The sequence below is a fragment of the Jiangella muralis genome (assembly GCF_001270745.1).
In the GTDB taxonomy this organism is placed as follows: domain Bacteria; phylum Actinomycetota; class Actinomycetes; order Jiangellales; family Jiangellaceae; genus Jiangella; species Jiangella muralis.
Genome location: NZ_KQ434754.1, coordinates 170,322 through 225,702, shown reverse-complemented (window position 1 = coordinate 225,702; position 55,381 = coordinate 170,322). Strand labels below are relative to the sequence as shown.

60 protein-coding genes and 1 tRNA gene (1 of these 61 running past the window's edge) are annotated in these 55,381 nt (G+C 72.6%); 36 read left to right on the top strand and 25 right to left on the bottom strand.

The genetic code is table 11. The annotated features are described in order from the left end of the window. The 26 genes from ACW62_RS09250 to ACW62_RS09130 form a co-directional block, all read left to right on the top strand. On the top strand, positions 1-281 hold the 3' portion of the coding sequence (locus ACW62_RS09250) for a hypothetical protein (protein WP_053203811.1). It extends 109 nt beyond the left edge of the window; 281 of the gene's 390 nt are visible here — the last part of the coding sequence; the start codon falls outside the window, past its left edge; the stop codon is at positions 279-281. Further along, entirely contained in the window at positions 278-478 is a 201-nt protein-coding gene (locus ACW62_RS09245; protein WP_053203810.1) for a BldC family transcriptional regulator, read from the top strand. The genes ACW62_RS09250 and ACW62_RS09245 overlap by 4 nt, the downstream gene beginning before the upstream one ends. Then, the gene (locus ACW62_RS09240) at positions 475-699 is read left to right on the top strand and encodes a hypothetical protein (RefSeq protein WP_053203809.1); all 225 of its coding nucleotides are present in this window, start codon (positions 475-477) and stop codon (positions 697-699) included. Before ACW62_RS09245 ends, ACW62_RS09240 begins: the two co-directional genes overlap by 4 nt. Before the next feature lie 178 nt (positions 700-877). Next, positions 878-1,387 carry a hypothetical protein gene (locus ACW62_RS09230; protein ID WP_053203807.1) on the top strand — a complete coding sequence of 170 codons (510 nt, stop codon included), beginning with the start codon at positions 878-880 and terminating at the stop codon, positions 1,385-1,387. Beyond that, entirely contained in the window at positions 1,384-1,563 is a 180-nt protein-coding gene (locus ACW62_RS09225; protein ID WP_053203806.1) for a hypothetical protein, read from the top strand. The genes ACW62_RS09230 and ACW62_RS09225 overlap by 4 nt, the downstream gene beginning before the upstream one ends. Further along, positions 1,560-1,778: a hypothetical protein gene (locus ACW62_RS09220; protein ID WP_053203805.1), complete on the top strand. Its 219-nt coding sequence runs from the start codon at positions 1,560-1,562 to the stop codon at positions 1,776-1,778. Before ACW62_RS09225 ends, ACW62_RS09220 begins: the two co-directional genes overlap by 4 nt. 724 nt (positions 1,779-2,502) lie before the next feature. Beyond that, positions 2,503-3,249, top strand: coding sequence for a hypothetical protein (locus ACW62_RS09215; RefSeq protein ID WP_053203804.1), 747 nt, complete (start codon positions 2,503-2,505; stop codon positions 3,247-3,249). After that, entirely contained in the window at positions 3,246-3,650 is a 405-nt protein-coding gene (locus ACW62_RS09210) for a hypothetical protein (RefSeq protein ID WP_053203803.1), read from the top strand. The genes ACW62_RS09215 and ACW62_RS09210 overlap by 4 nt, the downstream gene beginning before the upstream one ends. Beyond that, a complete protein-coding gene (locus tag ACW62_RS33070) occupies positions 3,647-3,943 on the top strand; it encodes an HNH endonuclease signature motif containing protein (protein ID WP_083459540.1) in 297 nt (98 codons plus the stop codon). Before ACW62_RS09210 ends, ACW62_RS33070 begins: the two co-directional genes overlap by 4 nt. Continuing rightward, the gene (locus tag ACW62_RS09205; protein WP_053203802.1) at positions 3,940-4,302 is read left to right on the top strand and encodes a hypothetical protein; all 363 of its coding nucleotides are present in this window, start codon (positions 3,940-3,942) and stop codon (positions 4,300-4,302) included. Before ACW62_RS33070 ends, ACW62_RS09205 begins: the two co-directional genes overlap by 4 nt. Positions 4,303-4,499: 197 nt before the next feature. Continuing rightward, the gene (locus ACW62_RS09200; protein WP_169792017.1) at positions 4,500-5,813 is read left to right on the top strand and encodes a terminase large subunit domain-containing protein; all 1,314 of its coding nucleotides are present in this window, start codon (positions 4,500-4,502) and stop codon (positions 5,811-5,813) included. Positions 5,814-5,904: 91 nt separating this feature from the next. Further along, the gene (locus ACW62_RS09195; protein WP_083459538.1) at positions 5,905-7,134 is read left to right on the top strand and encodes a phage portal protein; all 1,230 of its coding nucleotides are present in this window, start codon (positions 5,905-5,907) and stop codon (positions 7,132-7,134) included. Further along, entirely contained in the window at positions 7,131-7,343 is a 213-nt protein-coding gene (locus ACW62_RS09190) for a hypothetical protein (RefSeq protein ID WP_053203799.1), read from the top strand. The genes ACW62_RS09195 and ACW62_RS09190 overlap by 4 nt, the downstream gene beginning before the upstream one ends. Further along, on the top strand, positions 7,340-9,304 hold the full coding sequence (locus ACW62_RS33065; protein ID WP_083459536.1) for a phage major capsid protein: 1,965 nt from the start codon (positions 7,340-7,342) through the stop codon (positions 9,302-9,304). The genes ACW62_RS09190 and ACW62_RS33065 overlap by 4 nt, the downstream gene beginning before the upstream one ends. Before the next feature lie 14 nt (positions 9,305-9,318). Further along, a complete protein-coding gene (locus ACW62_RS35155) occupies positions 9,319-9,612 on the top strand; it encodes a hypothetical protein (RefSeq protein ID WP_053203798.1) in 294 nt (97 codons plus the stop codon). A gap of 19 nt (positions 9,613-9,631) precedes the next feature. Beyond that, positions 9,632-10,549 carry a head-tail connector protein gene (locus ACW62_RS09175; protein ID WP_053203797.1) on the top strand — a complete coding sequence of 306 codons (918 nt, stop codon included), beginning with the start codon at positions 9,632-9,634 and terminating at the stop codon, positions 10,547-10,549. Beyond that, on the top strand, positions 10,546-10,953 hold the full coding sequence (locus ACW62_RS09170; protein WP_053203796.1) for a hypothetical protein: 408 nt from the start codon (positions 10,546-10,548) through the stop codon (positions 10,951-10,953). The genes ACW62_RS09175 and ACW62_RS09170 overlap by 4 nt, the downstream gene beginning before the upstream one ends. Beyond that, positions 10,953-11,546: a hypothetical protein gene (locus ACW62_RS09165; protein ID WP_053203795.1), complete on the top strand. Its 594-nt coding sequence runs from the start codon at positions 10,953-10,955 to the stop codon at positions 11,544-11,546. The genes ACW62_RS09170 and ACW62_RS09165 overlap by 1 nt, the downstream gene beginning before the upstream one ends. A gap of 2 nt (positions 11,547-11,548) precedes the next feature. Then, entirely contained in the window at positions 11,549-12,052 is a 504-nt protein-coding gene (locus tag ACW62_RS09160; RefSeq protein ID WP_053203794.1) for a hypothetical protein, read from the top strand. Between the two features lies 1 nt (position 12,053). After that, positions 12,054-13,742: a hypothetical protein gene (locus ACW62_RS09155; protein WP_053203793.1), complete on the top strand. Its 1,689-nt coding sequence runs from the start codon at positions 12,054-12,056 to the stop codon at positions 13,740-13,742. After that, positions 13,739-14,095, top strand: a complete 357-nt coding sequence (locus ACW62_RS09150; RefSeq protein WP_053203792.1) for a hypothetical protein — start codon at positions 13,739-13,741, stop codon at positions 14,093-14,095. Before ACW62_RS09155 ends, ACW62_RS09150 begins: the two co-directional genes overlap by 4 nt. Next, complete coding sequence (locus tag ACW62_RS09145; RefSeq protein WP_053203791.1) at positions 14,092-16,275, top strand: hypothetical protein; 2,184 nt, start codon at positions 14,092-14,094, stop codon at positions 16,273-16,275. Before ACW62_RS09150 ends, ACW62_RS09145 begins: the two co-directional genes overlap by 4 nt. Positions 16,276-16,278: 3 nt before the next feature. Then, positions 16,279-16,851: a hypothetical protein gene (locus ACW62_RS09140; RefSeq protein WP_053203790.1), complete on the top strand. Its 573-nt coding sequence runs from the start codon at positions 16,279-16,281 to the stop codon at positions 16,849-16,851. Position 16,852: 1 nt separating this feature from the next. After that, a complete protein-coding gene (locus tag ACW62_RS09135) occupies positions 16,853-17,383 on the top strand; it encodes a hypothetical protein (RefSeq protein WP_053203789.1) in 531 nt (176 codons plus the stop codon). Continuing rightward, positions 17,380-17,547: a hypothetical protein gene (locus ACW62_RS33910; RefSeq protein ID WP_157574565.1), complete on the top strand. Its 168-nt coding sequence runs from the start codon at positions 17,380-17,382 to the stop codon at positions 17,545-17,547. Before ACW62_RS09135 ends, ACW62_RS33910 begins: the two co-directional genes overlap by 4 nt. Beyond that, positions 17,544-17,738, top strand: a complete 195-nt coding sequence (locus ACW62_RS09130; protein WP_053203788.1) for a hypothetical protein — start codon at positions 17,544-17,546, stop codon at positions 17,736-17,738. The genes ACW62_RS33910 and ACW62_RS09130 overlap by 4 nt, the downstream gene beginning before the upstream one ends. Positions 17,739-17,896: 158 nt before the next feature. Here ACW62_RS09130 and ACW62_RS09125 read toward each other — a convergent pair whose 3' ends face one another. From ACW62_RS09125 to ACW62_RS09110, 5 genes are all read right to left on the bottom strand, one after another. Beyond that, a complete protein-coding gene (locus ACW62_RS09125; RefSeq protein ID WP_157574563.1) occupies positions 17,897-18,103 on the bottom strand; it encodes a hypothetical protein in 207 nt (68 codons plus the stop codon). 302 nt (positions 18,104-18,405) lie between these two features. Further along, positions 18,406-18,663, bottom strand: a complete 258-nt coding sequence (locus tag ACW62_RS09120) for a hypothetical protein (protein WP_053203786.1) — start codon at positions 18,661-18,663, stop codon at positions 18,406-18,408. Then, positions 18,660-18,851, bottom strand: a complete 192-nt coding sequence (locus ACW62_RS33905; protein WP_157574561.1) for a hypothetical protein — start codon at positions 18,849-18,851, stop codon at positions 18,660-18,662. The genes ACW62_RS09120 and ACW62_RS33905 overlap by 4 nt, the downstream gene beginning before the upstream one ends. A 131-nt stretch (positions 18,852-18,982) precedes the next feature. Beyond that, positions 18,983-19,255 carry a hypothetical protein gene (locus ACW62_RS09115; RefSeq protein WP_053203785.1) on the bottom strand — a complete coding sequence of 91 codons (273 nt, stop codon included), beginning with the start codon at positions 19,253-19,255 and terminating at the stop codon, positions 18,983-18,985. Further along, entirely contained in the window at positions 19,252-19,584 is a 333-nt protein-coding gene (locus tag ACW62_RS09110) for a hypothetical protein (RefSeq protein ID WP_053203784.1), read from the bottom strand. Before ACW62_RS09110 ends, ACW62_RS09115 begins: the two co-directional genes overlap by 4 nt. A gap of 91 nt (positions 19,585-19,675) precedes the next feature. Between ACW62_RS09110 and ACW62_RS09105 the strand changes: the two genes are divergently transcribed. Continuing rightward, entirely contained in the window at positions 19,676-19,921 is a 246-nt protein-coding gene (locus ACW62_RS09105) for a helix-turn-helix domain-containing protein (RefSeq protein ID WP_053203783.1), read from the top strand. A gap of 29 nt (positions 19,922-19,950) precedes the next feature. Here the strand turns inward: ACW62_RS09105 and ACW62_RS09100 are convergent, their stop codons facing one another. Continuing rightward, positions 19,951-20,685: a tyrosine-type recombinase/integrase gene (locus tag ACW62_RS09100; RefSeq protein ID WP_205629239.1), complete on the bottom strand. Its 735-nt coding sequence runs from the start codon at positions 20,683-20,685 to the stop codon at positions 19,951-19,953. Between the two features lie 264 nt (positions 20,686-20,949). Here ACW62_RS09100 and ACW62_RS33900 point away from each other — a divergent pair. Beyond that, positions 20,950-21,022 (top strand) — tRNA-Ser (locus ACW62_RS33900). A gap of 371 nt (positions 21,023-21,393) precedes the next feature. On the opposite strand, the gene ACW62_RS09095 is transcribed toward ACW62_RS33900, so the two are convergent. Next, entirely contained in the window at positions 21,394-22,227 is an 834-nt protein-coding gene (locus ACW62_RS09095) for an NAD(P)H-binding protein (RefSeq protein WP_053203782.1), read from the bottom strand. Between the two features lie 80 nt (positions 22,228-22,307). Here ACW62_RS09095 and ACW62_RS09090 point away from each other — a divergent pair, with 80 nt between their 5' ends. Beyond that, the gene (locus tag ACW62_RS09090) at positions 22,308-23,267 is read left to right on the top strand and encodes an AraC family transcriptional regulator (RefSeq protein ID WP_053203781.1); all 960 of its coding nucleotides are present in this window, start codon (positions 22,308-22,310) and stop codon (positions 23,265-23,267) included. A 330-nt stretch (positions 23,268-23,597) separates the two neighbouring features. Here the strand turns inward: ACW62_RS09090 and ACW62_RS09085 are convergent, their stop codons facing one another. After that, positions 23,598-24,332: a hypothetical protein gene (locus ACW62_RS09085; protein WP_053203780.1), complete on the bottom strand. Its 735-nt coding sequence runs from the start codon at positions 24,330-24,332 to the stop codon at positions 23,598-23,600. A gap of 295 nt (positions 24,333-24,627) precedes the next feature. Between ACW62_RS09085 and ACW62_RS09080 the strand changes: the two genes are divergently transcribed. Beyond that, positions 24,628-25,902 carry a PP2C family protein-serine/threonine phosphatase gene (locus tag ACW62_RS09080; protein ID WP_053203779.1) on the top strand — a complete coding sequence of 425 codons (1,275 nt, stop codon included), beginning with the start codon at positions 24,628-24,630 and terminating at the stop codon, positions 25,900-25,902. A 216-nt stretch (positions 25,903-26,118) separates the two neighbouring features. Here ACW62_RS09080 and ACW62_RS09075 read toward each other — a convergent pair whose 3' ends face one another. Further along, complete coding sequence (locus tag ACW62_RS09075) at positions 26,119-27,096, bottom strand: zinc-binding dehydrogenase (protein WP_053203778.1); 978 nt, start codon at positions 27,094-27,096, stop codon at positions 26,119-26,121. A 144-nt stretch (positions 27,097-27,240) separates the two neighbouring features. Between ACW62_RS09075 and soxR the strand changes: the two genes are divergently transcribed. Beyond that, complete coding sequence (gene soxR, locus ACW62_RS09070) at positions 27,241-27,723, top strand: redox-sensitive transcriptional activator SoxR (RefSeq protein WP_053203777.1); 483 nt, start codon at positions 27,241-27,243, stop codon at positions 27,721-27,723. A gap of 52 nt (positions 27,724-27,775) precedes the next feature. Here soxR and ACW62_RS09065 read toward each other — a convergent pair whose 3' ends face one another. The 6 genes from ACW62_RS09065 to ACW62_RS09040 form a co-directional block, all read right to left on the bottom strand. After that, entirely contained in the window at positions 27,776-29,722 is a 1,947-nt protein-coding gene (locus ACW62_RS09065; RefSeq protein WP_205629238.1) for a YyaL domain-containing protein, read from the bottom strand. After that, on the bottom strand, positions 29,712-32,264 hold the full coding sequence (locus tag ACW62_RS09060) for an alpha-mannosidase (RefSeq protein ID WP_083459532.1): 2,553 nt from the start codon (positions 32,262-32,264) through the stop codon (positions 29,712-29,714). The genes ACW62_RS09065 and ACW62_RS09060 overlap by 11 nt, the downstream gene beginning before the upstream one ends. Further along, complete coding sequence (locus ACW62_RS09055; RefSeq protein ID WP_053203776.1) at positions 32,261-32,857, bottom strand: D-sedoheptulose-7-phosphate isomerase; 597 nt, start codon at positions 32,855-32,857, stop codon at positions 32,261-32,263. Before ACW62_RS09055 ends, ACW62_RS09060 begins: the two co-directional genes overlap by 4 nt. Further along, complete coding sequence (locus ACW62_RS09050) at positions 32,850-33,854, bottom strand: ROK family protein (RefSeq protein ID WP_053203775.1); 1,005 nt, start codon at positions 33,852-33,854, stop codon at positions 32,850-32,852. Before ACW62_RS09050 ends, ACW62_RS09055 begins: the two co-directional genes overlap by 8 nt. A 359-nt stretch (positions 33,855-34,213) precedes the next feature. Beyond that, the gene (locus tag ACW62_RS09045) at positions 34,214-35,257 is read right to left on the bottom strand and encodes a LacI family DNA-binding transcriptional regulator (RefSeq protein WP_205629237.1); all 1,044 of its coding nucleotides are present in this window, start codon (positions 35,255-35,257) and stop codon (positions 34,214-34,216) included. Between the two features lie 9 nt (positions 35,258-35,266). Beyond that, positions 35,267-37,087 (bottom strand): MBL fold metallo-hydrolase, encoded by a 1,821-nt coding sequence (locus tag ACW62_RS09040; protein ID WP_053203774.1) that lies wholly within the window; start codon positions 37,085-37,087, stop codon positions 35,267-35,269. 24 nt (positions 37,088-37,111) lie between these two features. On the opposite strand from ACW62_RS09040, the gene ACW62_RS09035 reads away from it, so the two are divergent. After that, a complete protein-coding gene (locus ACW62_RS09035) occupies positions 37,112-38,770 on the top strand; it encodes a protein O-GlcNAcase (RefSeq protein WP_083459530.1) in 1,659 nt (552 codons plus the stop codon). Positions 38,771-38,973: 203 nt separating this feature from the next. Here the strand turns inward: ACW62_RS09035 and ACW62_RS09030 are convergent, their stop codons facing one another. The 9 genes from ACW62_RS09030 to ACW62_RS08990 all read right to left on the bottom strand — a co-directional run bounded on the left by ACW62_RS09030 (position 38,974) and on the right by ACW62_RS08990 (position 51,107). Continuing rightward, entirely contained in the window at positions 38,974-40,488 is a 1,515-nt protein-coding gene (locus ACW62_RS09030; protein ID WP_205629236.1) for an FAD-dependent oxidoreductase, read from the bottom strand. After that, entirely contained in the window at positions 40,485-42,236 is a 1,752-nt protein-coding gene (locus tag ACW62_RS35150; RefSeq protein WP_053203771.1) for an alpha-amylase family protein, read from the bottom strand. The genes ACW62_RS09030 and ACW62_RS35150 overlap by 4 nt, the downstream gene beginning before the upstream one ends. Then, positions 42,233-43,594 carry a GH1 family beta-glucosidase gene (locus ACW62_RS09020; RefSeq protein ID WP_053203770.1) on the bottom strand — a complete coding sequence of 454 codons (1,362 nt, stop codon included), beginning with the start codon at positions 43,592-43,594 and terminating at the stop codon, positions 42,233-42,235. Before ACW62_RS09020 ends, ACW62_RS35150 begins: the two co-directional genes overlap by 4 nt. Further along, positions 43,591-46,104: a glycosyl hydrolase 2 galactose-binding domain-containing protein gene (locus tag ACW62_RS09015; RefSeq protein ID WP_053203769.1), complete on the bottom strand. Its 2,514-nt coding sequence runs from the start codon at positions 46,102-46,104 to the stop codon at positions 43,591-43,593. The genes ACW62_RS09020 and ACW62_RS09015 overlap by 4 nt, the downstream gene beginning before the upstream one ends. Next, complete coding sequence (locus ACW62_RS09010) at positions 46,101-47,000, bottom strand: carbohydrate ABC transporter permease (RefSeq protein WP_157574559.1); 900 nt, start codon at positions 46,998-47,000, stop codon at positions 46,101-46,103. Before ACW62_RS09010 ends, ACW62_RS09015 begins: the two co-directional genes overlap by 4 nt. Beyond that, positions 46,997-47,893 (bottom strand): carbohydrate ABC transporter permease, encoded by an 897-nt coding sequence (locus ACW62_RS09005; RefSeq protein WP_053204022.1) that lies wholly within the window; start codon positions 47,891-47,893, stop codon positions 46,997-46,999. The genes ACW62_RS09010 and ACW62_RS09005 overlap by 4 nt, the downstream gene beginning before the upstream one ends. A 70-nt stretch (positions 47,894-47,963) precedes the next feature. Continuing rightward, complete coding sequence (locus ACW62_RS09000; RefSeq protein ID WP_053203768.1) at positions 47,964-49,367, bottom strand: extracellular solute-binding protein; 1,404 nt, start codon at positions 49,365-49,367, stop codon at positions 47,964-47,966. A gap of 235 nt (positions 49,368-49,602) precedes the next feature. Beyond that, a complete protein-coding gene (locus tag ACW62_RS08995; protein ID WP_053203767.1) occupies positions 49,603-50,238 on the bottom strand; it encodes a hypothetical protein in 636 nt (211 codons plus the stop codon). Beyond that, positions 50,223-51,107, bottom strand: a complete 885-nt coding sequence (locus ACW62_RS08990) for a hypothetical protein (RefSeq protein ID WP_053203766.1) — start codon at positions 51,105-51,107, stop codon at positions 50,223-50,225. The genes ACW62_RS08995 and ACW62_RS08990 overlap by 16 nt, the downstream gene beginning before the upstream one ends. Before the next feature lie 86 nt (positions 51,108-51,193). Here ACW62_RS08990 and ACW62_RS08985 point away from each other — a divergent pair, with 86 nt between their 5' ends. From ACW62_RS08985 to ACW62_RS08975, 3 genes are read left to right on the top strand one after another with little or no spacing between them, the layout of a single operon-like run. Then, entirely contained in the window at positions 51,194-51,940 is a 747-nt protein-coding gene (locus ACW62_RS08985; protein ID WP_053203765.1) for a DeoR/GlpR family DNA-binding transcription regulator, read from the top strand. Next, a complete protein-coding gene (locus tag ACW62_RS08980) occupies positions 51,937-53,475 on the top strand; it encodes a four-carbon acid sugar kinase family protein (protein ID WP_053203764.1) in 1,539 nt (512 codons plus the stop codon). The genes ACW62_RS08985 and ACW62_RS08980 overlap by 4 nt, the downstream gene beginning before the upstream one ends. Beyond that, positions 53,472-54,071 carry a class II aldolase/adducin family protein gene (locus ACW62_RS08975; protein WP_205629234.1) on the top strand — a complete coding sequence of 200 codons (600 nt, stop codon included), beginning with the start codon at positions 53,472-53,474 and terminating at the stop codon, positions 54,069-54,071. The genes ACW62_RS08980 and ACW62_RS08975 overlap by 4 nt, the downstream gene beginning before the upstream one ends. Here ACW62_RS08975 and ACW62_RS08970 read toward each other — a convergent pair. Further along, positions 54,046-54,972, bottom strand: a complete 927-nt coding sequence (locus ACW62_RS08970; RefSeq protein WP_053203763.1) for an NAD-dependent epimerase/dehydratase family protein — start codon at positions 54,970-54,972, stop codon at positions 54,046-54,048. The genes ACW62_RS08975 and ACW62_RS08970 overlap by 26 nt on opposite strands. A 113-nt stretch (positions 54,973-55,085) precedes the next feature. On the opposite strand from ACW62_RS08970, the gene ACW62_RS35145 reads away from it, so the two are divergent. After that, the coding region (locus ACW62_RS35145; protein WP_205629233.1) for a TetR/AcrR family transcriptional regulator at positions 55,086-55,381 on the top strand (296 nt) is incomplete at its 3' end.

Genomic DNA, 55,381 nt, shown 5'->3' with positions numbered 1-55,381 from the left:
AGCGGGCCGCGGTCCGGCTGATGGCGTCCGCGCTGCGCATGGGCGGCGTCTATGGCGGCATTGTCGCGGCGCTGCAGATCGCCGTCGAGACCGCGGTCGACCTGGTCGAGCTGGACCGCCGCCTCGCCGGCTACACGGTGCCGGCCGCGACGCAGGAGTTCGACCACGCCGTCGACCAGGCGCTCGCGCTGGCCGGCGACGGCGGCTGGCGGGCTGACGCCGCCATGTCGACGACGGCGGCCCGCTGGGTTCCGAACCGGCCTGCGGTGGTGACGCAGTGACCCGCCGCCGAGACCGGCCCGTCGTCGTCGAGCCGCTGCTTCTGCCGCTCGAGGTCGCGGAGCTGTTCCGGGTGAACGTGAAGACGGTCAGCCGGTGGGCCGAGGCCGGGAAGCTCACCCCCGTCTACACGCCGGGCGGGCACCGCCGCTACCGCGAGGCCCAGGTCCTCGCGCTCCGCAACGGCGGCGCACGGTGACGGCGGCGGCGCGGTCGGTGGCGACGCTGTCCGGTGAAGACATCGGCCGGCGGGTCATCGTGACCGAGCAGCATGCGCCCAACCTGACGACCGGACCCACCCGGATCGCCGGCGTCCTCGTCCGGGTCGTGCATCAGCGCGCACGGACGTGGGTGGTCCTGGACGGGCGGCCGTTCCTGCTGGTGCCGGAGCGGTGCACGGTGGAGGTGATCGAGTCGTGATCCGCGAGTTCGTCGCCGTGTGGGGCCTGTCCATCGTCATCAGCCTCGGCACCTTCCGCGCGGCCCGACTCGTGCGGCCGGCGTCCCCTGCGTGGCCGCCGGCACCCGCACGTCGCGTCGCGGGACGGTCCTGGCGGCCGTCGCTGCGGTCCGGTCGAGGCCGGTACCGGACCGCGCCATGACGGCCGTGCAGCTGGACCTGTTCGGCGAGGTGCTGACCTCCGAGACGCGCCGCGTCGTCGACGGGCTCGCGTGCCTGCGTGACGCGCACCCGCGCGCGCTGGACCTCATGCTCGGTGAGCGGCGCCCGGACACTGGCGAGATCAAGGTCGGCGCGTCCGGGCCGTGGGCGTACAGCGTGCGCCGGGCCGGCTTCTACTTCGAGGACCGCGGCGGGTGGGGTGGCTGGTACGCGCGGCCGGCGCACCTGCTCACGTGGAGCGAGCTGGACGCGCTCGTCGGCGGCGACGCCCGGCTGCTCGAGGTGCGGGCGTGGTCGGAGTCGCTGCACGGCGTCGGCGGGCGGAATGACCGCATGCGGCCGCACGAGCTGTGGCCCGACCCGGGCGGCTGGCACCCGAGCTACATCGAGGGCGACCACGAGCGGCCCGGCTGGGACGAGCGCATCACCGCCTGGCGCACGGTGCTGGCGATCCTCGATGACGCGATCGCTCGGGAGTCGCGATGACGACGACCACCCACCAGCGGCGCTGGTTCATCGACGTGTACGGGGTGTGGCACCGGCAGGCCCAGCGCGACGTTGCCGAGTGCGGCGCCCGGGCGGCCCGCGGCATCGGCCCGATGATGATCGGCGGCGCACCCGCCAACGGGATCGTGTGCGAGGACTGCGAGGACGACCCGTGAGCCGCACGGACGGCATGCGCCGCGGCCCGGACGGGGACCTCGTGCCCGAGCCGTCGGAGCGGCACGACTGCCTCGACGGCTGGGCCGGCGAGGACCACACCGGCCGCCCGATCCCGTGCCCGATCTGCCGCCCGCACGTCCAGCGCCGCCAGCTGCCCGGCGGCCCCACGATCACGACCGCACGACCCGATCCCCGCGAGAGGCCACGACCATGACCCTCAACCCTGTCGCGTGACGGCTTGGACCCCACCCTCTGGCAGGCCGGCGACCCGTCGGCCCTCCCACCATGCCTCAACGGATTCGCGCAGATCCCCGCGAGCCTGCTCGGCGAGGGACTGTCCGCCCGCGCGATCCAGGTCTGGGCGCTGCTCGACGTCCACCAGGGTTCACGTGCGGACACGTGGACCTCCCGAGCCCACCTCGCCGGCGACATGGGCTGCGTGACCGACACCGTCGACCGTGCCGTCGCCGAACTCGAGGAGGCCGGCCTGGTCATCGTCGACCGTGGGGTCGGGCGAAGACGCACCAACCGCTACCGGCTACAGCACCGCCCGAATGGCCGCAGATCTGCGGCTACATCACAGCAATACAGCCGCAGGAATGCGGACCCAATGGCCGCAAATTTGCGGCCCAGAACCATAAGTAAAGAACCAGAGATCAGGGGTACAGCAGGTGACCAAGGTCCAGACCGCGCGCACGAGCGTTGCGAGCTGCACTGGCTGCCGCTGCCGTGCCGTGGATGCGCCGCCGACCGCAAGGCCGGCGACCAGATCGCTCCCCGATCGAGCCGACCCGAGCACGCAGCGGACCCCGGCACTCGGGTCGAGCCCCCGCCATCCCCGCCACGACGACGCCGCCGACGGTCACGCCGCACCCCACGACCCACCGAGTGAGGCAAGCTATGCAGAGCTACACCCATCGACACGAGGGGAGGCGACGATGACGACCTGGCTTGCCGGTGCACGCACAGACGCCCGCACCCGCACCATGCTCGACGCGGCCGAGCGCATCGCCGACCTCCAGACGATCGTCGTCCAGGGGTCCTACAGCGACGGCACCGCCAGCGCCGGCACCCACGCCGGCGGCGGCGCGCTCGACCTGCGCACCTGGCACCTGACCACCCTGCAGCGCGGCCGGCTGCTGCTGGCGCTGCGGACGGTCGGCTTCGCCGCCTGGTACCGCACCAAGGCGCAGGGGTTCGACCCACACATCCACGCGATCGCCATCGGCTGCTCGGACCTCTCGCCGAGCGCCCGTGCGCAGGTCGCCGACTACTACGACCGCAAGAACGGCCTGGCCAACGACGGCCCGGACGACGGGCCTTGGATGCGACCGATCAAGACGTGGGAGCAGTACCAGGCCGACCAGAACGAGGACCTGCCCGACACGGGCACACCCGACGATGATGGAGACGACGACATGGCGACACCAGAGGACGTGTGGGGCTACGAGAACGACGGCGTGGTCCCGAACACCGACGCGTTCGGCGTCCTCGTGACGACGATGGCCAAGGCCGACGTCGCCGCGGACAAGGCCGACTACGCGACCAAGCAGCTGAACTCGGTGGCGGCGGGCGTCTCGGCGCTGTCGAAGGCGCTGCGCGACAACGGCGTCATCACCGGCGCGCAGCACACCGCCGTCAACGCTGAGCTGTCCGGCGGCGGCGTGCCGGGACTGCCCCGATGACCGCGGCGCTGCGGAAGATCCGCAAGGCGCTCGGCGCCCTGCTCGGCGGCGCCACCGGCGCGGCCGTCGTCCAGGTGGCCGCGGCGTTCGAGGTCGACGTCGACCCCACACTCGCCGGTGCCATCGCCATCATCCTCGCCGCGGCCGGCGCCTACCTCGCTCCGGCCAACGACTCGGGCGTGCCCGCGCTCGACCTCGCGCAGACCGTGCTTCGTCGGCTCGGCCACGACCCCAACGACGTGGCGCGGATGAGCGTCACACCGTCGGGCGTCGTGGTCGAGCGCTACCAGCGGGACGAGTTCGGCATGCCCGTGAAGGTCGACCACGGTGACGGTGACTCACACCCGCAGATGGTCCTCGACCAGCACCCGCACCAGGGCCGGGGCTGGCGGGCGGCATGACGCAGCGGGGCTGGGCCGGGCGCCGCGTCACGCGGGCGCGCGCGGCCATCCGCAGACGCGGCCAGGTCCAGCCCTGCACCCGCTGCGGCCGAGCCATCGACCTCGACCGCGAGGCGTGGCACGTCGACCACATCGTCGAGCTGGCGCTCGGCGGAGCCAAGGACGACCCCGCCAACCATGGCCCGGCCCACCCCAGATGCAACACCGCGGCCGGCGGCAAGCTCGGCGGCCAGCTCGCAGCAGCACGGCGGCGAGCACCTACCCAACGCACCGAGAGGACACGACGCTGGTGACCGCAACGCCGCACGAGCTGCTGATCCAGTCCGTCGCCGAGCTGGACCGTGGGCTCCGCGTGCTTCGGCTCGAGGTGGACGTCGCGGTCACCGGGCAACGACGGAAGAGCGCACCAATGAACACGCTCGCCGGGCTGAACGCGATCGTCGGCATGATGGATGCGCTCGTGCCCGCGGTCATGGACCGGAGCCACGTCCCGTCGATGGTCCTGAAGGTGCCGGACGACATCACAGGCGACGAGGCCGACCAGATCCGAGCGGCCGCGGCCGGCGAAAAGTTCAGGACCCTTGGTAACCCCAACACGCAGACCGCTCCCTTTCCCTCCCCACCCGCTCTGACCTGCGACGATGCTCCGTGACCGAGCCGAAGTGCGTCGAATGCGGTGGCGCCCGCCCGCGCCGTTCTAACGCCCGTTACTGCGGGAGTTCCTGCCGGTCGCGTGCCAGTAAACGTCGCCGCGAGAAGCGCGGCCAGGCGTTCCCAGAGGCACATCTGAGCAGGTCAGAGCCGGAATCCCCTCGGATGTCCGCGGGTGCCACGCGGCTCGGATTCGAGATGCACCCGCATCAGCTCGAGCTCGGCGAGCTGCTCGACGACGGCGCCACCACCACCGCGGTTCAGTGGCCGCGCCGCGCCGGTAAGACGACCGCCGTCTGGTCATGGCTGTTCGGCCGCTGCGACCTCGAGCCCGACACCAACATCATCGTCACCGCGCAGACCAGGCAGAAGGCGCGCGAGCGCTGGTACGACGTGAAGCGGGCCATCGAGCGGAGCTGGCCGGAGGTCGCCGGTGGCCCGAAGATCCGCGAGGGCAAGGGCGACGAGTCGTTCGAGTTCCAGAACGGGTCACGGTTGTGGATCGTCGCGCCCGAGTCCGGCAGCGTCCGCGGTGACGCCGTCGACGTCGTCTACGTCGACGAGCCGCAGGAGCTGTCGACCGAGGTGTCGCTGGACATCAAGCAGGCCGTCATGCCGCTGTTCGACACCCGCCCGCAGGGGCAGGTCGTTCTGTCCGGCACGCCGGGGAAGGTCCGGGCCGGCTGGTACTGGGAGGCGCTCAGCACCGGACTGGCGGGCCGCACAGGCATCGTCCGGGGCCGCTACGCCAAGGGCACGGCCGTGTCCGTCTACGCGGCCCAGCCCGACGACGCCTGGGACGACGACGACGTCCTGCTCCGCGTGCACCCCGGCATCGGCACGCTGACCACCCTCGGCCGGATCCTCGAGCGCCGCGAAGAGGCGTCGTCGCCGCTGGCGTTCGCGATGGAGTACCTCGGGATCTGGCCGGGCACCGACGACAGTCGAGCCATCGACCCGGCCCTCTGGGCCGCCGGCGCAGGCGACCTGGCGGAGAAGCCCCGCCGGTTCGGCCTGGCGTTCGACGTCTCCCCGGACTCGAGCACCGCCGCCCTCGTCGCAGGGTGGCGCGACGACGCTGGCCGTGCCCACCTCGAGCTGCTGCTGCACGGCGACCCCCGCGCGGTCGCCAAGGAGGCATACCGGCTGTCGGTGAAGTACCGGCTCCCGATCGCGTACGACTCGATCGGCGCGAACCTCGAAGTCGCCGAGATGCTGGCCCGGTCCAAGCCGAAACCGAAGACGACGCCGATGGGGACCAAGGACGTGGTGACCGCCGAGGCCGGGCTGATGTCCGTGCTGAGGGCCGGCGAGCTGCACCACCCGGACCAGCCCGCCATGAACACCGCTGCCGCCGGCGTGGCCTGGCGCACCCTCGGCGACTCCGGCCAGCTGTTCGGCCGGCGAGCCTCCACGGGGGACATCACCCCGATCGTGGCCGGCTCGGTCGCTCTGCTGGCGTTCGACCGCCTACCGGCACGGTCCGCGATCGTCGTCGCCAGCGTCGCCTGACCGACCCGTCTTCCGCGTCACGAATCGCGCATAACGGCGACCTTCGCGACAAGAGTCTTGACGTCGAGAATCCCCGCATACGGTGTGCCCCGTGAGGTGGCCCTGGCAGCGCATGCGGCGCAGCGAGCCGACCGCGGAACTGATCTCGATCAGTGACCCGGCGCTCGCCGGCTACTTCAACGTCACCCCCAACTTCTCCGGCGTGGTGGTCGGCGAGGCGTCGGCGCTGGCGGTGTCCGCCTTCTACCGCGGCGTGATGCTCATCGCCACCACCTTCGCCGGTCTCCCGTTGAAGACGTACCGCGACACCACCGACGGGCAGCGGCAGCGGATGACGTCGTGGCTGGACGACCCGGGCGGCGTGCCAGGCCAGACGCCGTTCGAGTGGAAAGAGACCTCGATCCTGCACCTGCTGCTGCACGGCGACTGCTTCCTCAAGCACGTCTACACCCAGGGCGGCGCGCTGATCGGCTCGGTGCCGATCCACCCGCAGGCCGTGACCGTGGAGTGGGAGAAGGACCAGGCTGGCCGCTTCACCGGGCGCAAGCTGTACCGGTTCACATCCGACGACGGCCGACCGCGGGTGCTGACCGAGGCCGACCTGACCCAGGTCATGGGGCCGTCGCTGGACGGGCTGCGCGGCCTGTCGCTGCTGGGCGTAGCCCGCAACTCCCTCGGTACCACGATCGCTGGTGACCGGGCCGCGGCCCGCATGTTCCGCGACGGCCCGCTCATCTCCGGTCTGGTGACGCCCGAGGACGAGCTGGAGCCGGACGAGTTCGAGACCGTCCAGGACGGCCTGAACCGTTCGGTCGGCGGGCTGGAGAACGCGGGCAAGATCGCGCTCGTCAGCAAGAAGCTGAACTTCACCCCGTGGACCATGTCCGCCGAGGACGCCCAGTTCCTCCAGTCGCGGCAGTTCCAGATCCAGGAGATCGCCCGCTGGACCGGCGTCCCGGCCTCACTGCTGATGGACCCCGGTGCGGTGTCCACCTGGGGCACCGGCGTGGAGATCCAGAACCGCGGCCTGGCCCGCTTCACCCTGTCCGGCTGGACGGGCCGGTTCGAGCAGCGGCTGTCTCGCACGCTGTCCGACCCGATGTTCTGCGAGTTCGAGTACGCCGGGCTGGAGCGGCCCACGCCGGAGCAGGAGATCGACCTGCTGATCAAGCAGGTACAGGGCGGCATCCTCACCGCCAACGAGGCGAGGCGCGTCCGCAACCTCCCGCCCATCGAGGGCGGCGACCAGCTGCGCACCGGTGGCCCCGCCCCGGCTACGGCGCCACCGGCCATCCAGCCCGCACAGGAGGTCCCGGCGTGAGCCAGACCATCGAGATCGAGAGCATCGCCCGACTGGACATCAAGCCAGGCGAGATCCTGATCGCCACGCTCCCGGAAGGGCTCGACGACCAACAGGTGGACGCCTTCGGCCGGGCGCTCCGCGCAGCCCTTCCCGAGCAGGTGCGCTGCCTGGTCGTTACCGGCGGCGTCGCCTTCCACGTCGCCGCATCAGAGGAGGTGCCGGCATGACGCCGGAAGAGCTGCTGAAGCTGGCCAACCGTGGCCGCAAGCTGGTGCGCCGGCCCGAGGCCAAGGGCGGCGACTGGTTCCGCATCACCAACGCCGACGACGACGAGCGGGCCGAACTGTTCATCTACGGCGCCATCGGCGACTACTGGGGCGACGACGACGTCACCGCCGCAGCGTTCGCCCGGGCACTGCGGACCATCACCGCGCCGAACCTCGACCTGCACATCAACTCGCCGGGCGGGCTGGTGTGGGACGGCATCGCCATCCATGCCGCGCTGCTGAACCACGCCGCCACCGTGGACGTGTACATCGACGGGATCGCCGCCAGCGCGGCCAGCTTCGTGGCCATGGCCGGCGACACCATCGTCATCGAGAAGCCAGCGAAGCTCATGATCCACGACGCGTCGATGTTCGTGGCCGGCAACGCCGACGACATGCGCGAGGCGGCCCAGCTGCTCGACGACCTGTCGGACACGATCGCCACCGTCTACGCCGACCGGGCCGGCGGCGACGTCGAGACCTGGCGCGAGGCCATGAAGGTCGAGACCTGGTACTCCTCCGCCGAGGCGGTCGCTGCCGGGCTCGCCGACCGGATCGCCAACGACACCGCGGCTGCCGTGACGCCGGCCGCTCCTGCGGCTGCCACGCCGCCGCTGGCGGTCCCTGTGGCCGCCACCACCAAGACCCCTGCACCGGCACCGAGCCGGGGCAGCCAGAGCGCCACGACGGCGCACTCCCAGGGAGGACAGGGTATGGACATCGCGGAGATCATGGCTGCCCTCAAGGCCATCATCGACGGTGCCGCCGGTCGCACGCTGACCGACGAGGAAGTCAAGCGTTACGAGGCGCTCGAGGTCGAGCTCGCGAGCAAGCGCACCGAGCAGATCCGCGCCCGCCAGGTCGCCTACGAGACGCCTGCCCGCGACAGCATCACCGCGGCCGTGGCGGCCACGGTGGACGTGGCGCCGGCCAAGGTGGACGACGCCCAGGAGAAGGCGTTCGAGAACTACCTGCGCACCGGCCACCCGAACGCGGACATCGCCGACCTGAGGGTCACCAACGCGCAGGGCACCTCACCGGACAGCGAGGGCGGGTACACCGTCCCGGCCGGGTTCCGGCAGAAGCTGGTCGAGGTGCAGAAGGCGTTCGGCGGGCTCGCCCCAGAGGTCGATTCGTTCAGCACCGAGACCGGCAACTCGATCGAGTACCCGACCCTGGACGACACCGCCAGCGAAGGTGCCATCACCGCCGAGCACGCCGCCGCCTCCGGCGGCACCGACCTGGTCTTCGGCACCGTCAACCTGGGGGCGTACAAGTACACCAGCGCCGGCGCGGGCAACCTCCCGTTGCGGCTGTCGGTGGAGCTGCTGCAGGACTCGGCGGTCGACGTGTCTGGGCTGGTGTCCCGGGCGCTCGGCACCAGGATCGCCCGCAAGCAGGCTCGCGACTGGGTGACCGGCACGGGCACCACGCTGCCGTTCGGGATCGCCCGCGCCGGCCTCACCGCCGACGTCACGCTCGCGGCCGGCAACGCCCTCACGTACGCGAAGCTGCTCGAGGTGGAGACCGCGCTGGACCCGGCCTACGAGCAGAACGCGAAGTGGGCCATGAACAAGGCCACGTTCCAGGCCGTCCGGGCGATCGTGGGCTCCGACGGCCGGCCGCTGATCCAGGAGTCCGCCGAGGCCGGCATCGGCGGCCGCCCGGCGCGCACCCTGCTCGGCTACCCCGTCGTGATCGACCAGGCGTTCCCCAACCACAACACCCTGTCGGCGAAGTTCGCCGTGCTCGGTGACCTGCGCGAGGCGTACGTCATCCGCCGGGTGTCCAACCTCGTGGTCGTGGTCAACCCGTGGACGCGAGCCCACAACGGCGAGATCGAGTTCACCGCCTGGGAGCGCGCCGACGGCAACGTGCAGAACCGCAAGGCGTACAGCCTCGCGGCCGCGAACGCGGCCTGATCGGGGGACGTGACATGGCCGCAGAGCGTCGCACCATCGCCGAGCTCGCCGCGCACGAGCGGGAGCTGATGGCCGAGCTGGCGAAGGTCCGGGTGGAGATCTCCGAACGGGCCGGCCAGGTCGACCCCGAGCCGGAGCCCGACCCCGAGCCGGAGCCCGAGCCGGAGCCCGAGCCGGAGCCCGAGCCGGAGCCCGAGCCGGAGCCCGAGCCGGAGCCCGAGCCGGAGCCCGAGCCGGAGCCCGACCCGGAGCCCGACCCGGTGCCGGCACCGAAGAAGTCCGCCGCCCGGTCCGCATCGAAGAACTGACCCTGGAGGGAGGTGACCCGTGACGGTCTTCTGCAGCGACGACTTCAGCCGGCCGGACGGGCCCTCCCTCGGGAACACCTACACCGGGCAGCCATGGGTCGCGACAGGCTGGGGCACCGTGGCCGGCCGCGGACGCAAAGGCGGCAGCGAGGTCAACGCCGTCGTCGCGTCGACCGGAGCCACCGGCGTGTACGCCGCAACGACTCAGACCATCCCGGCGGCGTCGGGTGACCAGCTGTGCGGGCCGCTGGCGCTGCACACCGACGCCCTCAACTTCGTGCTGTGGGAACGGGTCCTGACCGCGACCGAGGACGCGGTCAAGCTGTACGTGCGCACGGCCGGGACCTTCGTCGAGCGGGCCGTCTACGGCGGCCCGCCCGGCTCCACCGGCATCGACCCCGACGCGGTGCTCGAGCTGGCCGTCGCCGTGGACGGCGCGGTCCTGTCGTGCTCGGTCAACGGGACCGTGCGGGCGACCTACACCCTGAACGTGAGCGAGGCCGCGGCGCTGACCGGTAACGGCGCGGGCATGCGCGACGAGGGCTCGCCCGGCTACTGGGTGGACTTCGTGGTGGCGACCGTCGCCACCGGCCCGACGACGGAATGGGCAGACAAGGACGACGCGAGGCTGATCTGGCCCGACGCCGTCGACATGGACGACGCCCTGCTCGACCACCTGCTCGCCGTCTCGCAAGAGCTGTGCGCGGCGTACGCACCGGCACTCGCCGACGGGGCACCGGTGCCGGCCCGGTACAAGCAGGCCGTCGTGCAGCAGGCCCGGGAGACGTGGTCGAACGCTCAGCGTGACGGCGACGTCCTCGGATTCGACGGCGACTACGCGATCCGGGTCCGCCCGCTGGCGGACTCGGTGAAGCAGCTGCTGCGCCCGAACCGCGCCGTCCCGTCGTTCGGCGTAGCCGTCGAGGAGGAGTCGTGACCAGCGTTCAGAAGTGGGCCGCCGACGTCCTCGACGCGGCGCTGAACGAGGAGCCCGAGCATCCGAAGGACTACATCGTCCGCGGCTACGACTGGGCGCCCGACGCCGCAGAGACCGGCAAGACCTACGTCAGCGTCATCCGCACCCTCACCGAGCCCGCCCCGAACGCGCAGGGCGCCCGCCGCCACGAGCTGACCATCAGCGTGATGACCAGCATCACCGACCCGACCCGCGCCGACGAAGCCCTCGACGAAGCGTTCACCGCCGTCCTCGGCGTCATCGACACCGACCCGGACTTCGGCGGCCTCACCTGGACCAAGGCCGACCGCACCGTCAACGGCAACCAGCAGTACCCCGGCATGGCGATCACCGCCGAGTGCTACACCCCGAAGGAGACACCCTGATGACGACCATCCCCGTCGCGCCGTTCGTGCTCAAGGACGTGCTCCTGGGCATCGAGGTCGACAACTACGAGGCACACGTCAGCGCGGTGACGTTCACCCCGGCGAACAGCGCGCAGGAGTGGCGCGGCCTGACGCCGACGGCGGTGTTCACCGACCCCGGGTCGGAGACGTGGACCGGGACGTTGGAGATCGCGCAGGACTGGGAGACCCCCGACTCGCTGGCCCGCTACCTGTTCCAGAACGCCGGCTCCACGAAGGCTGTGACGTTCAAGCCGAAGTCCGGGTCCGGGCCGACGTTCGAGGTGCAGCTGACGCTCGTGTCCCCGGCCATCGGTGGCGCCGGCAACGCCTACGCCACCGCGTCGGTGGCGTGCGGCGTGCAGGGCCGCCCGACCCTGGTCGACCCGTCGCCGGCACCGACCGCCTGGGCGGCGACGACCGTGTACGCGGTGGGCGACCGGGTCAGCATCTCCAGCGGCACCGTGGTCCTGCGGGCGCTCACCGCCGGCACCTCCGGCGGCACCGTGCCCGTCGCGCCCGGCCGCAGCAACGTCGTCATCAACGGCACCGTCGCCTGGCTGCAGACCACCTGACCATGCTGCGCGTCGGAGACCACCGCGAGCTGCAGGCCGTCGTCCTCGCCATGAAGGCGATGGAGCGCGGCCTGGCTCGCGACCTCCGACGCGACACGGTCAAGGTGATGAACCCGGTGTGGAAGCAGCTGGTCGACCGGAACGCGACCAGCGCGATGGACACCCGGGTCATCGCCAAGGGCGCACGGATCAAGGGCGGCAACCCGCCGGTGATGATCGCCGCGTCGTCGCGGCGGGCACTGGCCGGCGGGCTGATCCCAGTGGCGGGCTGGTCAGGCTTCGAGTTCGGCTCCAATCGCAGCCGGAAGACCACCTACAACCGCCGGAACCGCAGATCGGGTGGAACCCACCAGGTCACCCGGAACACCACAGCACAGCTACCGGCGCGGGCGCCGAATGGGCGCGTGGCATACCCGGCCGCCGCCGAGATCGGGCCGCGGCTGGCGTCGCTGTGGGTGCAGACCGTGGTCCGGAGAGTGCACGAGGCAGCCGAAGGGAGGCAGTGAGATGGCTCGGCCGATCAGCATCCCGATCGTCTCCGACGTCTCCGCCTTCATCAAGGGCACCTCCGACGTGGAGCGTGCGCTCGACGACGTCGCCGACAGCCTCGACGACCTGTCGCGGGAGGCGCAGGGGGCCGGGGACGATGCCGGCCGCGCCCTGTCCGACGGCATCGAGGACGGCGCCCGCGACGCCGAGCGGGCACTCGACGACGTCGGCAAGTCCGACGGGCTGGAGCGTGTCGGCGAGGACGCGAAGGAGGCCGGGCGCGAGGCCGAGTCCGCGGCCGAGCGGATGGAGAGCAGCTTCCGCGAGGCGTTCGACTCGGTGAAGAAGGAGTCCCGCGACGCTGGCCGGCGCGTCGGCGACGACACCGCCGACGGGTTCGACAAGGCCAAGGAGGGCGCGTCGGAGTTCCGCGACGAGGCCAACTCCACCGCCCGCGAATCAGCCGCCAGCTTCGACGGCAGCGCCGCGTCGATCACCGACGCGTTCCAGGAGATCGCCGCCAACGCCTTCGCCGGCTTCGGCCCGGCCGGTGCCGCCGCCGGGCTGGGTATCGCGGCTGGCATCGGCCTAGCGACGTCGGCGTTCGACAAGGCCAAGGAGCGCGCGCAGCAGCTGCGCGACCGGGTCGGCGAGATCCGCGACGGCTTCCTCGCGGTGAAGGTCGACGGCGAGTCTGCGCTGAGCGTCGTCGCCGAGCGGATGCGGGAGATCGTCACAGAGACCGACCCCGCCGCGGTGAACCTCGACAAGCTCGCTGACGCCGCCAAGGGCCTGTCCGAGGTCGACTTCCGCGACTTCCTCGCCGGTGTTGCCGGTGACCCGGCGGCGCGGGAGCGGGCCATCGAGCTGGCCGAGCAGGAACTGCAGCTGGCCAAGGACCGCGACATCAGCGTGCTCGGCGTGCTGCGCGGCGAGGGCCGCGAGCGGGCCCGGCAGATCTCCATCGCCGAGGAACGCCTCGAGCTGCTGGGCGCGGAGCAGACGGCACAGGAGAAGGCCGCGACCGAGCGGCACGACCAGGCCGCGCAGGCGATCGCCGACGACGAGGAACGCGCCCGCAAGACCGAGGAGACCAACGCCCAGATCGAGGAGGCCCGCGGCGCCCACGACGAACGGCTCGCCGCCGCGCGTGAGGCGAACAAGCAGGCCGAGGAGGAGGCGCAGCAGGGCCGCGTCGATGCCGCGCTGGCCGCCGACCAGGCCATCGCCGACGACGTGACCCAGGTCACCAGCGCGTGGCAGGAGCACTTCACCAAGATCTCCGAGGACAACGAGATCACCATCGGTGAACTGAACGCCAGCCTTGACCAGATGATCGCCGACCAGACCACGAAGATCGAGAACTGGACCTGGGCGCAGGCCAACCTCACCCGCGAGCAGATGCTCGGCCTGGAGCAGTTCGGCGAGCAGAAGCACGAGGTGCTGGACACGCTGATCAACACGCCGCCGGAGGCGCGGCAGGAGGCGCTGAACAAGCTGCAGACCACCGGCTCGCGGATGGGGCAGGCCGAGGGTCAGGGCTTCATCGACGGCCTGGGCCGCACCCTGCCCGAGACCGTCAACGGGCCGAGCGTCCGCATCCCCGGTGTGGACGACGCGCAGGTTGAGCGGTGGATCTCCGGCATCGAGAAGCGAACGGTCTACCTGGACATTCAGGGCCGGGTCAACGGGAGGCAGCCGGTATGACGACGATCTCCGACGGCACCACCACCCTGACGCCGCTGCTGGTGCTCGGCTGGTCCCCGACCCGCGAGGCCCGCACCCGCGTGCACCAGCTGATCGGCCGGCCCGACCCGGACGTCACGCTGCGCCCGCACGCACTGCGTACGGGGACGCTGCGGATCCTGTGCGCCGACGAGGCCGCCGCGGCGGCTATGGAGCAGCTGCACGCCCGGGGGGTCGTGCTGACGCTGGCCGATGACGACCTGACAACGGTCGCTGGCGCCTACGTGGTGTCGGGCACGATCACGACCGAGCTGGACACGCAGACCCTCACCCGCTGGGTGGTCACGGCCGACTTCACGGAGGTGACCCCGTGACCGCCTCCACCCACATCAACCGGCTGCAGGTCGCCGGGTTCACCTTCGAGCCGGACACCATCTCGCTGGACCTCGACGAGGACCGTGTGCCGTACGCGCTCCTGCGCGCAACCCTCCCGATCGACAACCGCGACCGCGACGTCACCACGAACGGGCACGGACAGTTCGGCGCCCGGGACGTTTTCGCGCAGGACCCGGAGTCCTGGTGGTTCAACCCTCACGGCGTTCCAGGCCCGGCCGACACCGTGCTCGTCGACGGCCAGTGGGTGACGACCTGGACGGCGCCTTCGTCGGCTCTGCCGCACTCCCGCACCAGCTTCCAGTACGTGCCGGTGCAGGGGCTCTACTCCTACACCGCCGCCACCCGCGTGCTGGCTGACGTCGACCTGCTCACGGTCACCATGTACGTCGAGCTGGTCCGCGAGGGCGGCTGGTTCTCCGAGGTCGGGCGGGTCACCGTCAGCGACGTCCCGGCTGGGCAATGGCAGCACATCGAGGTCGAGTTCGCCGCGCCGGCGCGGCCGGAGTACATCCACGTGCACGTCGAGACGCGGGCCGCCGCCGGCTACGAGATCGGTGACCAGCTGCGCCAGGACGGCGTGCAGCTGTACCGGGCCTCGCCCGTCCTCACCCTCGACCCGCGCACCAGCCCGCCGCAGCGAGTCCACGTGGCCATGACGCAGGCGTTCGGGTACGGCCGCCCGCTGTCCGACCTGTCCACCGACTACGCCGGCCAGACGCTCGCCGACATGGCGATCGCGCCCACCGTCATCGGCCCGGACGACCCGTCTTTCGAGTACGGCGTCAGCGAGTGGTCGCCGAGCCCGAACGACACCGCCGCCTCGGCGCTTGCCCGCAGCGACGCGCAAGCCCACACCGGCACCTACGCGATGGAGATCACCGGCACCGGCACTGGCGTGCTGGCAGCCGCGTGGACCAGCGAGATGTTCCCGATCGACACGCTGGTGCGCTGGTACCGGGAGGCGTGGATCTACCCCACTACGGCTCTCACGCTGGCCAGCCTGCGCACCTACTTCTACGACGCCGATCAGGTCGAGTACGAGTGGGTCGGGACGGCGACCGCCAACCCCGCAGCCGGGCAGTGGCATCGCCTCCGCTCGGTGCTCAACGTCCCCAGCGCCAGCGAGGCCGAGAACTACCGGTTCGCCCGGCTGGAGATCCGTCTGTCCGGGACCAACCCGCACGCCTACGTCGACGACGCCATGTTCCGGTACGGCCGGCTCAACCTGGCCTCGTTCACCGCCGAGTACGGCGAGCCGTTCAACCCCGGCGGCTGGCAGCCGTCGACACGCGTCCGCGCCAACCTCCACCTGCGGGACCGGAACGTCGACCACGCCGCCGTCACCGTCGAGCTGGTCGCCGCATCGGCCGACGCGCTGCTGATGGACTACGCACTGACCGCCACCACGGCGATGACACCGTCCGGGTCGACCATCCGCGACTGCGTGAACATGGTCCTCGGCCACGTGCTCGGCGTCGCGCTGCCCGCCGGCTCCACGGGCGGCGAGCTCGTCGAGACCGACGCGCTGCCATGGCAGCCCGGCGAGGGCGCCTGGGACTACCTGTCCGGCATCATCGGCATCGCCAGCCTGCGGCTGTGGTGCGACGAGCGCGGCGCCTGGCACCTCGAGGACCCCGAGGTGCTGATCGTGCCCGGCCAGCTCGCCGCCTCACCGCTCACCGCAACCGACCTCACCGACGCCCTGTCCCGCGAGAGCGCCGGCTGGGGTGACAGCGCCGTCGTCACCTACGAGTGGGACGACGCCGGTACCGGGCAGCGCCGCACCCGCTACGACGCCGCCGGCGTCGCCGGCACCCGCACCATCACCCGCACCGTCGAGCGCCCATACCCCGGCGCCGGGCTGGCCCGCGGCATCCTGCGCCGCGCCCGGGCGCTCGGCCGCGTGCTCGGCCTGGGCGGCGTCTCGGACTACAGCGTGCGGCCATACCAGCCATTCCTGATGACGATGCCCGACGGCAGCCTCCAGGCCGGCGCCGTCGCAGCGGTGTCCTGGTCGCAGCCCGACGACGTCATGACCGTGCGCACGCGGGACCTGCTCGGCATCACCGTGAACAGCTACCTGTACACCCCGCCCGGGGTGAGCTACGACGACGTCCCGGCCGGGGTGTCGTACGACGAGTACGCCTGGGAGGGCTGACGAATGGCCAACGGCGACGACGCCGCCGCGGTCGGCTACGACACCGTCGCGGGCTCGGAGGACATCCGGCAGGCGTACGACGAGATCAACGTCAGCCGGGACTACCTCGCCCGGCACCGCACGTCTGGCACCCACCGCGCCGACCAGATCACCAGCGGCACGCTGCCCGTGAAGCGCGGCGGCACCGGGCGCGCCGACCTGTTCGACACCGAGCACGAGTCGGGGCCCCGGCCGAGCACCTTGCGCATCCTGGTCGTCGACAACGAGAACCGGGTGTTCGCGTCCATCGGCGACATCTGGCCGGAGTACATCGGCTACCGGGTGCACTTCACCACCCTGCTCGACGTCGACTTCGACGACGGCCAGGCCGTCGAGCCGCACGGCGCACCGTTCACGCCGACCGAGGTCATCGTTCAGGGGCTCCTCACCGCAGCCGGCGGCCTGGTCGTGTGCACGGCGCGGGCGGACAACGAGCCGGCGAACTCGGAGAACGTGTTCCTGCGTGCCCACAACGCGGCCGGCCCGTACAACAGCATCCTGTCCAAGATCGTCATCCTGTGCCTGAGGGAGGCCTGACGTGCCCGGCTCCCCCGACGCGAACGGCATCTACATCTACGACGAGACCGACCTCGCCTCGCCGTTCTCCGACCTGCTCAACCTGGGCCAGGAGGCGACCTCGGACGAGATCGCCAACGACCGTGCCCGCCTCACCGCACTCGAGGCGCAGGGCAACGCGTCGAGCTGGACGCCGACCTTCACCAACGCCACGGTGGGCAACGGCGCGGTGAACGCCTACTGGGCACGGCTCGGTGATCTGGTCGCCTGGCAGTGGAAGTGGGTGTTCGGGTCGACGTCGACCATCAGCGGCACCTTCACGTCCGACCTGCCTACTGAGGTCACGGGCGCGCAGTGGATGAACGTCGGCGCCGGATACGTCGGTCGCGGGACGAGTGTGACCGGTCGAACAACGCTCGTGTGTCGCATGTCGAGCAGCATCGCCTTCAACCTGTTCGGTGACGGCCTGAGCGTCAACGCCACGCCACCGATGGGCGCGCCGTGGACGGCCGGAGACGTCATCAGCGTGGGAGGGGTGTACTTCGCAGCATGACCGATGAGGAGACGACCGAGACGAGGATCGTCGGGCTCGGCAGCGCCGGCGGCGTGCCGATGTGCGTGCACGTCGACGGGTTCGAGCACGAGGCGGAGCGGGACAAGTTCGGCTTCGCGATGCTCGACCCGGAGTGCACCGCCGGCCCGGAGGCGACCCCGTGAGCGACGACGCGATCACCTCCGACCACGATCGCATCGTGGAGATCCACACGCTGCTGCGGGAGAATCTCGTCCCGAAGGTCGCCGACCACGAGTCCCGCATTCGTCGCCTGGAGAAGGCCGTGTGGCTGGCCGCCGGGCTCGCCGCGGCCGGCGGGTCCGCGATCGGGTCGCTCATCGGCGGCGGCGCCTGACCACCGACGGAGCCCCGCCACCACGAAGGGTGACGGGGCTCCGCTCGGCGCTGGCCGGGTCTCCGCAGGCTTGAGGACCCGCTCTCCGGCCATCCATTCCGTAGGTCCGCTGCTGGCACCATGCGCCATTGCTGCGGCGGTGAGGTTGACGCCGAGTCTCAGCAGCCAGGCTCGCCCGGGTAGCAGAGCGCGTCGTCGAGCTGCTCGACCTCCTGTTGCGTCTCGCGGTCTCCGCGGGCGTCGCGCTGCTCGAGGACGACGATCGGGACGACGACCAGAGCGACAGCTGCGAGGGCGAGCGCCAGCAGCAGGACGATCGGCGGGCGCTGCCCGGCCGTCGGTCGGCTCGGCGTGGGTTTCGTCATGATCGTCATCTAGCACACTCCCCGGACAGTTGATACGGCGGCGCGACGGTGAACGGTATCCCAAATTGGGATTATCTGGTAGCGTCCCGCCGCGAGAGGCCGGACGCGTGGAACGTTGCGCGGGGGCCTGGGATGGTGGATGGGGTACACAGAGCGAGCGGTCCGGCACCTCCACGGTGCCGGACCGTCGTGCGTTCGGTCAGTAGCGGATCGGTGCGTCGATCACCTGGCGGTCGACGAGCAGCACGGCGACGACGAACGCCAGCAGCACGGCGAGCACGACCAAGGCGAGGAACTTAGGGTCACGCAGCATGGCCGCCACCGCCCGTCTCGTCGGCGAGGCCACGCCGTGCGATCCCGGCGACCACGTCGGAGGCGGCTCGCAGGTCGCGGCCTGCGGCCGCGGTGGCGATCGGGTCCGTGGTGACGATCTCAGCGTCCGCGATCACGTCGAGCGCCGGCGCGACGGTGCGGGCGCCGTCCGGGCCGATGCGGGAGCCGTCGACGTCGACGGCCCATCTCGTGGTCCGCTGCGCCCACCAGAGGTGTCCGGCGCTCATCGTGCCGCCGCCGGCGTCTTGGCGAGCTGCTCGCGCAGCGCCGTCAGGCCGATGCGCTGGGCGTCGACGGTCTCGGCCGCCGCGGCGAGCGTGACCCGGGCGCCGTCGAGCTGGCCGCGCACGCGGTCGAGGTCGTCCAGCACGAGGTCGACCAGCTGGACCATCGGGTGGTGGGTAGGGTCTGGCATGGGTCTGTCCTCCTGTGTAGGCAGGTGGGTGGATCAAGGACCCGCCGGCGTGTTGGTAGCACCCGGCGGGTCCGCTCGTTCACGGTCGGGAAACGCGGGACCTCCCCTCTGTCGCCGCTTGGTCATCGGCGTCAACTCGCGGTTGACAGCCGATCGACGTCCGCGGCCCACCGCTTATGGGCGGCCTGCCGCGTGGTCCCGGTGGCTACAGCGATCTCTGCCCAGGAGAATCCGGCGTCGCGCAACCCGACGATGGCCTGCACGATCGCGGCGTCGACGTCGCGTGACAGCGCGAGCAGCTCGACCAGGTCTTCGGGGTCGGACGCCGCCATGCGCCGGCCCAGTGCGCGTAGCACCCGCCGCGCGAACGCGACGTACTCGGCGTGGTCGCCGCGGGCGCTCATTGGTCCTGCCCGCCGGGACAGAGCAGCCCCAGCTCGATGTCGAGGCCGTCGACGGTGACGGTGGCGCGCACGGAGCACCCGGGGCCGGTCATGTACTCATAGACGCGGACGCCGAGCATGGCGGCCCAGGCGGCGATGTCCTCGCGGCTCTCGACGGTCCAGCTGGCGTAGACGTTGCCGCCGAGGTGCTCGCTGTGCCGGCCGATCGTCAGGTAGGTCGGCGGCGCCAGTTCCCGGTGCGTGTCGAGGATGTCGGCGACGGCTTGGACCTCACGGGCACCGATCGGGCGCTTGACGTCGGTCGCGACGGCTTCGGTCGTGGTGGTCATGGTTTTGGTCCTCTCACGCGGGCCGCGCGGCGGCACACTGATCATGATCCTGGTTTGGGATATCGCGAGGTGAGCCGGTCGAGTTCACCCCGTGGAGAAGTCGCGGCGCTCGGCCGAGTACGAGCACCTGTGCGCGGTGCTGCGGCAGCTGCGGCGCGAGGCCGGACTGACCCAGTACGACGTCGCCGGTCGGCTCGGCGCGCACCAATCGTTCGTATCCAAGTACGAGTCCGGGGAACGCCGGCTCGACGTGGTCGAGCTGGCGCACGTGGCCGAGGCGCTGGGGTCGTCGCTGGCCGTCGTGGTCGAGCGGTTCGAGGCCGCCCGGCGCGGCTGATCGGCTGGTCGTCATCGCCCCCGGTCCCCTCATGCCGCCAGCTCGCCCGGCTCGCGGCGCCGCACCGGCACGCCGGCGGCGGCGTGCACCAGCCGCCGTCGACGGTCGTCGGGCACGTGGACGTACCGGCGGGTCGTGTTGGGGCTGGCGTGGCCGAGCACGTCTTGGAGCGCGAACAGGTCGTCGCCGGCCGCGTACGCCTTGCTCGCGAACCGGTGCCGCAGCGAGTGCATCGTCCACTTGCCGGGCATGAGCCGCGCGAGCAGCTTGCCGACCCAGCGCGGCGACAGGTGGCCGTCGACGTGGCCGGGGAAGAAGTAACCCGGGCCGAGCATCAGCAGCTCGGCGGCGACGGTGTCCAGCAGCGGCACGACGCGGGTCTTGCCACCCTTGCCGTGCACCAGCAGCGACCAGCCGGTCAGGTCCTCTATGAGGTCGTCGGAGTGGGCAACCGCGACCTCACCGCGGCGTAGGCCCTGCTCCTCAGCGAGCCGCACCATCAGCCGCTCGCGGCGGCTCGCCGCTAGCAGCGTTTCCTTGTAGACGCGGTCCGGTGTCGGCCGCGGGCTGGGCTGGCCGGGCGCGACGCTCGGCAGCGCGAGCGCCGGGTTCGCCGTCGTGCGGGCGGTGCCGTACGCCCAGCCGTAGAACTTCCTGAACGAGGCGTAGTAGCTGCGGCGGGTCTCCGCCGCCCAGCGTTCGCCACCGACCCAGCGGATCAGCTCGTCGTCGGTGATCTCCCACGGCCCTGTCGGGGAGAACACGCGCGCGAGCCGCTTGACGTGGGCGGTGCGGGTGTCGATGGTTGTCTTGGGTGCGCCGGCGGCGCGTAGAGCGGTCGCGAACGAATCGATCGCAACCGCCCATTCCGGGGAAAATGGGCTAGTCACGCGCAATGCAATATCCCGTTCCGGGATCATGCGACAGCCCTGCTAAACCTGGTTGGCCGAAGCGTGATGACATCGCCGTCGTGTCGTGACACTACTGACCAGTCCGTGGACGCGGCGGCCGGTACCAGCATCGGCTGTGCGTATTGTGGCTGGTCAATCTCTGTGGTGGCTCCTAACCAGAAGGTTAGGGGTTCGAGTCCCTTCGGGCGCGCACACCGAGCCCCAGGCCGTCGGCCTGGGGTTTCGCGCATTCTGGCCGCTCGGGCCCGGGCCGGATGGGCGAGGACGGGTAGAAGGACGCCGCGATGGCGGTGCGCGTCCTCGACCCGAACGGGGCGGGTCACACCTGCCACGCAGCGAGACCGGCTCCGGAACGGCGGCCACGACCCGGGCGCCTGTCGCGGCCACAACGCCGGCCGCGGGGTGACGACCGGGTGGCCGTACCTACCCGACCGCCGTCAAGAACGCCTCGCCGTGCCCGACGTGCCGACCCCGTTCGCCCGACTGGGTCGGCACCCTCGTGTCACGGGCCCGGCGTCGGCTGTACGGCGCGTCGGACGGGCGCGTGCCGGCCCGCCGGCGTCAGGACCACGCCCCGGCGGCCGCGGCCTCCTGGACGACGTCGCGGAAGTCGCGCGGCGGCCGGCCGACGGCGCGTTCCACCCCGTCGGACAGGTAGGCGTCGATGCCGCGGCGGATCGCACCGATGAGGTGCAGGTACTCGTCGGCGTCGGCAGCTGGCCAGCCCTCGTTCACCAGCTCGCGCGCGAGCTCGTCGTGGTCGACGTGGGTGTAGCGGACGTCGCGGCCGGACGCCGCCGCGATCTCGGCGGCCACCTCGGCCATCGTGACCGCGCGCGGGCCGGACAACTCGTAGGTCTGCCCGACGTGGCCGTCCTCGGTCAGCGCCGCGACGGCGACCGCCGCGATGTCGTCGGCGTCGACATAGCTCGCGGCGCCGTCGCCGGCGGGCAGCCGCAGCTCGCCGGCCAGCACCGAGTCGCGGAAGAAGCCCTCACTGAAGTTCTGTGCGAACCAGCCCGGCCGCAGGATGGTCCACTCGACCGCGGCCGGGCGCAGCGCCGCCTCGCCGTCTGCGTGCGCGTTGCCCTCCGTCAGGTGCGGCGGCAGGTAGTCGCGCACGTCGACGCCGCGGCCGGAGAGCAGCACGATCCGTTCCACCCCGCTCTTGATCGCGGCGTCGATGAACGGGCGCGTGACCAGCGCGGCGTCGTACGGGACCACGAACGCCGAACGCACGCCGTCGAGCGCGGCCGGCCAGCTGGTCTCGTCGGTCCAGTCGAACGGCGTCGCACTGGTGCGGCTGGCCGCGCGGTACGGAACCCGGAGTTCGTCGAGGCGGGCGGCGACCCGGCGGCCGACCTTGCCGGTGGCGCCGGTGAGGAGAATCGTCATACCGCCAGCCAACCTCGGCGTCGATGGACGATGAATGGTCCAGGCGCTCCAATGCATGCGGTGTCGTCTACGGTGATGAGATGGATCCTCTCACCGACCTGCTCGACGGCGTGCGGGCGAGCGGCGCGCTGATCGGGCGGACGGTGCTCGACTCGCGCTGGTCGGTGCGGTTCTCGACGGGCGCCGAGCTGACGCTGCTCGCCGTCCTCGACGGGACAGCCTGGCTGCAGCCGCCCGACGGCGACCCCGTGCAGGTCGGCGCCGGCGACATCGCCGTCGTCCGCGGACCCGAGCCGTTCACCGTCGCCGCCGATCCCACCGCCCGCCCCGACGACGCCGTTGCGCTGGCCGACTATTGCGCCAGGAGCGCGCGAGCCGGCGCCGTGGGGCGGACCTGCGACCCGGGAACCGCCAGGGAGACCGTCGTCCTGACCGGGAGCTACGACGGTGCGGCCGGGATAAGTGAGCGGCTGCTCGACGCGCTGCCGCGGGTGCTGGTGATCGCCGAGGACGACTGCGCGTGCCCGCTGCTGGACCTCGTCGCCGACGAGATCGCCGCCGACCGGCCGGGTCAGCAGGCCGTGCTCGACCGGCTGCTCGACCTCATGCTGATCTCGACACTGCGCGGCTGGTTCGACCGGCCACACGCGTCCGCGCCGCACTGGTACTCCCGGCTGGACGACTCGCCGGTCAGCCGGGCGCTCCGCCTCCTCCACGACGATCCCGGGCGCGGGTGGACGGTCGGCTCGCTCGCCGCCGCGACGGGGGTGTCCCGGGCCCTGCTAGCCCGCGACTTCGCCGCCCGCGTGGGCGAACCGCCGATGAGCTACCTCGCCGGCTGGCGCCTGTCCATCGCCGCCGACCTGCTGCGCGAGACCGACGCGACGGTCGAGGGCATCGCCCGGCAGGTCGGGTACGGGAGCGCGTTCGCGCTCAGCGCCGCGTTCAAGCGACGCCGCGGGCTGACGCCGTCACAGCATCGTGCGATCGCCCGCCCGGCTCCCGAACCGACCCGCCACGCCCGCGACGCCGCCGGCTGACCAAGCCACGCCGCACGCCTGGCTCGACGCGGCCACGGCCCGGCAGCCACAACCCGGCCCGGCGCGCGTCCGGCAGCCACGGCCCGGGCGCGGGTCCGGCAGCCACGGCCCGGCTCGACCACGGCCCGGCGCGCGTCCGGCAGCCACGGCCCGGGCGCGGGTCCGGTGGCAGCGACGTGGTCGGCCGGTGGCGTCCTCCCGTCAGCCGCCAGCCTGGCGGCCGGCCGCCAGGATCGCGTCGAACGAGCGCGACGCGACCCCGAACACGTCGTCGAGCACGGGCACGAACACGTCGCCGAGCCAGCGTTCAGGTGGCGGACCTACCTGGCGTCAGTTCATCGGCAGCACCTGCCGTACGGCGCAGGCCGTCCGGGTGAGGTCCCGGAAGTCGACCTGTTCACCGCCGCCGAAGACGCGGACCCCGACCCCGGGCGCTGCGAACCAGAACAGCTCCCCGACGTCGGTGAAACCGGATCCGTCGGGATGGGCGAACGGCTCTGTGGCCCAGCCGGCGGGATCGCGCTCGAGGTAGTCGACGAGGAACTCCCGGAGCGCGGCCGCGTCGGTGAACGACGGACTGCGCATGACCGTGACCTGGAGGTCGACCCGGTAGGACTCGTCGGGGTACGGGCCGGACTCCCACACCCGCGAGCGGAAGCCGACGTCGTCCCATTCGTACTCGAAGTCACTGACGAGTGGGCCGATGCCCGGCGGCACCCAGCCCAGCGCGAAGCCGTCGAGCAGCTGGCGATGCCGGGGTGGCGGCATGGGTCTGCAGTCGGCCGTCCAGCCCGGGACCGAGGGGTTCTTCGTACGCACACCCGCGGCCAGCGCGACGTCTGCCGCGGCCGCCTCCGGAAGCGGTGCGGCGCGAGCCGGCCCGGGCTCCGTCACCACGCGCGGCGGCGATTGACCCGTCGACGCTCCCGCGACCAACCAGCCCGCGGACGGCGGCCGCTCCGCCGCCGGCCGAACCGTCCCCCACGCGGGAGCGGCGACCGAACCTCCCGCGACCAACGCCGCGACCGTCAGACCGCACACGGCGGCACCCTTGATGAGCTGCATGGATAGCGTCCTTTCCGACGAAGCTGACGAGGCTTGGCACCTCGGTCCGGCCGACCCGGCCGGACCCCTTCATCGTTCGCCGAACCGGCCCCAGCCCGCTCCCACCGAACCCGGAATTGTGGACAAGTCGGCAGATCGGCGTGGGCTGTGGACAACGCCCGTCCGCGTGGCGTCTCAACGGTCCCGAACCGGGGGCGGCTACGATCCGCAGTGATCGACAAGTCTCTGGGGGGAGGCGGCGTGTGGGCGCTCTCCGGGCCCCTGGCGCCTCGATGGGTGCGGGAGTAGGGAATCGATGCCGTTGACGCTGCGCTTTGCCGCGCGTTCCGACGTCGGCCTGGTCCGGGAGGGCAACGAGGATTCCGGCTACGCCGGCCCTTACCTGCTGGCCGTCGCCGACGGCATGGGCGGGCATGCAGCGGGTGAGGTCGCCAGCCGGGCGGCCATCGACGAACTCGTCAACGCCGATCAGCTGCCCGACGGCGATCCGATCGACGTGCTGTCCACCGCCGTCAGCGCCGCGAACGGCCGCATCGACGACATGGCGCGCGCCGACCCGTCCCGCGCCGGCATGGGCACGACGTCGACTGCGCTGCTGTGGAACGGCGTCCAACTGGCGCTCGGGCACATCGGCGACTCCCGCGCCTACCTGCTGCGCGACGGGTCGCTGACGCAGATCACCCGCGACCACACGTTCGTCCAGTCGCTGGTCGACGACGGGCGGATCACGCCGGAGGACGCCCGCGAGCATCCCGCGCGCTCCGTCGTGACGAAGGTGCTGCAGGGGCAGTCGCCGATCCACCCGGACTACTCGATCATCGACGTGCAGGCCGGCGATCGGCTCCTGATCTGCAGCGACGGACTGTCCGACGTCGTCACCGACCAGGAGATCGGAGCGGCGCTGGCCCGCGCGCACACCGTCGACGCCGCGGCCGACCAGCTCATCGCGCTGGCCCTCGGCGCCGGCGCGCCCGACAACGTCACCGCGGTCGTCGGTGAGATCGTCGATGCCGACGCCGCCGCCAGTGCGGACGCGACCACCGCGTCGTACATCGTCGGAGCGGCCGCCGAGAGCATCGAGGACGCCCAGCCGTCGGAGTCGCAGCACGACCCCGAGGCCATGCGCTACGCACCCCGCGCCCGACGGCGCCGGCGGCGGCGCTGGCTGCGGCCGTCGATCGCGGTCGCCGCGGCGCTGGCGGTCGGGTGGGCCGGCCTGACGTTCGCCAACGGCTGGGTCCGCGACCAGTACTACGTCGGCGTCAGCAACGGTCAGGTCGCGATCTACCAGGGCGTCCGGCACGAGCTCGGCCCCGTGCACCTGTCCGAGCTGTACGCGGTCCCCGGCGGCCTGCCGCTCGACGCGCTGCCGACGGTGTACCGCCACGAGGTCGGCGCGACCATCGCCGCCAGCGACCTGTCCGACGCCGAGCAGGTGATCGACACGCTGCGGCTACGCGCCTGCCGGACGCACCAGCGCGAGACGACCGCGACCGGCAACGACGACAGCAACGGCGACGAATGGCTCGGCGACGAGATCGGCTTCCCCGGGCTGCTCTGCGCCGGGTAGGCGACGGCGCTCGGTAGGGCGTGCGCCGCTCGTTCGTGACGGCTGACGGCTGACGGCCGGCGGCGGCGTATCCCGGCTTCGGGATGACCGCTGCGACTCCACGGGCATCGATCGGAGGAGGGCCTGGCCGACCAGGACGACGCAGCCAGCCGGACAGCGAGGTCGGGCCGAGGCGCGCCAGCCCCGGCGGGAGCGGCGTCCCGGGAAGACGGCGCGTCAGACGAGGACGACCTTGCCCGTCGTCTGGCGGGATTCGAGGGCGGCGTGGGCGTCGGCGGCGCGCTCGAGCGGGAACCGGTGCACCAGCGGGATCAGCCGGCCGGCGGCAGCCTCGGCGAGCGCCCGCGTCTCCAGTCCGCGCAGGAACCCGGGCCGCCCGATCTGGTGCCGGCTGATCGGCCACGACGCCGTGAGCGCACGGTCGACGAGGTCGGTGGAGGCGAAGGGGAGCAGTTCGCCTGACGACCACCCGAACATGACGAGCCGTCCGCCGACGCCGAGGAGGTCCATGGCCGAGCGGCCGAGCGGACCCCCGACGCCGTCGAGGAGGAGGGTCGGGGCGAGCGGGCCGAGGGCGGCGCGGACGTGGTCCGGCCAGGCCGGATCGGTGTAGTCGACGGCGTGCGTGGCGCCGAGCTTGCGGACCCGCCGCACCTTCGCCGGGCCCCCGGCCGCCCCGACGACGACGGCGCCGGCGTTGCGCCCCGCCTGGACGAGGAGGCTGCCCACTCCACCCGCCGCGGCCGTCACCAGGACCACGTCGTCGCCGGTCAGCCCGGCCCGGTCCAGGACGCCGACCGTGGTCCGCCCGGTCCCGATCATCGCGACCGCGGCGTCGGCGCCGAGCCCGTCCGGCAGCACGTGTACCGACTCGGACGCCACCACCGCCAGCCGCGCGTACCCGGCGCCGGCCTGACCGAGGTGCGCCACGACCCGCCGGCCCACCCACGCCGGGTCGACGCCGTCGCCGACCGAGTCCACGGCGCCGGCGACCTCGCGACCGGGGATCGACGGCAGCGCCGGCAACGGCAGCGGACCGCCGCCCTGGCCGGACCGCAGTACCGTGTCGATCAGGTGCACGCCGCTGGCCTCGACGGCAACGCGGACCTGGCCTGCCGTCGGCACCGGATCGGGCACCTCCTCGTAGCGCAGGTTCTCGGCCGGGCCGAACTCGTGCAGTCGGATCGCGTGCATCCAGGGTCCTCCGCGTCGTGACGCCGCCCGCCGGATCGGCATGAAGCGAGTCCCCGGCGAGCACGGCGCCCGTTGGCTTCACGTGCTGTCGTCGCTACGCTAGAACCTGAATCTAAGTTGAGGTCAAGTCGAAGGGCCGCAGCCGTGGACACCGTTGCGTGGAACAAGTCCGAGCTGACCGTCGGCGAGCTGTCCAAACGCAGCGGCGTCGCGGTGTCAGCGCTGCACTTCTACGAGCGGCAGGGCCTGATCACGTCCCGGCGCACGTCGGGTAACCAGCGACGATACCGGCGGGCGACGTTGCGCCGGGTCGCGCTGATCCGGATCGCGCAGCGGGTCGGCATCCCGCTCGCCGAGATCAACCGCGCGTTGTCCTGCCTGCCGGACGGCCGCACACCCAACCGGAAGGACTGGGAGGAGCTGTCCTCGCAGTGGCAGGCCGACCTCGACGCACGCATCCGGCGGCTGCAGCAACTGCGCGACGACTTCACCGACTGCATCGGCTGCGGCTGCCTGTCACTGCGCGACTGCAGGCTCGCGAACATGCATGACGAGCTGGGGGAACTCGGTCCGGGACCGCGCCGGCTGATCGAGGACGGCGACGGCGGCTGCTGCGGCGACTGCTGAGGCCGACGGCGGCTACACCCGACCGGCGCCCGACGTCCATGCGGCCAGGCGGTCAGTCGTCCGACCGACGCTCACCAACGATGACCTGCTCACATGCCAGTAGCAGCACACCGGCACTCCACGCGTGCGACAGCGTCAGCATCATGCCCTTCGGCTGGAAGCACTCGGTCTGGTAGTAGCGCTCTGTGACCATGCCGCGGTACGAGTTCAGCTCACCGTCGGCGGTGGCGAGCAGCTGGCGGAAGCAGTCCAGCGCCTCATCGGCTCGCTCGCGGTAGTGCGGATCGCCGGTCGCGGCGGAGAGCTCGGCCAGCTCGCGGGTGCAGACCAGCCCGTACGCGTGCAGGTGCTGGTTGGACGGTGACGCCTGGTCGCCGCCGCGGGTGGCGAAGCCGTACACGCCGAGCGGGGTGCGTGGGGCGAACCGCACGTTGTAGGTGTACCGGAACGTCAGCATCCAGTCCGCGGCCCGGCGGGCAAGGGAGAGCCACCGCGCGTCGCCGGTACGCCGGTGCAGTGCGACGTACGCCATCAGCGCGGCGTAGCCGTCCTCCGACGTCGGCGCGAGGTCGACGTCCTCGGGGGCGCCGTGGATGAACTCGCGTTCGACGAACCGCGCGTAGTACTCGCCGGCCCGGACGGCGGCCGCGAGGTACGACCCGTCGGAGTCCAGGGACGACGCCGAGCAGAACGCCGCGATCCAGGTCAGCCCGGACGCGCCGGCCCACGACAGCACCCGCCCGTCCGAGGCGTCGTGGACGGAGCCGAGGTTGCCGTCGGCACGCTGCCGGTCGCGGACGACGTCGAGGTTGGACCGTGCCGCCAGGCTCCACTCGTCGCGATCACCGAGGTCGAGCGCGCGCAGCAGGAACAGCGTCGCCTCACCGAGGGTCCGCGCGTGCAGGCCGCGCCGGATCGGCGTCCAGCTCTGCGTCCACCCGCCGGCCCGCTCCCACCGTCCCCAGAACGTGCCGGACGGCGACAGGTTCGCGCAGCAGAAGTCGATCACTCGCGACGCCGCGTCCACGGCCGCCGCCGAACCGGTCCGCCGGCCGTGCGCCAGCAGCGCGTACGCCCATGGGATGCCGCTGACCCAGCCGACGTGCATGGCCTGACGGTCGACGGGGCGGCCGTCGCCGCCGGAGAGTTCGCGGTCGAAGCCGACCGTCTCCAGCAGCACGCCGGGATCGGGGTCGTAGTGCCAGCGGACCAGTCCTTCGGCGGCGATGTCGGCCGCCTCGGGCACCGTCACCCACGGCGTGACGGGGTGCAGCGGCCGACTCCGCTCGTGGACGGCGCGCAGGATCGGCGCGTACGCATGCCGGTCGGCCGGCAGCGTCGCGACGACGGCCCGCAGCTCGACCCGTTCGCCGGGCCGCCAGGTGTACGTCGCCGACGTGGCGGGCAGCGGCGTCGCGGACCCGTAGTACGTGACCGGGTCCTCGCGGAACGGGAACACGACGTGCACCTCGGCGACGTCGCCGCGATGGGCGAGCCCGACGCCGGTCGGCCCGGCCGGCGACGTCTCGTCCGTCCCGGTCATCGCACCGCCGGACGCGCCCCAGGCGAACGCCGCGGGAGTCGCGGCGCGGTCGGACCGGAACGACCAGTGATCGCTGACCATGCCGGCCGGATCGTCGGCACCGGCCTCGAATCGCGGGAACCGGCGGTCGCAGTCGGCGGGACGGTTCTCGCCGTAGAACAGGCCGGGGATCAGCCACCACGGCTCGGCCGCGTCGGCGACGGTCGCAACCAGGCGCAGGTGCCCGGTGAACGGCGCACTCACGGCCACGGACAGCGCGACGTCGACCAGCCCGGCCGGGTCCGGCGCGGCCGGCACACCGATCGTCACGCGGATGGCGAACGGCCCGGCGACGACGTCACCGCCGCCCACCACGTCGACGTCGGCCGCCCCGACGAGCAGCCCACCGGCATCGAGCGCCTCCAGCCGCAGGACGGGCGGGACGGGCGCCGGTCCGCCGGACCTCTCAGCCGGCATCGGCGGACGGATCGGGAACCTCGGCGCCGACCGGCCATTCCAGCAGGTCGACCTCGACGATCGGCGCGGCCGGATCGCGCGGGACCCGGAACGTCCGCAGCTGGTACGGCCCGAAGTCGGCCTCGACGACGCGATCCACGAGCGGCAGCGCCAGCCGAGCGCCCGTCACCGCGGTCCCCGTCGTCTCGACGGCGCGGACGATGAGGTCGGGCGCGGCCGGGTCGCCGTCTTCGCCGCCCTTGACCGCGGTGATCAGCACAGCTCCGTCGTCGGCCACGAAGCTCCCGGTGGTGGGCAGGGAGCCGTCGTGGAAGCTCTCCAGCATCGCGCGCGGCGCCGATCCGAGCACCGCCGCCCGTCGCGTGAGGCCGGCGGCCCGCCAGTCGCCGGCGTGCGGTACCAGCAAGTAGGTGAACCGCTGCACACCCTGGTCCTGGAACGAGTAGAAGCCGTCGGGGTCGAGCAGCCGCGGATCGTGCCAGGAGTAGACCGGGCTACGTACGGCGGTGATCCCGATCGACGGCGACGCCACACCCAGGCCCGGTGACACGTCGTACCCGTGCTTGGCGTTGTTCACCACCGCGAGCCCGGCCCCGCCGGAGCTGAGATCGACCCACGACTGCCCGGGCTCCTCGGCGCCGTCGACCGGCCGCCGCAGCGTCCCGAACGGGATCTCGTAGGTCGCCTCCGGATCGGCCAGCGCGACCGGGAACCGCAGCTTGAGCAGGTGCGCCTGCTCGCGCCAGTCGATCGTGACCCGCACCTCGAGCTCGTCGACGCCCTGGCGGAGGATGAACTCCTCGGTCATGGTCGACCGGCCCCACGACCGCTCCACCCGCAGCCGGGCCCGCTCCGGACCGCTCTCGCGCAGCACGATGCGGGTCGTCTTCATCGCCTCGCCCGGCCACGCGTAGGTCACGACGCCGTGGCCCCAGGTGTCCGTCGGGTCCTCGCTGACCTGTGTGTGCTCGCCGACGGCGCCGGCGACGAGGTCGACGCCGGTGCGCTTGTCGAGCAGACTCGACAACCAGCCGGTGGACGGGTCCAGCTCGACGCGCAGCAGGTCGTTCTCGAGGACGGTCTCGGAGGCGGTCAGCGTGCCCGGCGCTGCGCCGTCGGCCCACGTCAGGCCGGCGACGGTCCCTGGAAGCAGCCGGTACAGCCGGTATCCCAGAGGCGGCAGGTCGGCCCGGAACACGACGGCGCCACGGCCCTTGTCGTTCGTCGTCGCCACGGACTGTGTCGGCTGCGACGGCACCAGCCCGCCGTCCGCGTCGACCACGTGGACGCCGGTCGGCTGCACGCCGTACTGCAGCTCGATGTCGGTCGCGACCGACCATGGGTGCGGGTTGAAGACGAGGACCGGCTGGGTGCCGTCCTCGAACGGGACGGCGACGTCGCGAGCGATGCGGTTGTGGACGCGGGTGATGATCCGCTTCGCGATGGCGACCGCCTCGCCGAGCTGGTCGCGCGCGTCGTCGTACGCGGGCTCGATCGCGGACCCGGGCAGGGTGTCGTGGAACTGGTTGAACAGCAGTTGCTTCCACGCGTGCCCCAGCTCGTCGCGCGGGTAGGCGTCGCCGTGCACGACGGAGCCGACGGCGGCCCAGCGCTCCGCCGACAGCAGCGCCCCCTGCGCCCGTCGCATCCACTGCTTGATGCCGGAGTGCGCCGAGTAGCAGCCGGACGCGTGGTGCTGCAGGTCGTCGCGCCAGACCGGGAGCCCGAGGTCGGGCCCGGCCTCGGCGCGGCGGGCGATCAGCTCGTCGAAGTAGCGGCGCGGCGAGGACATGATCATCCTTCCGTACGAACCCCGCTGGTCGTGGCGGTGGATGGACTCGATGTTGGCCTTCGTCGGCCCGCCGCCGTGGTTGCCGACGCCGTAGAAGATCATGACGTCGCCGAGCGAACGGTCCAGCTGGCCGAGCGACTTCTCCGTCTGGTGCGCGACGTCGCCGGGCGGGCTGCAGTATTCGAACGGGATGCGGTACGCCAGCACACGGCTGCCGTCCGGCGCCTCCCACCAGAACGCCGTCCCGTCGAGGTCGCTCTCGTGCGGGCCGGGGCGCAGGAACGTGTAGGAGTCCATCCGCTGGCCGCGCAGCACGGCGGGCAGCATCGCGTTGTGCCCGAACGGGTCCGCGTTCATGCCGACGGTCGCGATGACGCCGAACTTCTCGTGCAGGTAGCGCTGCCCGTACAGGCCCTGGCGGACGAACGACTCGCCGCCGGGCACGTTGCAGTCGGGCTCGACCCACCAGCCGCCCGTCATCACCCAGCGGCCCTCGGCGACCCGCTCGCGGATGCGCTCGAACAACTCCGGGTCCTGCTCCTCGACCCACGCCAGCAGCACGATCTGGTCGCAGGTGAAGACGAAGTCCGGGTACTCGTCCATGCGCTGGATCGCCGACCGGAACGTCGCCCGCGCCTCCTGGTAGCCCTCCTGCCATGGCCACAGCCACACCGGATCGAGGTGCGCGTTGCCCACCATGTGCAGCGTGCGCCGGCGCATGGCCGGCGGCCGGAAGTCGTCGGGGCTCATGCGGTCGGCTCCTCCGGTGCGCTCTCGGTGCCGGCGGCCCAGGCGTCGGCGATCTCGCTGATCAGATGCAGGGCGAGGGTGTGCATCTCCTGGATGCGCGGCGTCTGGGTGGACGGCGCCAGCAGGACGTGGTCGGCGTACGCGCGGGCGGGTCCGCCGTCACCGCCGCCGAACAGCACCGTCGTGGCGCCGTTCTTGCGGGCCGTCTCCAGCCCGGCGACGACGTTCGGCGACCGGCCGCTGGTGGTGAACGCCGCGACGACGTCGCCGGGGCGGGCCAGCGCCTCGACCTGGCGGGCGACGGTGTCGGCGTAGTCGTAGTCGTTGGCGATGCAGGTCATGACGGTGGGGTCGGTGGTGAGCGTGACGGCGGGCAGCGGCCGGCGGTCGCGCTCGTAGTGGCCGATCAGCTCGCCGGTGAAGTGCTGTGCGTCGGCCGCGCTGCCGCCGTTGCCGAATGTGTAGAGGACGCCGCCGGCGGCGAAGGCGCGGCAGATGAGGTCGGCGACGTCGCGGATGCCGGGCAGCAGGTCGCGCATGGCTTCGGCGGCGGCGACGTGGTCGGTCAGGTGCCGTTCGAGCTGGTCAGGCATGCTCGTCCTCCAGTGCGTCCAACGCTACGACGCCGGCGCCGACGACGCAGACGACATCACCGAGCCCGGCCAGCACGACGCGGGCCGCCTTCGCCGCGGGCGGCATGGCGTCACGGGCGACCGCCTCGGCGACCGGGTCGAGCAGCATCGCGCCGGCCCGGGTGACGCCGCCGCCGAGCACGACGAGCTCCGGCTCGAACACGTTCACCAGATCGGTCACCGCCTGGCCCAGAACGTCGGTGGTCTCGGCCCAGATCTCCCGCGCGAAACCGTCGCCGGCCCGGGCCGCCGCGGCGACGTCGGCCGCCGTCAGTGGCGCGGCGTCGGCTGTGTGCGCGTCGGCGGCACGCAGGGATGAGGTCGCGCCGTCGCGCAGACGTTCCGCCGCGCGCTCGGCGATGTTCGTCCCGGACACGTACGCTTCGAGGCAGCCGCGGCGCCCGCACGAGCACGTCCGTCCGCCGGGGCGGACCATCAGGTGACCCAGTTCGCCGCCGTTGCCCGCGGCGCCCCGGTGCAGCCGCCCGTCGATGACCGCGCCGCCGCCGACCCCCGTCGAGATGGTCAGGTAGATCATCGTGCTCAGGCCGCGGGCCGCGCCGAACCGGTGCTCGCCGAGCGCGGCCGCCGTCGCGTCGTTCTCGAGGTACGCCGGCACGCCGAACTCCTGCCGCGTCAGCTCGCCCAGCGGCACGTCGATCCAGCCCGGCAGGTGCGGTGGCGAGATGAGCACGCCGGTCGCGCTGTCGAGCGGCCCGCCGCACGAGATCCCGACGGCGTCGATCGGCCGGCCCAGACCCGCCACGGCAACGGCCCGGTGACCGAGGTCGAACAGCCGGCGGATCACCGTGTCCGGGCCGTCCCAGCGCCGCGTCGGCTCGACGACCAGGCCGTGCACCGCACCATCCGACGTGACGACGCCGACGGCCAGCTTGGTGCCGCCGATGTCCAGCGACAGCACCGCCCGCCCCGATGCGCGGGAATCCTGCTCGTCCATCCGGTCCGCTTCTCCGTCCCCGTCTCAGGGACGTCGGCCTCGGCGCCCCGCTCCACGTGGGATCGATCCCAGGTGGCATCCGCATCATGACAAGCGCACCCTGACCGAGTCAAGAGGGATCGTTCCCATACGTGCGTGGAGCGGATGCCGACGCGGCGTCGGCGGCATGGCGGGAGCGAGGCGGGTGGGGCGTGGACACGCAGCGACGAACGACGTTCGCGACGAGTGTCAGTGCCCGCCCGTAGGGTGGGGTCCCAACCCCAGCCGGGCGGGTCATGACTACGGGCCAGTGCACCGATCAGGTTCGGGCGACGAAGGCGGCCGAGGGGCCTCACCTCACGAAGAGACCCGAAACGCCGTCACACGGCGCGGGTGGACTGGCGATGCACGATCTGCGTCGGCATCATCACGGTCTCCGGGCCGGCGTCGGGGTCGGCGATGCGCTCCAGCAGCCGCTGCACCGCCGCCGCGCCCAACGCCGCCTCGTCCTGCGCGACCGCGGTGAGACCGGGCGTCACCAGGCTCATCCAGGGCGCGTCGTCGAAGGAGACGAGGGAGAGGTCGTCGGGGATGCGCAGCCCGAGGTCGTTGGCCGCTCGCCAGACGCCCTCGGCGAGGACGTTGTTGGCGGCGAACACGGCGGTCGGTCGCGATGACGGCCGGAGCAGCGCAACCGCCGCGGCGCGAGAGGCATCGACGTCCCAGCCGGAGGAGACGACGAGGTCGGGGTCGAGGGCGATGCCGGCCGCCGCCAGCGCCGCCTGGTAGCCCGCGTGGCGGTCGCGGCCGGTCGTCCACGTCGTCTCGTCGATGAACAGCGCGATGCGCCGATGCCCGCGCCCGATCAATTCCCCGATGACCTGTGCGGACGCCCGATGGTTGTCGACGACGACGGCATCGCAGGCGCCGGCCGCGAACTGGCGGTCGACCTCGATGACGGGGATGCGGTGCCGGGAGAGGTAGGTGGTGACGTCGGCGGAGACGGGGGTGACGACCACGCCGGCGACGCGGGTGGCGACGAACGTCTCGGCGGCCTCGACCTGGGCGTCCGCCGAGCCGCCGTCCTCAGCCAGCACGAGGCTGTAGCCCTGGGTGCGCGCAGCCTGGCCGACGCCGGCGGCGAGGCGGGCGTAGAACGAGTTGCGCAGGTCCGAGACGAGCACGCCGAGCGACAGCGAGACCTGCTGCTTGAGGTACCGGGCGGTGGCGTCGGGCACGTAGCGCAGGTCCTCGGCGGCGGCCAGCACACGTTCGCGCACGTCGGTGGCGACGTAGCCGCGCCCGGTCAGCGCCCGCGACGCCGTCGAGCGCGAGACACCCGCGGCGGTGGCGACGTCCTTGATGGTGGCCCGGCGCTTCAGCTCGGCCGCTCCCGTGCCGTCACCGTTGACCCGACGACCCACTGCGCCTCCTCACGGCTCGACGACGTCGACCAGCGCCTCGACGTGCTGGCCGAGCCGCAGCTCTCCGACGGTCAGATCGGCCGCGACCGGTGTGCGCCGGCGCGGCGTGCGGCCGGCCGTCACGTCGAACGCGACGGTGCCCTCGTCGCCCGCGGCCAGCGTGAGCACCTGCTCCGCCGGGTCCGCGGACCAGCCTAGCGGGATCACCATCCGCACGGTGACCTCCGCCTTCTCGGGCAGCGGGTTGCGGACGACGACGTCCAGCCGCTGGGTCGAGCCCGCCGCCACCCGGCTGCGGTACGGCGTGATCCGCGCGGCCACGCCGCCGGCGCCGAAGTCGACGGACTCCAGCGGCAGCAGCTCCTCGTGCAGTTCGACCAGCTCGTCACCCAGCTCCGTCAGCAGGGCGAGGTACGCGTCGTCGACCCAGCGCGGCTCCCAGTGCCCGCTCACCATCAGACCGGGCGCGACCCGACGGTAGAGGGCGGCGCTGCGCTGGTAGTCGCCGACCCGGAACAGGTTGCGGTACTGATAGTTCAGCACCTCGCGCCGGCCGCCGGGCACGCCCAGGTGCTCCTGCTGGTCGCCGGTCGCCAGCACCCGCACGCCGTCGACCTCGAACTCGAAGCCGGCGTGGTACAGCGTGTGACCAGGCAGATCGTGCACCGTGATCTCGTACTCGTGCCACCGGAACGACTCGCCGACCGGCAGCGACCGGTCCACCGGGATCGGGTCGTACCAGAGGCAGGGCAGGTCGTAGCGCTCCGGCTGCTCCAGGATCGGCGCGACCGTCGACGGCGCCCAGATCTCGGTCCCCTCGACGTCGCGCAGCAGCGGCAGCCCGGCCACGTGGTCGTCGTGGTAGTGCGTCGGGAGCGCCACCTCGACCTTCGTCACCCCGTACTGACGGCGCAACGCCGGCAAGGACGCCAGCCAGGGCCGCCGCGACGCGCGGCCGGTGCCCGACGGCAGCCCCGTCGTCATGTCGTAGCCGTAGTCGATGAGCAGCGCGTTCCCGGTCTCCGACAGCAGCACGTACGAGCAGGCGTTGCTGGTCCGGTTGAGCAGCAGGTGCGGGGTGAGCTCCCGGAACGGCGACTCCAGCCGTCCCCGCAGGTCCCAGGGGTGCGGACGGCGCGCGTCGACGTAGCGCTGCATCCGCTCGGCCAGCAGTTCCAGCGCCGCCCGGGGGTCGCGCATCGGCTCGCCGTGCGACGGCAGCAGCAGGTCCAGCGGCTGCTCGAGCAGTTGGTAGCAGGAGAGGACGGTCATCGCCGGCCCCTCGTTCTCGGTGTACGACCACTGCGTGGCGGCCAGCGACCACACCTTGCCGGGCGCGTGGATGAGGTCGCCGGTGAACGCGATGCCGCCGACCACGTACGTGACGGAGCCCGTCGTGTGCCCCGGCGTCGGCAGCACCCGCACCTCGACGCCGCCGTACGTTCCGGTGCGGTACTCCGGCGCGACGCCCGCGACCTGGACCGACGACAACAGCGAGAACTTGTCCTGCCGCAGGTTGTAGTCGTTCACGATCGGGCGTGACGCCCACAGGTCGTCGACGTGCGCGAACAGGTCCTGCTCGACCGGCGGCACATGGACGGCGATGCCAGCGGCGACGGCGCGCGGCAGGCCCTGGCCCTGGTCGCGGTGGTGGTGCGTCATGAGGATGTCGGTGAGCCGCTCGATGCCCATCTCGGCGAGGTGGTCGAGCACGGCGCCGGAGCCGAAGTCGACGGCGATCGCGTCGCGTCCGTTCGGCGATCGGACGACGTAGACGTTGCAGGTGTCGCGCACGCGGAACACCCCGGGTGCGACCTCACTCCACGACATGGACCCGATGGTATCGTTCCCACAATGTCTGATCCCCGCTGGCGCGTGGCCTCGCGGCCGGCGACCACAGCTCTGCTCCCATCGCCTCGGCACCTCCTGTTCACCGGCGGTGACGGGGTCAGCGTCGGCTCCGTGGTGGTCTCGGCGGACGAGCGGTGTTCGACCGCGGCCGCTGTCCTGGCCGGCCTGGCCACGACGCCCGGCGGGGCGTCGATCACCGTCGTCGTGGGGGTCGAACCTGGTGGCCCGGCCGAGGGCTACCGCCTGGTCGTCGACGGAGACCGCGTCACGATCACCGGGTCGGACCCGGCCGGCGCGTTCTACGGCGCCCAGACGCTCCGGGCGCTGACGGCGGACGGAGTGCTGCCTCCGGTGACCGTCGACGACCGTCCGGACCTGCGCTGGCGCGGCACGATCGAGGGCTTCTACGGCCCGCCGTGGTCGCACGCCGACCGGCTCGCGCACCTGGAGTTCGCCGGCCGGCACAAGCTCAACACGTACGTCTACGCGCCGAAGGACGACCCGTACCACCGCAAGCAGTGGCGCGAGCCGTACCCGGCGGCCGAGCTGGACCGCATCGGTGAACTGGTCGCGGCGGCGGGGCGGTCGCACGTGCGGTTCGTCTTCTCCGTCTCGCCCGGGCTCTCGATGGTCTACAGCGACCCGGCCGAGCTGGACCTGCTGCTCGCGAAGTTCGAGCAGGTCCGCGCTGTCGGGGTCGAGGACTTCGCGCTGCTGTTCGACGACATCCCGCCGGACCTCGAGCACGAGGCGGACCGGACGGCGTTCGGCACGGCGCCGGGCTCGTCGGCGCGGGCGCACGCCGCCGTCTGCCGCGCCGTCATCGAGCGGCTTGGCCGGCCGCTGATCATGGTCCCGACCGACTACGCCGGGGTCGAGGCGACACCGCACCGCGACCTGCTCGCCGCCGAGCTGCCGTCCGACGTGCTGGTGTGGTGGACCGGCCGCGACGTGGTCGTCGGCGACGTCGCGCGGGCCGAGATCGCCGCGGCGGCGCGCTCCTACGGACACGAACTGCTGCTCTGGGACAACTTCCCGGTGAACGACTTCGACTTCCCGCGGCTGTTCCTCGGCCCCCTCGTCGGCCGGACGACGGACCTGGACGGCGCGCCGCTGGCCGGGATCACGGCGAACCCGATGCCGCACGAGGCCGCGTCGCGGATCGCCGTCGCGACCGTCGCCGACTGGGCGTGGAACCTGGCCGCGTACGACCCGACCGCCGCCCACGAGCGCGCGCTGGACGCCGTCGGGGCGACGGAGGCGGTACGGACGCTGGCCCGCGCCTGCGCGTCGTGGCCGCCGTCGGCGCCGCAGGACCCGGAACTGTCGGCGTTGATCGACGCCACGCTAAGCGGTTCGGCGGCGGCCGGCGAGCAGCTGCGGGACCGGTTCGAGGCGATGGTCGCCGCCGCGCCGGACGGTGCCCGCCAGCCGGCCGACCGGATCGAGCACGAGGTCATGCCGTGGCTGGTCGCGTTGGCCGGCACCGGCCGGGCCGGGCTGGCTGCCCTGGCCGCGCTGGCGCCGTCCGCCGGCGCCGCGGAGCGGACGCAAGCGGCCGAGGCGCTCGCCGTCGCCGAGACACATGAGCAGCAGAACGTGCTCCGTACCGTGGTCCCGCCGTTCGTTCAGGCCGTCCTCGCCCGCCCGACCCGGCGTTGATCTTGGAGTAACGACGGAGTCTGGTCCGATATGTCCGGTTGATTCCGCGGTTACTCCAAGATCAACGGGACGGGCGCCGTCGGCGGGGCGCCGGAACGATCAGGTGACACACAACACCGTGGACGCGATCAGAGGCGCCGGCGAGCGCCATCCAGGGCACGTCGGCCGATGAGAGCGCGGCGGCCCGCCTGCAGGAACGCGGGTCAGGGGGCGAGCACCTGACCGCCGTGGTGCAGGGCCTCCTGCAGGCGGGCCACGTCGATGGGCTGGACGGGCCGCCCGGTCCGTGCGGCGTCGGCTGCGGCCAGCCCGGCGGCGTGGCCGAGAAGCTGGTACTGCACCTCCATCCGCACCGACGCGAACGCCACGTGCGACGCAGACAGGCAGACCGGGACCAGCAGGTTCGTGCAGTCGGCGTACCGCGGCACCAGGGCCCGGTACGGGATCGGGTACGGCCGCACCGGCACCGACAGGTAGCCCTCGGTGAACACCATGCCGACCGGCTTCGGGTGCTCGGCCACCCAGCGCCACGTGCGCTGCACCTCGCGAATGTCGACGTGGTAGGAGCCCATCGCGACGACGTCGTGCTGGGGCCGCGGCTCGGGCAGCAGGTCGTGCTCGGTCAGCACGTACTCGCCGAGCATCCGGCGCGCCTCGCGGACGTACAACTGGTGCGGCAGGTGCCCGGTGTCGGCGAACTCGTCGGCGGCGTAGCCCCAGCCCGCGAGCTCCGACCGGACGGACGACGGCACTGCCGGGTCGTGCGACAGGAACCAGAGGAAGTCCTGTGCGTGGTGCAGGTGGTGCCGCCGGATCCGCTCCCGCTCGTCCGGGCCTGCTGTCGGGTACGCCCACGCCGACCCGTCCAGCACGCTCAGCGAGAACGGGCCGAGCGAGTTCCCGTCGCACTTGCCGTTCGGCAGGTTCTGTTCCAGGCCGAGCAGCCGGCCGGCCCGCACCTCGACCCCGTCGCGGCGCCACCGGTCGAAGATGCGCCGGCCGAGCTCCCAGTGCGCCTCGTCGTAGCCGTCGCGACGGTGGAACGGCACCCGCGAGTCAGCCCGCGTCAGGCAGACCCGGTAGCCGTATGACATGACGCCGCCGTCGCCGCTCCCGACCGGAGCGAGCGGGCGGTCGTGCAGCTGCGGCAGCAGGTCGCCGTCGTCCGTGAACGGGGAGATCCACGGCGGGACGGTGTGCATACCGGGCACCAGCTCCTGCCGTCCGGCGTACCGTTCGCCGTACAGCGACCGGTCCTCGCGCCCGACGGCGTACGGCACGCCCGCCGCGGCGAGCAGGTCACCCTCGTACGACGCGTCGACGAAGACGGCGGCGGCCACGCTCGACCCGTCCGCGAGCGTCACCGACCGGATCGCCCCGTCCGCGGTGGACGCCGCCGCGAGAACGGCGCCGAAGCGGACGTCGGCACCGGCCTGCTCCAGCCAGCGCAGGTAGATCGCCTCGGCGACGTGCGGCTCGGGCCCGGCGTAGTGCCCTCCAGGTACGCCGTACCAATCGGCGATCGCGCGGCGCAGTTCGCCGGCCATCCCGCCGACCACCCGCACGTCGCCGACGTCGGTGTAGCCGAGCCCGCCCGACGTCATGCCGCCGACGTGCCGCCCCGGTTCGAGCAGGACGACGGATGCGCCGGCCCGGGCCGCGGCAACCGCCGCACACACCCCGCCGGACGTGGCGCCGTAGACGACGACGTCGGTCACGAGCGGTACTCCGCCCACGTGCGCGCGACCAGTGCGAGGTCGTCCGTGGTCAAGGCCTCGCCGGAGTTGTCGATCGACTCCACGTAGTACAGCGCCGGCACGCCCAGCCCGGCCTGCGCCTCGACGTAGGCGCGCCACGACGCGCGGTCCGGCATCGGCCACTGGTCGGTGTCGATCGGGTGCCCTGGCAGGGCAGCGCGCGCCACACCGTGCCGGAACCGCAGCTGCTCGACGACGGGCACCGGAGCGCCGGCGACGTCCCGCTCGAGCACGTCGTTGAGCCGGACCATGTCGGTGACGTCGCCGAACGACGGGTGCGGCGTGTGCGTGACGACCAGCGCGTCCGGCTTGGCCGCCTTCGCCGCGGCGGTCATCGTGGCCAGCAGCGTGTGCAGCGCGGCGATGCCCCACGGGCCGTCGGCGGCGCGCAGCGACTCGCCGGACGGCGCCCGCTGGGTGAAGTCGACCTTGAAGCCGTCGGCGTCCAGGCCGTCCGGGCCGAGCAGCTCGGCGACGATGCGGGCCAGCCGCGCGCGGTACGCCGGGTTCGCCACGTCGACGGCGACCGGGCGACCGGCCGGGTCGGTGACGCACTCGTCCGCGGGCAGCCCGGCCGGGTCCCATGCCTTCCACCACAGCAGCACGCGGCGACCGGCGGCGTGCTGCCGGGCGATCCAGCCGCGCAGGTCCGGCCAGTGCGCGGTGTCGACCCCACCGGTGCCGTAGGCGGATTGCCAGCGGTCGTCGATGACGACGGTGCCGGGCCGCACCCCGGCCGCGTCGAGCCGGCCGAGCAGGTCGTCGTACACCTCCTGCCGGGCGAGGTCCGCGGCCGGCACGCCGGCACCAGCAGCGGCGCGGGCGCACTGGGCGCCCCAGCCGCAGAAGATCGGCGCTGTCCACCAGTCCGGCCGTGGCCCAAGAGGCGGCGACGGCGCCAGGCCGCGCTCGACCAGATCGTCGCGGTAGTCGGCGAGCGCCTGCCACGGCGTCGCGGCCGGACGCAGCACGACGGACGGCGTGCGGACCTCGTCGCCGGCGACGGTGTGCCCCTCGTAGTCCAGCCGCAGCAGGAAGCCGCCGTCGAGCGGGTCGTACCGGACGGCGGTCATCGTCAGCTCGTGGACCGGCGCCCGGACGGACAGCCCCCACCAGGGCCCGTCCGGCACGTCTGTCGCGCCGTCGGCCGGGCGGGAACCCAGCGCCCAGCACAGCGGCGGCGGCGAGAAGATGCCGTGCAGCCGGCCGGGCTCCGCGTCGCCAACGACGCCCAGCGACGACGCCGCGCTCGACGGACGGACGACGTGTACCGGCTCGGTCGGCGCCGGGCTGAACAGCGACACGAACCGGATGGCGGACCGGAACGTCCCGGCCGCGCCGCTGCGCAGGACCGCGCGGCCGCCGAGCAGCGTCACCTCGCCGAGGAGGCGCTCCCGCCCGCCGGACGCCGTCGCCCACACCTCGAGCTCACCGTCGGTGCAGCGCACGTGCACGGCCTTGCGCCCCCACACCGCGCTCGCCGCCTCGACCACCAGCTCCACCGTGTCCGCCGACCGGGAGACGATCCGGGCCGGCGCGACGTCGTACGACTCGTCCCGTCCGCCGACGACGTCCATGCTCGCCAGCAGCGACAGCTCGGTCCACACCCGGCCCTCGGCGTCGCGGAGCACGGCCCGCGGCTGCTCGGGGTGCACCTCCAGCCGGTACCCGGCTCCGGTCACGACGGTCCCGTCCACGGTCAGCGTCACGCGTCCTCCTCGATGCCGTCCAGCCCGCCGGCCGCGACGATGCGGGCGTAGAGCCGGCCGGAGTCCTTCACCGTCCGGCGCCCGGTCGGGTAGTCGACGTGCACCAGCCCGAACCGCGGCCTGTACCCCAGCGACCACTCGAAGTTGTCCAGCAGCGACCAGTGCAGGTAGCCGCGCACGTCGGCGCCGGCCGCCATCGCCTCGCCCATCGCCCGCATGTGCGCGCGCAGGAACGCCTGCCGGCGAACGTCGCGCACCCGCCCGTCGTGCAGCGGCGCGTCGCCGAACACGCCGCCGTTCTCCGTCACGACCAACGGGAACGGATAGTCGCGGTGCAGCCGGAGCAGCAGGTCGCGGAACGAGTCCGGCGCGATCTCCCAGCCCTCGTCGGTGCGGGCGACGTCGCCGGACGGCCCGACGACCCGCCACGGGAACGGCCCCGGCGGTGCGGCCGCCATCACGCGGCGGGTGTAGTAGTTCACGCCGAGGAAGTCGCTGCGCCCGGCGATGGCGTCCTCGTCGCCGTCGCGGATCTCGCTCAGCTCCCGGCCCAGCGCGCGCTCGTAGTGCTCGCGCATGTCGGTGGGGTAGCCGCGGCCGGCCAGCGGGTCGAGGTACCAGCGGTTGACGTAGCCGTCGGAGCCCACGGCGGCCGCGGCGTCCTCGTCGGACGGCGTCGCGGGGTCGCACGGGAACAGGCTGAGTGCCGCGCCGACGCGCGTGCCCGGATGCTGTCGCAGAACGTCCGCACCGGCGCCGTGTGCGAGCAGCACGTGGTGCCCGGCCGTGACCGACGCACCGAGGTCGCGGACGCCCGGCGCGTGCAGCCCGAGCTGGTAGCCGAGCAGCGCGATGATCCACGGCTCGTTCTGCGTGATCCACCACTCGACGCGGTCGGCCAGCCGACCCGCGACGGCCGTCGTGAACTCGGCGAACGCGTCGACGCAGGACCGCGCGATCCAGCCGCCGTCGGCCATCAGCGCCTGCGGCATGTCCCAGTGGTTCAGCGTGAGCACCGGCGTCACGCCGCAGGCCAGCAGCGCGTCGACGAGCCGCTCGTAGTGGTCCAGCCCGCGCGGCTCGACCCGGCCGCGGCCGTCGGGCATGATGCGCGACCAGCCGACGGAGAACCGGTAGGCGTTCAGGCTCAGCGACGCGATCAGCTCGACGTCGTCGGCCCAGCGGCGGTAGGAGTCGCTGGCCAGCGAGCCGTCGCCGCCGCCCTCGATGGCGCCCGGCCGCCGGGCGAAGACGTCCCAGACCGACTCGCCCCGGCCGTCCACGTCCAGGCTGCCCTCGATCTGGTAGGCCGAGGTGGCCGCGCCCCACAGGAAGTCCGGCGGGCAGCGGAAGGTCATACATCCTCCAGCACGACGGGTTCGGTGTTCCACGACTCCAGCAGCAGCCGCCGCGGCCCGGTGTCGTGCCGCCACTCGACGGTGAACGTGCGGCGCTCGCCGGGCAGCAGCGGCCGCGGATCGCCGTCGACGAGAGCCCAGCCGGTCGACTCCGGCGGCCGGTCGTCGCTGAGCTGCAGACCGATGACGGCAGGTCCGGCGGTGTGCGCGACCTCCACCGATTCGCCCCGACGTTCCACGTGGAACCAGATCGTGGCGGGCTCGAGGTCGAGCAGCGGGGTGAGGTCGGACGCGGTCGACAGCGGCAGGCACTCCCGGTCGACGAGCCGGCCGTCGGCGTCCGACCAGATCAGCTCCGCGAGCACGAGAGTGTCGGGCGGCGGGGCGTCGACGACCAGCCGGCCGGCCGGACGTGGCGTGTCGACGGGGTCCGCGACCGGCCAGCGTTCCTCGGCCAGGACGACGCCGGAGACGTCGAGCAGCCGGGCAGTCACGGTGCCGCCGCCGGCGCGTCCCGGCGACGACCAGAGCCAGGCCTCGACGGCGACCGGCTCACGCCCGAAGGCGAGCCGCGCCAGCCGGGCCGTCACCCGCTCGGCCCGGTACGCGCGGGCGACCGCGTGGTACGCCGGCTTCGGTTCGCCGGCGTGATCGACGACGGCCGTACACCAGGCGTTCGGGTACGACTCCGCCAGTTGCCACGGCAGCACGATGCTCGACCGCGGCCACCGCCGCCGGTCCGCCTCCACGGCGTACGCCAGCCCGCTGGCCTGCAGGAACTGGCTAGCCCGGCGGAACGCACCGGGCGTGCCGAGACGCCCGCCGAAGCACTCCTGAACCAGCGTCGCGTTGTTCCACCAGTCGCCGAGGTGCCGGTAGACCGGGTTGCCACGGCCCACTGGCCAGCGGTCGTCCGGCGGGACCAGCGCGGTCCACAGCCGCCGGTTCGCCATCCCCTCGACGCCGAACTCGGTGTGCGCCAGCGCGCTGCCGCCGTTGTACAGCGTGTAATGCGCCGTGAGCCCCTGGTGCTCCCACGGCCCGTGCACGTCATGCCCGCCGTCGCGGAAGTGGAAGCGCGGCCCGGTCGGCGACGTCGGCAGCCACGACCGGCCCGGGTCCAGCCGGGCGACCTCGTCGCGCAGCGCCGCCAGCGCGGGGGAGCGGTCGTCGGACAGCAGGCCGACGTCGTCCTCCAGCTCGTTGCCACCACCCCACAGCAGCAGCGACGGGTGCTGCGTGCGGCCCGGCACGACGGCGGCCGCCTCGGCCCGCAGGTGCTCGACGAACGCCGGGTCGTCCGCCGGGGCGCTCTGCATCCCGGAGCTGGACTGGGAGAACTCCTGCCAGACGAACAGCCCGGCGCGGTCGCACGCGGCGTAGAACGACGGCGTCTCGATCAGCCCGCCGCCCCACACCCGCAGCAGCCGCGCCCCGGTCCGGCGGGCCAGCTCGACCAGGTGCTCGACCTTCGCGTCGGTGATCTCGCCGTACAGGGCGTCGGCGGGCGCCCAGTTCCAGCCGGTCAGCTCGACCCGCCGGCCGTTGACGACCGCGGTGTAGGGCAGCGCGCCGAGCGACGCACCGGCGTTCGGCGCCAGCACGGCGTGCCGGAACCCGGTGACCACCCGGCGCACCGCGTCGCCGGCCCGCACGACCACCTCGTACAGCGGCTGGTCGCCTAGCCCCTGCGGCCACCACAGCGCCGGCTCCGGCACGACGACGGACCCGGTCAGCGACCCGTCCGCGCCGACGGACAACGGCCCAGCCGCGACCACCTCGCCGTCGAGCCGCACCTCCATGACGGCGTCGGCCACGGCCCCCGACACCCGGCCGGACACCTCCACCGTCGCGGCCGCCAGGTGTGGGGACACCGCCGGGCGCACCGACACGTCCTCCAGCTGCCCGACGCCGATCTCCAGCCGGACGCCGCGCCAGATGCCCTGGTGCACCAGCCGCGGGCAGAAGTCCCAGCCGTAGCCCATCCGAGGCGCGTGCACCCGGACCCGCTCAGTGCGGCCCACCTGCGGCTCTGTCACCGGCGCCGGGTCGACGACGACCGCCAGCCGGTGCGAGCCGCCGTCCGCCACCAGCGCCGTCACGTCGAACCGGGCGGCCCAGTACAGCCCGCCGACCCGGCCGACCAACGTGCCGTCCACGTACACCGCCCCGCCCGGGTCCACGCCGTCGAAGCACAGCGCCGCCCGCGACCCGTCCGGCAGCGGTGCGACCTCGAACGTCCGCCGGTACACCCACGACCGCGTGCTCACCCACTCCGCGGCCCGCGAGTTGCGGCCCGCGTACGGGGACGGCAGCTCGCCGGCCCGGACCAGGTCGCCGATCACGGCGCCCGGCACCCGGGCCGGCAGCCACCCGGGCGCGAGCGCGGCCGCACCGGCCACGGCGCCGGCGTTGTTGCGCGCCGTGACCGGCTGGTCCACGAACCACTGCCAGGTGTCGCCGAGCGCCTCCCGTACCGACCACGAACCGCCGAGGTCGACCGTCGTCACCCCTTGCTGCCGGTCGTCGCGATGCCCTGGACGAAGTGCCGCTGGCCGAGGAAGAACAGGATGATCATCGGGATCGTCGTGATGACGCTCGCGGTGACCACGATCTCCCAGTGCCACTCGCCGCCGAAGCCGTACTGGTCCAGCAGCGCCTTCAGACCACGCGGGACGGTGAAGTTGTCGCTGTCGCGCAGGTAGATCAGCGGCCGCATGAGGTCCGTCCATGCCGCCTGGAACTCGAAGATCAGCGTGATGATCAGCGCCGGTTTGCACAGCGGCATGGCGATGCGGGTGAAGATCCGCCAGTTGTTGGCGCCGTCGATCTTGGCCGCGTCGAACAACTCCCGTGGCAGCCCGAGGAAGAACTGTCTGAGCAGGAAGATGTAGAACGCGCTGCCGAACAGGTTCTGCGCCCACAGCGGCGTGAGCGTGTCGACCATGCCGAGGCTGTTCCAGATCAGGAACTGCGGGATCATCGTCACCGCGCCGGGCAGCATCATCGTCGCCAGCACGATGCCGAACAGGAAGTTGCGGCCGCGGAACCGGAAGTACGAGAACCCCCACGCGACCATCGCGCTGCTGACGGTGACCGTGACCGCGGCCAGCACCGTCACCAGGACGGTGTTCCACAGCCACAGCGCCATCGGCGCCTCGTGCCACACGTCCAGGTAGTTCTGGAAGGTGAACGTCTCCGGGATGAGCTTGTTGTCGAAGACCTCGCCGCGTGGCTTGAACGACGCGCTGAGCAGCCAGATGAACGGGTAGATGAAGACCAGCGTGGCCAGGATCAGCGCCGTCCAGATCAGCGCCTTGACCGGCGTGATGCGGCGGCGGCGCCGGGGCGGCTTGGGGACGGTCTCGGGCTCCGCCGGGGTGTCGAGCCGCGTGTCTGCCGTCATCGCTGCTCACCTTCGTAATAGACGAACCGCCGGCTGACCTTGATCTGGATCGCGGTGAAGATCATGATGATCACGAAGAGCAGCCAGGCCATCGCCGAGGCATAGCCCATGTTCAGGAACTCGAACGCCTGGCGGAACAGGTAGATCACGTAGAACAGCGCCGCGTCGTTGCTGTAGGTCGTGTTGCCCGACCCGAAGAACGCCGTGTACGCCTCGGTGAAGGTCTGGAACCCGGCGATGGTGTTGACGATGAAGATGAAGAACAGCGCGCCGCTGATCATCGGGACGGTGATCTTCCGGGTCTGCTGCCACCAGCTGGCGCCGTCGACCTTCGCGGAGTCGTAGAGCTCCTGCGGCACGTTGCGCAGCGCCGCCAGCAGGATGATCACCGACGACCCTACCGACCACAGGCTCATCAGGATCAGGCCGGGCTTCACCCAGTTCGGGTCCGTGGTCCACGCCGGCCCGTCGATGCCGAACCAGCCGAGCACCCCGTTGATCAGACCGTCCTGCCCGTTGAACAGCAGCAAGAGCAGGATCCCGACGGCCACCGGCGGCGTCATCTTCGGCAGGAAGAACGCCGTGCGGAAGAAGCCCGCCGCCCGGCCGGCCTTGTCCAGCAGCAGCGCGAGCGCCAGAGACACCAGGCAGTACAGCGGCACTTGGATGACCGTGAAGATGAACGTGTTCCACAGCGCCGTCCTGATCTTCGGGTCGCGGAACAGCTCCTCGTAGTTCTCCAGCCCGACGAAGTTCGGGCTGTTGATCACGTCGTAGTCGGTCAGCGACAGGTAGCCGCTGTAGATGATCGGCCACAGCGTGAAGATCAGGAACCCGACGATCCACGGGCTGATGAACAGCAGCGCCGCACGCGTCTCCCGCCGGCGGCTGATGCGGCGCGCCCGGGCCGCTCGGTCATCACCGAGCGTCCCGGACGCGTTGACCTGCGTCGACGCCAAGGCGTCAGCCCTCTTCCCGCTCGTCCCAGGTCGACCACGCCTCGTCCAGCGCCGCCTGTGCCTCCTCCTGGGCCTGGGCCAGGGCGTCCGCGGGCTCCTGCTGCCCGTTGAGGACGCGGTTGACGCCGTCCTGCCAGGCAGTCTTGAACTCCGCGTCAGCCGGGTTGGCCGGCAGCGTGAACGTGTGGTCGTTGGCCTCGTAGGTGGCCTGGACCGCCGCGTCCCACTTGGCGTCGCCGCTGGGCGTGACGAACTGGTCCTGGATCTGCTGGTCCGCCTCGGCGTTGCCGGTGAGCAGGCCGGTGAACGGCTTGCCCTCGGCCTCGCGCAGGTCGACGCGGGCCTGTGCGGCGGCGATCCAGCTGTCGGTCTCGGTCATCGTCTTGATGAACCGGCAGGCCGCCTCGGGGTTCTCGCTGCCCTTCGGGATCGCCCACGCCGAGCCGGACGCGTACGCCAGCGGCTCGCCCTCGCGGTCGCGGACGGTGTCGAAGGCCATCGGCGCGTCCGGCGAGACGTCGTTGAGCACGTTGACGTACCACTGCTCCATCGGCATCGCACCGAGCACGTTGGTGGCGAACTGGTTGCCCGCGCCGAAGAAGTCGGCGGAGTCGCGGTACGCCTTCACCGTGCCGAAGCCGCCCTGGTCGTTGTAGATGCCGACGGCCCACTCCAGCGCCTCGACCACCTTCGGGTCGTCCAGCTGCGCCGTCCGGCCGTCTTCGGAAAGCAGGTCGGCGCCGTTGGCCTTGGCCCACAGCGGCAGGAACTCCGGCAGCTTGCTGTCGTAGCCGATGACGGAGAGGGAGCCGCCGCTGCCGACGTACATCGCCTGGTTGGCGGCGGTGATCGCATCCCAGTCCGAGCCGTTGACGTCGTCGAGCGTGAGCCCGGCGGCGGCCAGCAGATCGGCGTTGGCCTGGGTGATCTGGACGGAGTTGAACTCCGGGATGCCGTAGACGCTGCCGTCGAAGCTCACCTGGTTCAGCGCCGGCTCCAGGTACATCGAGGTGTCGATGCCCTCGCCGTCGATGCACTCGTCCAGCGGGATGATCGCGCCGCGCGAGGCGAACGTGCCGATCTGGTCGCGGTTCGCGTAGACCAGTTCCGGCGGCTCGCCGCTGGCGATGGCCGACAGGAACTGCTGGATGTCGAGGTCGCCCTCGATCAGCTTGACCGTCGCCGGAGCGATGGCCGCGCCGGCCAGGTCGACCCGGGTCTGGCCGATCTCGTCGCCGGCGCCGAACCCCATGACGTCGAGCTCACCGCTCAGTTCCGCTTCGGGGTCGAACGTGGTGCCGCCACCGGTCTCGTCGTCGGACGAATCGCTGGTGCCCTGAGCGCACCCGGCGAACACCAGGCCGGCCGTCAGCGCCAGTGCGCTCCACCTGACGGCTGCTGTCTTCATGGACCGTCCTCCACTCCAGAGGGAGGCGCCGGCAAGCGGCGCCCGAACGTCTGCAGCGACGTCCGGGAAGGAGCGTCGCGTTGTCCGCAAGTACGCGCCGTTCCGGCCCGAGGCCGGGGTACGGCTGGCTCCGCGCCCAATGTGGCATCGTTGCCATGTGAGAACGTACCCACACTCTCCCACGCCGTCAACGGCTCTGGCCTAACGAAACGGAAACGCGCGGTTCCTCCGCAGGTCAGACCCGTGTGACGAGCTCGACGAGACGCCGCGTGGCCAGCTCGGGCGAGCTGAGCACGGGCGTCGCCGTGCTGCCCGCACGGCCAGCAGCGGCGGCCATCGACGCCTGCGCCAGGACGACGACGTCGACGCGCCCATCCCACCGTCGGATCGCCGCCTCGGTGGTCCCCGTCCCGTCGATCAGCTCCGCCTCGACGGTGACGGCGCGGCCGGCCTGCCGCGCGCTGCGGTGCAGCAGCCGCTCCGTCGGGCCGAGCGTCGACGCGACCGTCGCGAGGACGGCCACCCGGCCGCCGTCGCCGGCCAGCTCGATGGCGCGGTCGGCCATCCCCTGGTCGACCCGCAGCACCGGGAGGTCCGGCTCCGGCACCTGCTCGGTCGCCTCGCCCAGCGTCGAGCAGGTCACGAGGACGCCGGCGACACCACGGCCACGCAGGTGGGCGACGTGCGCGGCGAGCCGGTCGACGACCTCGGGTCCGACGCCACTGGCCAGCGCCGTCCGGAGCAGCCAAGGGTCGACGACGTGGATCGCTTCGACGTCCGCCGGCGCCGCGTCCGTCACGAGGTCGTCGAACGTCGCCGCGAGCGCCGGGACGGTGTGCACCAGCCCGAGCCGCGTCACGTCGTCCACCACGGCGTCGCGTGCTCGTCGACGATCTCGGTGAGCCGCCGCAGCCGGGGCGCCGAGCGCGCCGCCAGCTCCGTCAGCGGGCCGCCGACCACGTCGCTCCACAGCGCCCGGCCGGCCAGGAACCCGGACGCGCCGGCCCGGCAGGCCGCCTCGACCGCTGCCGGGAAGCGGTCCTGCCGCACGCCCTGCGACAGCACCACCCACGGCCCGGTGACGGCGTCGTCGAGCGCCCGGCAGGCGTCCAGCAGCGCGGCCGGATCGCCCTCACCGGCGCTCGGCACCTGTGCCTTGTACAGGCTGGGACCGAGCGGCGACAGTTCGCGGGCGGCCTCGGCGATCGCCGGGTTCAGGTCCCACGTGCCGCGGCCGAGCTCGTCCGGGGTGGCCCGTACGACCGGCTCCAGCACGGACAGCACGCCTCGCTTCCGGGCCTGCTCGACGAACTCGAGTGCCAGCTCGACGCGCCGCTCACGCAGCTCGTCCCGGCGCCAGATGACCAGCAGCTTCACGGCCGCGACGCCGTCCAGATCGCTGCCCTCGGCGACGAACGCGGGGTCGAGCGCGGTCTCCTCAACTGGCCCACCGTCCTCCTGCGTCAGGGCATCGACGGCGAGGATCAGCCCGCAGCTCTCCGGCAGCAGCCGGTCCCGCCGAACCTGGTCGAAGCCGTAGTGGCGGTCGATCAGGAAGCCCGACGCCAGTGGGCCGAGCTCGCGGGCGACCGCGAGCTTGAACGCCGTCAGCACGTCGTCCGGCGGTCGCCCGGCGCCCGCGTCGTCGAACATCGTGCGCAGGCTCTCGCGCTGATCCATCGCGACCATCGCGAGGCCGCCGCCGGGCCGCGCCAGCGCGTCGAGAGTAGGTTCGGTCATGGGTCGAGTCTGTTCGGAGTCGAACAAACTCGTCAAGAAATGTTGGCTTCTTGACATTCTCGGTTCTGGACCGGTTGGCTGGAGGCGTGCGCTACACCGACGCGCCGCGCCGGCGCGACGAGCTGCTGAGGCGGCTGCGGGCGGCCGGCTACCTGTCCGCGGCCCACGCGGCGGCCGAGCTGGACGTGTCGGAGATGACGATCCGGCGCGACCTGCGGCAACTGGAGGTCGACGGGGTCGCGGTGCGGGTCACCGGCGGCGCGCGGCTGCCCGACGGCGACGGCGTGCCGTTCGAGCTGCGCACGGACCGCTTTGCCGCCGGGAAGGCCGCGGTGGCCAGGGCGGCGGCGGACCTGCTGCCGCCGGGTGCGACGGTGGCGCTGGACTCCGGGACGACGGTCGCCCGGCTGGCCGAGCTGCTGCCCGCCGGGCTCACCGTCGTCACCCATTCCGTGCCGGTCGTGACGGCGTGCGCGGCGCGTCCGGACCTGCGGCTGATCGGGCTCGGCGGGGTGTTCAACCCGGCGACGCGGTCGTTCGGCGGGCCGGCGGTGCGTGCTGCACTGTCGGACATCGTGGTGGACCTCGCCGTGCTGTCGGCGACCGCCGTCGGGCCGTCCGGCGTGTTCTGCGCCGACCCGTACGACGCGGAGACGAAGCGCGCGCTGGCCGCGGCGGCGCGGTCGGTCGTCGTGGCGGCCGACGGGTCCAAGCTGGCGGCGCGGGCGCCGATCCGGTTCGCGCTCCTGGACACCGTGTCGACGCTGGTCACCGACGCGTCCGCCGACGTCGCCGCGGTGCGGGCGGCCGGGCTCCGGGTGATCCAGGCGTGACGGTGCTGCGGCTCGGCGTCGTCGCCGACGACGTGACCGGCGCCTGCGACCTCGCCGGCGTCGTGACGGCGGCCGGCCTGCCCGCGTCGGTGCTGTTCGGCCCGCCGTCGCCGTCGGACGTGCCCCCGGACGGCACCGCGTGCGTCGTCGTCGCGCTGCGGACCCGGACGGCGCCGGTGGCGTCCGCCGTCGCGGAGTCGGTGGCGGCCGGGCGCTGGCTGCTGGCGCATGGGGCGCGGCGGCTGTACCAGAAGTACTGCTCGACGTTCGATTCGACGGCTGCCGGGAACATCGGGCCGGTCGCCGACGCGCTGGCCGGCTTGGTCGGTGGCCGATCCGTCGGAACGCCCGCCACGCCCGCCGTCGGCCGGACCGTCTACCAGGGCCACCTCTTCGTCGACGGGCGGCTGCTGTCGGAGTCGCCGCTGCGCGACCATCCCCTGACCCCGATGACCGACGCCGACCTCGTCCGGCTGCTCTCGGCCCAGACGCCGCGGTCGGTCGGGCTCGTGCGCTGGCCCGCGGCGGGGGTGGCGGTGTCCGAGACCGCCGAGCACGTGCTGCTGGACGCCCTCACCGACGCCGACCTCGACCGGCACGCCGCCGCCCTCACCGACGGCTCCGACCTCCTCGGCGGCGCCTCCGGCCTGGCCGCCGCACTGGCGCGGCAGTGGGCCGGATCGGCGCCGCCGCCCGAGACGGTGCCTGGCCATCCGGCCGGCGACGTCAGCTTCGGCGACACCCGTTCCGGCGATGTCCGTTCCCGCGACGTGAGCTTCGGCGATTCCCGTTCCGGCGACGTGGGCTTCGGGGACGTCGATACCCTCGACGTCCGTTTCGGCGACAGTGACACCCCGCCCGGCCGGGTGGGAGGCCCACCCTACGGGCGGGCACCGACACACTCCGCCGCCGCGACGTCCCAGCGACCGGGTGGCCGCGTCGTGCTGGCGGGCAGTTGCTCGAGGCGGACCCGAGAGCAGATCGCCGCGTTCGACGGACCGGTGATCCGGATCGCCGTCGACGACCTCGCCGCCGACCCGGCCGCACACCCCGGCGACGACCCAGCCACAGGCGCCCCAGCCCACGCCGTCGACCACCGCACAGCCGCCACCCACGCCGTCGACAACCGTACGGCCGCCACCGCCCGCGCCGTCACGATCGCCATCGATGCCGCATTGGCGGCGGTCCACAACGGCCCGGTCGTCGTCACCACCTCGCTGCCACCCGAGGAACTACGCGCCGTCCAGGAGCGACACGGCCGGGACCGAGCCGCGGCGCTGGCCGAGCGGGCCCTCGCCGAGGTCGCCCGCGCGCTCGCCGACGCGGGCGTGCGCCGGTTCATCGTCGCCGGCGGGGAGACGTCCGGCGCGGTGACCGAGGCGCTCGGGATCAGGCAGGTGCGCATCGGCGCGCAAGTCGCGCCGGGCGTGCCGTGGACCGTCAGCGCCGGGCCGCGGCCTGTGGCGCTACTGCTGAAGTCGGGCAACTTCGGGCCGCCCGACTTGTTCACGACCGCCTGGGAGGTGGGACCGTGATCGAGGTCGACGCGCTGGTCGCGGGGTGTCGCCGGCTGGCAGCGCTGGGGTTGTCGCCGGGCGGGTCCGGCAACGTCAGCGTCCGGGTGGGCGAGCAGGTGTTCGTCACACCGACCGGCAGTGCGCTGAGCCGGGTGACCGACGCCGACCTGGCGGTGCTGTCGCTGACCGGCGAGCCACTGTCCAGCGCACGGCCGTCCAAGGAGTTCCCGCTGCACCTGGCCGCGTACCGCGTGCGGCCGGACGCGCGGGCGATCGTGCACCTGCACTCCGTCCATGCCGTCGCGGTGGCCTGCCTGGACGAGCCGCTGCCGACCCTGACGCCGTACCAGGCCACGCGACTCGGGCCGCTGCCGCTGGTGCCGTATGCCCCGCCGGGAAGCGCGGCGCTGGCCGAGGGCGTCGCCGTCGCGCTCGCCGACCACCACGCGGCGCTGCTGGCCAACCACGGCAGCGTGGTCGCCGCGGCCGACGTCGACCTGGCGGCCGATCTCGCCGAGGAACTGGAGTCGGCCGCCCGGCTGGCGCTGCTGCTGCGCGGATTCCCGTACCGCGAGCTGCCGTCGTCGATCAGCGCTGGGCCTGCCACCAGCTGACCGTGGCGGCGACGGCGTCGTCGAACGGGGTGGGCCGCTGGCCGAAGGTCGTCTCGAAGGCCGACGAGTCGATGACGAACGACCGAGTGAACTGGTAGCGGGTCTCCTTGAGCTCGCGCAGCATCGGCACGGCCAGCCCCACGACGTCCTGCGCCCAGTACGGCAGGCGGCGGATCCGCGCCGGCGACGTGCCCGCGATCGAGGCCACCGCGTCGGCCAGCCGGCGGGCGCTGAACGGCGCCGCCGTCGGGACGTGCCAGGCCCGGCCGTACGCGCGCTCGTCGCTGCCGGCCGTGGCGAGCGCGGCGGCGACGTCGTGGACGTAGGTCCAGCTGCGGACGACGCCGGGGTCGTGCAGGTAGGTGGCGGGCTTGCCGGCCAGCAGCGGCGGGAGGAACCGGTCGCCGACGTGGCCCTGGTCGCGTACGCCCGGACCGTAGTAGTCCGACGCGCGCAACTCGGTCATGCGGATGCGGCCCGCCGCGTGCGCCGCCAGCGCGTCCGCCCACATTCGCGCCCTGACCTGCCCCTTCACACCGCCTCCGGTCAGCGGCAGGTCCTCGGTCATCGGGCCGTCGACCGCGCCGTACGGGTACAGGTTGGCCAGCGTCGTGAGGACGGCGCCCGTGGTCTGCGCGGTGCCGAGCATCGCGGCGGCCATCGGCGGCCAGTCCTGGGTCCAGCGGTGGTACTGCGGGTTCGCACAGTTGTAGAGGACGTCAGCGCCCCGCGTGACCCGGGTCAGCCGGGCCTCGTCGGCGGCGCTGGCCGCGACCTTCGTGACGCCGTCGGGACCCGACCCGGACCGGCTGACGACGGTGACCTCGTGGCCGTCGGCGACGAGGCGCTCGGCCAGCAGCCGGCCGATCTGCCCGGCGCCGACGATGACGTGCTTGCCCATGACCTGCTCCTCAGTGTCTGTCGCTCTGTTCCGAGAGCAATGCTCTCTGTTTGGAGTGCGCTTGTCAAGAGCATCGCTCTCCGTTCGGTGCGATGCTCTGCTAAGGTGGCGCCATGAACGCCGGACGCACCGCACGTGAGCGCGCCCGCGCCGAGCTGACCAGGGAGATCGCCGAGATCGCCCGGCGCCAGCTGGGCACCGAGGGCGCGGGTGGTCTCAATCTGCGTGCCATCGCCCGCGAGTTGGGCATGGTCTCGTCGGCCATCTATCGCTACTTCCCGAGCCGCGACGAGCTGCTGACCGCGCTGATCATCGACGCGTACAACGCGGTGGGCGAGGCGGTGGAGCGGGCCGACGCCGACTGCGACGCCGGCGACCACCCCCGCCGGTGGCGGGCGGTCTGCCACGC

Excerpts from the sequence above, each read along its gene's own strand:
- ACW62_RS09230 (WP_053203807.1), top strand. The coding sequence starts at position 878 with ATGACGGCCGTGCAGCTGGACCTGTTCGGCGAGGTGCTGACCTCCGAG.
- ACW62_RS09225 (WP_053203806.1), top strand. The coding sequence starts at position 1,384 with ATGACGACGACCACCCACCAGCGGCGCTGGTTCATCGACGTGTACGGG.
- ACW62_RS09215 (WP_053203804.1), top strand. The coding sequence starts at position 2,503 with ATGACGACCTGGCTTGCCGGTGCACGCACAGACGCCCGCACCCGCACC.
- ACW62_RS09210 (WP_053203803.1), top strand. The coding sequence starts at position 3,246 with ATGACCGCGGCGCTGCGGAAGATCCGCAAGGCGCTCGGCGCCCTGCTC.
- ACW62_RS33070 (WP_083459540.1), top strand. The coding sequence starts at position 3,647 with ATGACGCAGCGGGGCTGGGCCGGGCGCCGCGTCACGCGGGCGCGCGCG.
- ACW62_RS09200 (WP_169792017.1), top strand. The coding sequence starts at position 4,500 with ATGCACCCGCATCAGCTCGAGCTCGGCGAGCTGCTCGACGACGGCGCC.
- ACW62_RS33065 (WP_083459536.1), top strand. The coding sequence starts at position 7,340 with ATGACGCCGGAAGAGCTGCTGAAGCTGGCCAACCGTGGCCGCAAGCTG.
- ACW62_RS35155 (WP_053203798.1), top strand. The coding sequence starts at position 9,319 with ATGGCCGCAGAGCGTCGCACCATCGCCGAGCTCGCCGCGCACGAGCGG.
- ACW62_RS09165 (WP_053203795.1), top strand. The coding sequence starts at position 10,953 with ATGACGACCATCCCCGTCGCGCCGTTCGTGCTCAAGGACGTGCTCCTG.
- ACW62_RS09160 (WP_053203794.1), top strand. The coding sequence starts at position 11,549 with ATGCTGCGCGTCGGAGACCACCGCGAGCTGCAGGCCGTCGTCCTCGCC.
- ACW62_RS09155 (WP_053203793.1), top strand. The coding sequence starts at position 12,054 with ATGGCTCGGCCGATCAGCATCCCGATCGTCTCCGACGTCTCCGCCTTC.
- ACW62_RS09150 (WP_053203792.1), top strand. The coding sequence starts at position 13,739 with ATGACGACGATCTCCGACGGCACCACCACCCTGACGCCGCTGCTGGTG.
- ACW62_RS09140 (WP_053203790.1), top strand. The coding sequence starts at position 16,279 with ATGGCCAACGGCGACGACGCCGCCGCGGTCGGCTACGACACCGTCGCG.
- ACW62_RS33910 (WP_157574565.1), top strand. The coding sequence starts at position 17,380 with ATGACCGATGAGGAGACGACCGAGACGAGGATCGTCGGGCTCGGCAGC.
- ACW62_RS09125 (WP_157574563.1), bottom strand. The coding sequence starts at position 18,103 with ATGACGAAACCCACGCCGAGCCGACCGACGGCCGGGCAGCGCCCGCCG.
- ACW62_RS09120 (WP_053203786.1), bottom strand. The coding sequence starts at position 18,663 with ATGAGCGCCGGACACCTCTGGTGGGCGCAGCGGACCACGAGATGGGCC.
- ACW62_RS33905 (WP_157574561.1), bottom strand. The coding sequence starts at position 18,851 with ATGCCAGACCCTACCCACCACCCGATGGTCCAGCTGGTCGACCTCGTG.
- ACW62_RS09115 (WP_053203785.1), bottom strand. The coding sequence starts at position 19,255 with ATGAGCGCCCGCGGCGACCACGCCGAGTACGTCGCGTTCGCGCGGCGG.
- ACW62_RS09110 (WP_053203784.1), bottom strand. The coding sequence starts at position 19,584 with ATGACCACCACGACCGAAGCCGTCGCGACCGACGTCAAGCGCCCGATC.
- ACW62_RS09095 (WP_053203782.1), bottom strand. The coding sequence starts at position 22,227 with ATGACGATTCTCCTCACCGGCGCCACCGGCAAGGTCGGCCGCCGGGTC.
- ACW62_RS09090 (WP_053203781.1), top strand. The coding sequence starts at position 22,308 with ATGGATCCTCTCACCGACCTGCTCGACGGCGTGCGGGCGAGCGGCGCG.
- ACW62_RS09085 (WP_053203780.1), bottom strand. The coding sequence starts at position 24,332 with ATGCAGCTCATCAAGGGTGCCGCCGTGTGCGGTCTGACGGTCGCGGCG.
- ACW62_RS09080 (WP_053203779.1), top strand. The coding sequence starts at position 24,628 with ATGCCGTTGACGCTGCGCTTTGCCGCGCGTTCCGACGTCGGCCTGGTC.
- ACW62_RS09075 (WP_053203778.1), bottom strand. The coding sequence starts at position 27,096 with ATGCACGCGATCCGACTGCACGAGTTCGGCCCGGCCGAGAACCTGCGC.
- ACW62_RS09065 (WP_205629238.1), bottom strand. The coding sequence starts at position 29,722 with ATGCCGGCTGAGAGGTCCGGCGGACCGGCGCCCGTCCCGCCCGTCCTG.
- ACW62_RS09060 (WP_083459532.1), bottom strand. The coding sequence starts at position 32,264 with ATGAGCCCCGACGACTTCCGGCCGCCGGCCATGCGCCGGCGCACGCTG.
- ACW62_RS09055 (WP_053203776.1), bottom strand. The coding sequence starts at position 32,857 with ATGCCTGACCAGCTCGAACGGCACCTGACCGACCACGTCGCCGCCGCC.
- ACW62_RS09050 (WP_053203775.1), bottom strand. The coding sequence starts at position 33,854 with ATGGACGAGCAGGATTCCCGCGCATCGGGGCGGGCGGTGCTGTCGCTG.
- ACW62_RS09040 (WP_053203774.1), bottom strand. The coding sequence starts at position 37,087 with ATGTCGTGGAGTGAGGTCGCACCCGGGGTGTTCCGCGTGCGCGACACC.
- ACW62_RS09035 (WP_083459530.1), top strand. The coding sequence starts at position 37,112 with ATGTCTGATCCCCGCTGGCGCGTGGCCTCGCGGCCGGCGACCACAGCT.
- ACW62_RS09020 (WP_053203770.1), bottom strand. The coding sequence starts at position 43,594 with ATGACCTTCCGCTGCCCGCCGGACTTCCTGTGGGGCGCGGCCACCTCG.
- ACW62_RS09010 (WP_157574559.1), bottom strand. The coding sequence starts at position 47,000 with ATGACGGCAGACACGCGGCTCGACACCCCGGCGGAGCCCGAGACCGTC.
- ACW62_RS09000 (WP_053203768.1), bottom strand. The coding sequence starts at position 49,367 with ATGAAGACAGCAGCCGTCAGGTGGAGCGCACTGGCGCTGACGGCCGGC.
- ACW62_RS08990 (WP_053203766.1), bottom strand. The coding sequence starts at position 51,107 with ATGACCGAACCTACTCTCGACGCGCTGGCGCGGCCCGGCGGCGGCCTC.
- ACW62_RS08970 (WP_053203763.1), bottom strand. The coding sequence starts at position 54,972 with ATGGGCAAGCACGTCATCGTCGGCGCCGGGCAGATCGGCCGGCTGCTG.